Below are 57,671 nucleotides of genomic sequence, written 5' to 3' on the forward strand. Positions count from 1 at the left end.
CGGACATTTGCTGCAAGGTATGCCTCTCTGCTTCGCTCAGCTTGATGGTGCATTTCATCTGACGGCGTTTGAGTTGGACTCCTTATTCAAACGCACCAACTTCAAAACCGTTTACCCGGAACACTTATTGGCCTATCGTTCAGGCGCAAAGCAATATTAAAATTCCGCACTACCAAAGTACCTGGGACGATTCTTAAATTGATGGGACCACTCTTACGGTTCGTAAGAATTATTCGGATGACGGCGTTTTTTCTCAGACCGGCAATTAAGACTTTTCCGAAACTTGCCTGGATTTCCTCGACTCGGCTCTTGCGCAACGAATAAAAAACCCCGCCGCATCGTTGCCGATGCGGCGGGGTTTCTAAACAGCGCTAACCGTAAACTACGCGCCGCTGGCTTCGTTCAAGGTCAGATGCTTCGTCTCAGGCGCCCACGCAATCGACACCACCATGCCGATCAGCAGGACAACGGCAAGCACCATCATCGTCGAGTGAAAGCCCAGGTGAAGGATGCCAAGCGGCAACAGAAACGTCCCGACGGCCGAACCAAGACGGCTGCACGCAATCGCCAACCCGACCCCACACGCTCGCACCTCGGTCGGAAAACACTCCGGCGGAAACACGCCGACCAGGTTCGAGAACGCCGACATCGTCAACGTGAAGATCGCGAACGCAACGATCATCGCGAGCGTCGCGGACTCCGGCAGCAAGCTCAACGCAATCAGCGACATGCACGTCACGGCGAACGAGCCGATCAGAAACATACGGCGCGACAGCTTAATGGTGAGCCAGATGCCGATCAACGCGCCAAGCACGAGGAATCCGTTCAACAGAAAATCCGTGCTGGAGTTGTTGTCCAAATGGATCGCTTTAAGAATGGTCGGCAGAAACGTGTAGATCGCGAAATAGGGAATCACGAGGCACACAAAGAACGCGCAATTGAAGATCGTTCTGTGGATCAGGTCTTTCTTGAACAGGCGCATGAAGCCACCAGGCATGTGCGCGTGTTCATCGTTGCCGTCGTTCAGTGTCACGTTGGGGCCGAAGTGCTTGAGCACGATCGCTTTGGCTTCGGCAACCCGTCCCTTGCCATGCAGCCAGCGCGGCGATTCGGGCGTGCCCATCCGCAAAATCAGTACGATCAGCGCGGGAATGCCGGCCGACGCGAGCAGCCACCGCCATGCATCGGGCGACGCGTCGGCATACTGCATGCCGAGCACGTTGGCCACCACATAGCCGATGGTCCACACTACGCTGAACGAGCCGAGCAAGGTGCCGCGATGCTTGCGTGGCGAGAACTCGGCGAGAATCGCGTGCCCGACCGCGAAATCGCCGCCCATGCCGAAGCCGATCAACACCCGCAGCAGACACAACTCGAACGGCGAACTCACGTAGAACTGCGCAAACGCGGCCGCGGTGATGATGAGAAAGCTCAACAGAAAGATCTTCTGCCGTCCCAGGCGATCCGACAGCCAGCCGAACACCAGGCTGCCGACAAAGATGCCCATCAGCGCGGAACTGCCGATCATGCCCATCCAGAACGCGTCGAGCGGCATCTGGCGATTCAGCGACGCCAGCGCATAGCCGATCGTGCCGAGTGCAAACCCTTCAGTAAAGTGAGCGCCGAACGTCAGCCCGGCGATCTTGACGTGGAACGCGTTCAGCGGAACGTCGTCGAGAGGAATGGGGCCGCGCACGGCCGCCGCCGCGGCCGACGGCAAAGTGGGGGCGAGGCCGAGAGTGGCCGTCTGGCTATCCTGATTACTCACGCTGTCTCCTTGTTTGTACGTGCGCGGATGGCGCGGTGCCGACGTGATGCCGGTTTCGCGCCAAGCCACGCAGTTGGGCTCGTTATTCGCTTCGCGGTTTATCCCGTCGTTCGCCTCGCTATTCGCCGCGTGCGTCGGCATGCGATGCACAAGGCGAATGTGTGAGATGAACGCGTGAGACGAAGATCAGCGGCTGAGCCCGCCCATCATCATGTACTTCAGTTCGGTGTATTCATCGAGGCCGTACTTCGAGCCTTCGCGGCCCAGACCCGATTGCTTGACGCCGCCGAACGGCGCGACTTCGGTCGACAGAATCCCTTCGTTGATGCCGACCATACCGCTCTCCAGCGCTTCCGCCACGCGCCATGCACGGGCGAGATCGCGCGTGTAGAAATAGGCTGAGAGGCCGAACGGTGTGTCGTTGGCCGCCGCGATGGCTTCGTCTTCAGTCTTGAAGTGAAAGCACGCCGCCACCGGCCCGAAGGTTTCTTCCGCGGCGATCAGCATCGACTTTGATGCATCGATCAGCACCGTTGGCTCATAGAATGTGCCGCCGAGTGCATGCGGTTTGCCGCCGGTCAGCACCTTCGCGCCTTTTTGCAACGCGTCGGCGACGTGTGCCTCCACCTTCTTTAGCGCAGCTTGGTTGATCAGCGGACCTTGCTCAACGTCGCCTTGCAGCGCGTTGCCGATTCGCATCTTCCGCACGGCTTGTGTCAACGCTTGCGTGAACGTGTCGTAGATGCCGTCCTGCACATAGAAGCGATTCACGCACACGCAGGTCTGCCCGGTGTTGCGGAATTTCGACGCCATCGCACCTTGTACGGCGGCGTCGATATCCGCATCGTCGAACACGATGAACGGCGCATTACCACCAAGCTCCAAAGACAACTTCTTTAGCGTATCCGCCGACTGCTTCGCGAGCAGTTTGCCGACACGTGTCGAGCCGGTGAACGACAGCTTGCGCACCACCTCCGATTCAGTCAGCACACCGCCGATCGCGACGGCATCGCCGGAGACGATGTTGAACACGCCAGGTGGAATGCCGGCCTTCTCTGCCAGCACCGCCAAGGCCAAAGCGGACAACGGCGTTTCTTCGGAAGGCTTGAGCACCATCGTGCAGCCTGCCGCGAGCGCGGGGCCGGCTTTACGCGTAATCATCGCGAGCGGGAAGTTCCACGGCGTGATGGCCGCGACCACGCCGACCGGTTCGCGCGTCACGATGATCTTCGCGTTCGGATTCGGGCTCGGGATCACGTCGCCATAACTGCGCTTGGCCTCCTCGGCGAACCATTCGAGGAAGCTCGCCGCATAGCCGACTTCGCCACGTGCTTCGGCGAGCGGTTTGCCTTGTTCGCGGGTCAGCAATTCGGCGAGCGCGTCGCGGTTCTCGAGCATCAACTCGCCCCAGCGTCTGACACGCGCGCCACGTTCCTTCGCAGTCATCGCTCGCCATGCCGGAAAGGCTCGCTCCGCCGCAGCTACGGCCTGCGTCGTTTCCACCGCGCCGCCCTTGGCGACTTGAGCGATCACCTCGCCCGTTGCAGGATTCAGAACGGGATACGTGCTCGCACTTTCGTACCACTCGCCGCCAATGTAATGTCCGGTTCGGAGAAATTCGTTCATGCTGCCTTCTCCAGGTTCTCGACGAACGTGCCTTGCGCAAGCCGCGCTTCACGAGCGATACGTTTGCCCGCGGTGTAGTCGTTGATCAGATCGCATGGCGTGTAATTGCGTTCGAGCTCGAACAGTTCGTCGGCGGAGAGCTTCGTGCCGAGCGCGGCCAGCGCGCTATCGAATTGCGCGGGCGTATCCGCGCCGACCAGCATGCTGGCGACGCCGCCATGGTTCAGCACCCACGCCTGCGCGATCTGCGCCGCCGACACCCCGCGCCGCGCCGCCACGCGCGCCACCGAAGCAGCAATCTCACGAGATGCCATATCGCCGTACATTTGCGCAGTGAAGAAATCGGTCTGGTTTCGCGTCGAGTTTGGATCGCAGGTCAACAGACCACGCGCCAGCGGACTGAACACCGACACCCCGACGCCCTGATCCTGGCAATACGGAATCATTTCGCGTTCTTCCTCGCGATAGGCTAGGTTCAGCTGCAGTTGCATGTTGATGGGTTTGTGCCAGCCGTTGCGCTCGCACACTTGCATGATCTTCGCGAACTGCCACGAGTACATCGTCGATACGCCGATGTAGCGAGCCTTGCCCGCGCACACGATATCGTTCAACGCACCCATCGTTTCTTCGACCGGCGTATTCACGTCGAAGAAATGCAGCATGTAGATATCGACGTAATCCATCCCGAGGCGCGTGAGCGACGCGTCGATGCCATCCATGATGTGCTTGCGCGAATGGCCGCCGGCGTTCTGATACGTGCCCATGTCGTAGCCGACCTTGGTCGTCACAACAATCTCCTCACGCCGCGCGACGCGCTTCAAAATGCGGCCCACCACTTCTTCACCCACACCGGTGGAATAGAAATCGGCGAGGTCGATGAAATTGACGCCGGCTTCCAGCGCGTGACGCACGATCGGCTCGCTCTGCGCTTCGTCGAAAATCCACGGCTTCCATTGCGGCGTGCCCATGTTCATCGTGCCGAGGCACAGACGCGACACCTTTAGGCCCGAGTGTCCGAGGCGAATGTATTCCATAATGCTTGTCTCCTTCCTTCCTGATCACATTCAATAGCGCACGCAGCAGCACGCCCCTCACGGCGCGCGAACCGCATTGCGCGTGATTAACGTTGTTTCGGGGTGTAGAACGGGTTCGATACGTCGCGCGCCGCGGCGAACACTTCATCGCGATGCGGCAGCCCCTTCATCGCCGCGAGGATCGCGTTCTTGCACGCGCGGTAGTTGTTCTCGAAGACGGCGTCGAGATCGTCGGTGCCCGGATTAACCCAGTTCGCCGACACCACCACCCAATCGTTTTCCGCCTCGGGCGGCAACGTGCCGTTCTCCAACGACTCGGCCACTGCCTTGGCGATGCCAGCTTGCGAAGCGCCCCACGTCGCATTGCCGTGGAACTCGCTGCCGATCTGCGCCTTGTTCACATACAGCGTGAGCGGCTTGGTCGGCACGCCCGGTCTCGCGATCACGACAAACGGCGCATGCCCCGCGGAAGGCGTCGCTAATGCGGTGGCGAAGGCCTGGCCCGCAGGCCCGTTGCGCGGGCCGACGAGTACGTTGATGTGCGCGAGGTTGACGCCGGGGCCTTCGAATCCTTCGCCGATGAAGAGTTGTTTGTCCGTCGATACGCTCATGGTCTTTCCGTCGAGGGTGAGTGGATGACCGATTGTGCTGTCCGCGCTTCGCGACCCTGTATCGATGAGTTTTGATGCGGGGTATGAGGCGAACTCATCTCCGGGTTTGCCCCCGGACGACTTGGGTGGCGATTAAGTGGCGCATCGAGTCGTAGATCGGGCGGCGCATGCCACTACGCCTCAGGACGAACGCAAAGGTGAGCGTTTTCGGGACTCGCGATTGCGAACATCAATTCGAGGTGAAAAGTGAAGAAGCCGAAGGCCGCTCACGCACCGACAGTGCGAGGATCAGCAACCAGGTGGAGTCCGCAGAAAAGGCGGCACGAGAACCAGACGACCGGCCACGCGATCCTTCGCATAGCCTGGGAACGCCCGCCAGCAAAGGCTGGCGCGGGTTTCGAGGAAAGTGGGGCAGCCACGAGGGACAGACGAGGCGATCGCACCGCAAGGTGCGTCATCCGACAAAACCAGGCTCACCGAAACAACGAAGCTTGGCACCGGGCCGTTGCAGAAACTCACAGCGCGCGTTGTAAGCGCACGCGAAAGGTGAGCGTTTTCGGGACCCTCTCAGCGGTGCGAGAAAAACCCGGCGCAACTTCACTTCAGAAAAATTCGACGCGTTGCGAGCGCAAGCGCCATGGTCAAAACACCTTCAGCCTTCAATCAGAAAGCGCTCGCGATTCTTGCCCGCGAGCCAGCCAGGCGAGCGGCCGCGACCGCTCCACGTCTCGCCAGTCTTCGGGTTGCGGTACTTGGCGACCGAAACCGTTTTGCGCGCCGTAGCACGCTTGCTCGTAAAACCCAGTTCTTCCGCTGTCAGGTCGTATTCGACGATCTTCTGCTTGATCTCGACGATCGCCTGGGCGATTTCCTTCTCGCGCGCCACCGCGACTTCCTTGTGGAGCTTTTCGAGCTGGGCAGTCAACTGTTTGTACGAGGGCATGACGGGTACTCCGATCGATTTGACGAACTGCAGTGCGGACGCCCCGGAGGAAGTCCACCGCCCAGGAGGAAGTCCCCTTGGGGGATTGGCGGACACTATCAGACGAAAAAAGCGCCGAATAGTGCGGCCCACCCAGGGCAGCCCGCGACTAACCGCCGTTCAGGGTGGCCCGCTCACCGGCGCGGCCAATGCACTCAATCATCAATTGCATCGTACACGCGGCGTTCGAAATCGACCGACATTGGGAAGGGTTCGACGGCACGCCGCTGAATCAGCATCAAACCAATCAGGTCTTCCACCGGATCGGCGAACCAGCTCGTGCCATACGCACCCGGCCAACCGAACGAACCCATCGAGCGATAGCCGAACGGCAACTGCTGCGCCGGATCGTCGACGATCGACAAGCCGAGGCCAAAGCCCTGGCCCGCCCACATCACATGACCGAACGCCGGCACGCGGCGCTGGTCGCGGGTTAGAAAATTCGAGCGCATCAAATCGACCGAGCGATGCGACAGCAAACGTGTCGAACCGACGCGTCCGCGCCCTAACAAAAGTTGTGCGAACTTGAGATAGTCCTGCGCCGTCGAGACAAGGCCGCCACCGCCACTCTGGAACCGGCCGGGGTTCGCCCAGCGGCTCGCCGACGGATGATCTTCGACCACCCGCCGCCGCGTGCCCGGCTCGACGCCATAAGCCGTCGCCAAACGCGCGAGTTGTGCGTCGGGCACCCAGAACGCCGTATCGCGCATGCCGAGCGCTTCGAAGATCCGCGTCCGGAAGAAGTCGCCGAGCCGCATGCCGCTGACGCGCTCGATCAGCACGCCGAGAATGTCGGTCGCGATGCCGTAATGCCAGCGCGAGCCGGGCTGAAACATCAACGGCAAGCTGGCTATACGCCCCAGCCACGCGCTCGCATCGCCGCGCGCCTCAATGCCGTTGAAGGCCGCCGTGTAAGCCTCGGCCAACGGACCGGTGGCGGTGAAGTGATACGCGTAGCCGGCGCGATGTGTGAGCAGATCGAGCACGGTAATTGGCGCCCGGACCGGCTCGGTTTCGTCGAGCGGGCCGGCGGGGTCGCGCAGCACTGATGGCGCCGCCAGCTCCGGCAGCCACGATGAGATCGGTGTGTCGAGCGCGAGCCGATCCTCTTCGATCAGCATCAGGATCGCCGCACTCGTCACTGGCTTGGTCATCGAGGCGATGCGAAACAGCGTGTCGCGCTCCATGGGCAATTGCGCGGCTTCGTCGCGCAAGCCGAGCGGCTCGAAATAGCCGATTTCACCGCGCCGCCAGACCAGCGAAACGACGCCCGCCACGTCGCCTCGTTCTACATAGCCTTGCATGGCGCGGGTCAACGCCGTCAGCCGAGCTGCTGAAAGTCCTGCTGGTTGCATGATTGTCCTGAGCGTCTCCGCGCGTTACGTTCCGTCATTTTTGCAGGAAATGTTACCCGATCAGACGGTACACGCGGCCACGCACCATGGCGGGCGATCACGCTTTCTTCCGCTGCTCCAATGCCAGGAGTGCGGCATTGAGCCGTTTGACGCGGCTGGCCTGAGCCGGCACCAACGCCGCGCCGGACACCGAGTCGATACGGTTACGCCAATATGACAGCGGGATGCGGTCCTCAGCGGAAATATGCGAAATTACGTGTTCAAGATGTTCAATATCTTTTTCGAGTTGGTGGTGATTCATTGACGCCCCCGGAATTACTCGTTGAACTCGATCAAAAAGCATAAAACGTGCCGCAATTACTTCCTGCACTTGATCTAAACGGAAAATCTTTCTTAAGCGTTAATTTCAAGCCGGCGAAAACCGGCAAAACCTGCGCGCTTTTATCTGTATCACCGCCAGATGAGGATACTGCGGTGAGTCTTCACGTTCCGTTAGGTGCCGCACCGACGCGGCCTATCAGCAAAGACCGGGTGTCTGGTTATTGGCTTTAACGTTAAAAGAAATAATCTGTAAACAACGCGCTGAAAATCCAAAACGCATCATAGACCCATCGGCGAACGCATATTAGAGCCAGACATTTATGACGACAATATGCTTATTGGGAGAAACCGGCTCGCCGTACGGCTGAATTTGTCCAGTTCCAATGAAGTCTGCGCAGGGCTAGCGACGCCCACCGTCGCGGTCGGGCGGCCGGGCTAAGGAGAGGAGTGTGTAAAGCGCACTGCGCCGGCTTCGAGCCGGCGCCTTGTCATTTCGCCCGGCAGGCGTAAATCAGACTGAGCGTGCCGTTGTCGGTGGACTTGCGCACGACGTCAAAAGCACCGCCGCAAGCGGCGCTCGCCTGCTGCGAGCAGGAGTCTGAGCCGGCCGGACATTGAACCAGCGTGGTCTGGCGGCCGTCCGACAGAAACAGCGGTGCGCTGCTGCTGCAACCGCTCAGCACGGCGACTGCGGGGATCGCCAGCGCAGCGCCGGCCCGACGCGCAAAAGAGGAGAGACTGCGTTTCATTTGAAACCCCGATCACGTCTTGTTGTTCGATCACGCGATTGTGCCACGCGGCAATTACACTGCGTCACCCAACGCCGTCAGACTTTGTCACACCTCGATGCCGTATGCCGCGATCTTCTTATAAAGCGTCGCGCGGCCCATGCCGATCTGCGCGGCCGTCTCGATTACGCGTCCGCCGTTGGCGCGCAAGGCGTCGCCCAGGTAGCGCTTTTCGAACGCGGCCATGGCGTCGCTCCACGACATCGCTTCGGATGCCCCCGAGGTCGCCCCCGGGGTTGCCCCTGAGGCCGCGTCTGAAGTGCGCGCCTCAGAGGCCATCGAACCATGCGGACGATGGCCGCCCTGTGCCGGACCGATGAACGGCGCCAGCGCACGCGCATCGATTCGCTCGCTGTCCGCGAGCATCACCGCCCGCTCAAGCGTGTTGCGCAACTCGCGCACATTGCCGGGCCACTCATACGAACACAGCAGCCGCAACGCGTCGTCCTGCAATTCGAAGTGACGGGCGCCGCGCGCTTGCGTCGACAGGTCCTCTAGCATCGCGTAGGCAAGCGCTTCGATATCGGACGCACGCTCGCGCAACGCCGGCGCGTGGATCGTCAACACGTTCAGCCGATAGAACAGATCCGCGCGAAAACGGCCTGTGGCGACCAGCGCCGGCAAGTCGGCCGAGGTCGCGGCGATAATCCGTACGTCCGCGCGCACGATCCGGTTCGAGCCAAGCGGCTCGAACTCCTTGTCCTGCAGCACGCGCAACAGCTTGCCCTGCAAAGGCAGTGGCATATCACCGATTTCATCGAGAAACAGCGTGCCGCCGTTCGCGAGTTCGAATTTGCCGACTCGGCCCTTACGGTCGGCGCCGGTATAGGCGCCGGGCGCGGCGCCGAAGAATTCGACTTCGAGCAAGGTGTCAGGAATCGCCGCGACGTTGACGGTCACGAGCGGCTGATTCGCCCGCGCCGAGCCGCCATGAATGGCATGCGCCAGCAGTTCCTTGCCGGTGCCGGTTTCGCCGAGCAACAGCACCGGTGATTCGAGTTGCGCGGCGCGGCGCGCCTGGCGCTTCACTTCGAGACTGGCCGCGCTCGTGCCGACAAAACTGCCGAACGTGTACTTCGCCCGTCTTGCCTGCGCGAGCGACTGACGCGTCGCGATCAGCTCCTCCTGCACGCGCGAGTAATGGGAGAAGAGCGGCGTCAACGCTTTGAGTTCATCGAACAACGCGAAACCCACCGCGCCGACCGTTTCCCCCGCGTCGTCTTTCAGCGGCAGCCGCGTCACGACGAGCGGCTCGCGGTCCGTTTCGAGGATGTCGAGCAGAATCGGCTTGCCAGTATTCACGACCTCGCGCATCAGGCTGTTAGGAATCACCGCTTCGCAATCCTGGCCAATCGCCTGCTGCGGGTCCGAAAAGCCGAAGCGTGCCGCATAGCGCTTGTTGATCCACACGACGCGCGCGTCGGCATCGACGATGAACGTGCCTTCGCTGAAATTTTCGAACGTGCGGAAGAGCGAATCCATCGCCCGGCGCAGTACGTCGCCGTAGGTGGCAGGAAGGCCCGCCCAGTCGGTCATCATGGTGTCGCTGTCTCCGGCTACCGTTTTATTTATGCTTGTCTCATTTCGTAGACAAGCTTATCTCACCAACGAGATCGCCAGAAACCAAACAGCATAAGGAGTTTACCTAGGACAGCCTATGTTCAGATGATTTTACGTCCCGTTTTTGAGACGGTTGGGTACAATCGGCCGCATCACGTTTTAAACTTTGGCCTGCAAAATCAATGGGTGGGCCGCTGCGGTGCGCATGGCACGGAACCTGCGTTTGCCGCCGCCGTGCCGTCGCACCACCGAGACGGCGTACACGTAGAACAACCAAGCTTTGGAGACTCAATGTCATTTGTCATCGTCCTCGCCGCGCTGGCGTTTCTGATGTTTGCCGCGTATCGCGGCTACAGCGTCATTCTGTTCGCGCCGATCGCCGCCCTTGGCGCGGTGCTGCTGACCGATCCGGGCGCCGTCGCGCCGGTGTTCTCCGGCATCTTCATGGAGAAGATGGTCGGCTTCGTGAAGCTTTACTTCCCCGTGTTCCTGTTGGGCGCCGTGTTCGGTAAGGTCATCGAACTGTCCGGTTTCTCGGAATCGATCGTGGCCGCGGCCATCCGCTACATCGGCCGCTCGCGCGCCAATGCGGTGATCGTCGCGGTGTGCGCGCTGCTCACCTATGGCGGCGTATCGTTGTTCGTGGTGGTGTTCGCGGTGTATCCGTTCGCGGCCGAGCTGTACCGCCAGAGCAATATTCCGAAGCGCCTGATGCCGGGCGCGATCGCCCTCGGCGCCTTCTCCTTCACGATGGATTCGCTGCCGGGCACGCCGCAGATCCAGAACATCATCCCGACCACCTTCTTCAAGACCACGTCCTGGGCCGCGCCCACGCTTGGTGTGATCGGTTCGCTGTTCATCATTGTCGTTGGGCTGACCTATCTGGAATGGCGCCGCCGCGCGGCCATGGCAACCGGCGAAGGTTACGGCACGGAACTGCACAACGAGCCGGAGCGCGTCGAATCGAAGCAACTGCCGCACCCGTTGCTCGCAGTGGCGCCGCTCGTGCTGGTCGGCGTGGCGAACTTCCTGCTGACCCGTTGGATTCCGAACTGGTACGGCGCGACGTACACGATCGCACCGGACATCCTGCCGGGCATCCATGCGCCGGTCACGACGACGATCAAAAGCGTGGTCGCGATCTGGGCCGTGGAAGGCGCGCTGCTGCTCGGCATCGTCATGGTCGTGATCACCGCGTTCGGCCGTGTGCGCGAGCGCTTTGCGGTCGGCACCAAGGCTGCGGTGGCGGGCGCACTGCTGGCTTCGTTGAATACGGCGTCGGAGTATGGCTTCGGTGGCGTAATCGCGGCCTTGCCGGGCTTCCTGGTGGTCAGCAATGCGCTGAAGAGCATCCCGAACCCGCTCGTCAATGCCGCGGTTTCGGTGAGCTCGCTTGCGGGTATCACGGGTTCAGCATCGGGTGGTATGAGCATCGCGCTCGCGGCCATGTCCGATACGTTTATCAAGGGTGCGGAAGCCGCGCATATCCCGATGGAAGTGCTGCACCGGGTCGTCGCGATGGCGAGCGGCGGCATGGACACGCTGCCGCATAACGGCGCCGTGATCACACTACTGGCGGTGACGGGTTTGACGCACCGTCAGTCGTATCGCGACATTTTCGCGGTGACGGTGATCAAGACGCTGGCGGTTTTCTTTGTGATCTCGGTGTATTACGCGACGGGGCTGGTTTAACTTTATCGCGCTGAAAAACGGCTGATTCGGGTCCAGGGCGCGCCGAGACATCGGCGCACCCGCGATCGCACACCGCAGCCGGCAGTGGCGGTGGCAGCGCAAGTCATCAATACATCGACGCTTCGTCCAACCCGAAGTGATCGCATATCGCCTCGTGCAGCGAGATTGCGCGTTCATCCATCTCGGTGGTCCAACGTTCGCTGGTCTCGCAGAGCCGCTGCAGTTCGCGGCATTGCTGGGCGAAGCGCTGCTCCTGCACGACCAGGAACCCGCCGGCCGCGCTATGCGCCCAGCCGCCCAAGGCTTCCCGGTCTTCCTGTTCAACAAGCGCCAGCAGCCTCGGCAGATCGCTTTGAAGATGCTCCTTGAGCATGGCCGTGTAACGTGACTTGTCGTCCGCACTGAGCGTATTCGCCGGGTCGGTGGCCGCGCCGGCCGCCATTGAACTCGCCGCAGCCGACTGCGCGGCTGTTGCTGATGCCGGCTTCGCTGCTGCTGTCGCTGCCGTCGCCGGTCCCGGTACAAGCTGCGGTTTTGCGGACGTCACCGCGAGCAGCGCCGCCTCCAACTCACCCAGCGACGCCGGTTTCGCGACATACCCGGTAAAGCCTCGCTCGCGCCAGCCGTCCTGCTGCTGGTTGTCGGTGACTGCGCTAAAAGCCAGCACCGGTACGTCGGCATGCGCTCTACGCAGTGCCGCCAGCAACGTGTATCCATCCATGACCGGCATGTGAATATCGGTCAGCACCACTTCGAAATGCCCCTGCTCGAATGCCGCCAGCGCTTGACGCCCGTCACCGGCAATCGTCGGCAGGCAGCCTAGCGCGTCGAGTTGCTCGATGATCAAGGTTTGGATCAACGGATTGTCTTCAGCGACCAGCACCGTCAAGCCTTGCAAGGCCGGATCGGCTTCGGGAGGCGGCAATGCGGCGGCGGCCGGCGGCTGCGTCGCTGCGGCATTAGCTGCACCCGTGGCCGCGAGATCGACCGCGGCCAGAATCGCCTTGCGGCTGAACTCCGTCACTTCGAGCACGCCGTCGCCGCACGCAGCGGGACGATCGGGTCCGGTGCGCGTGATCCACACCACCCCGGCCGGATGCACCGCACGCAACGCTGCAATCGCGTCGAGACCGTATTCGCCGGTGACCACCATCGCGTCCGGCCGGTTCACGCGCAACCACGCTTCTGCGCTGCGCATCGACACGACCGTGTGAACCGTCCACCCTACCCGATGAAAGCTGCTGTCGATGATCTGCCCTGAGTCGCGTTCCTGCGACACCACCAGCACATTGCCGCGGCGTACCGGTTCGACGACCGGCTCGCGCAACTCATCCGGGGGCGGAGCGAGCGGGATCGAAACGCTGAAACCGCTGCCGACACCCAGCACGCTCTCGACCGCAATATGGCCGCCCATTAGCTCGCACAGCCGCGCGCAGATCGACAGGCCGAGGCCGGCGCCGCCATAGCGGCTCGACGTGCTCGCTTCGCCCTGCACGAACGGGCTGAAGATGCGCGCGACCAGCGCCTGATCCATGCCGATCCCCGAATCGCAGACCCGGCAGATCAGAATCGGGCGGCCTTGCAGATCGTCCTCCACTTCGGCATTCAGCGTGATCTTGCCGCACGACGTGAATTTGAACGCGTTGCTCAGCAGGTTGTTGACGATCTGCGCGATGCGCGTGCGGTCACCACGCAGCACCTGATCGAGCGTCGGCGACAGATGCGCATAGAAGCGAATCGCGCGATCCGCCGTCATGGGCGCGTAGGACAGCGCGATGTTCTCGAAATCGTCGAGCGGACGGAACGGCTCGGTCACGAGCTTCATCTCGCCGGCGTCGATCTTCGAAAAATCGAGAATGTCATTGACGATGCCGCGCAGCGCATCGGCCGCGACATTCAACGCCGTGAGTCGTTGCGCATGCGCTTCGAGCCCCAGTGTACGGGCAAACAGTTCGAGGTTGCCAAGCAGCGCGTTCAGCGGCGTACGGATTTCGTGGCTCATCGACGCGAAGAAATTCGAGCGCGCCCGCATCGTGATCTCGGCGGTCTGCTGCGCGAGCCGCAATTGCTGTTCGAGCGCATGTTGCACAGTGACGTCGAGGATCGCGCAGAACAGCACATCCTCGTCGGCGTAACGTGCCGGCGCGTAGGTGAACTGTAGAAACTGCGCATGTGGCGAGGTGCTTTCGTCGGGCGCCGGTTGCGATGGCGGTTGTGGCTGTGATTGCGCTTGCGGCTGTGACGGCGGATGCGCTTGCGGCTGCACCGGCTGCGCAGGCGCGACAAAAGCGGCGATCTTGGCGAATGCGGTGATCGAGGGCCCATCCGGCGCCTGCGCGCGAATCTCGTCAACGATATGCGGCGGCAAGCGATTGCGGCCGGCTTCGACATGCAGCAACGCGTCGGCCAATGCGTTGGCGATGATGATCGAATAGTCGCTCTGCCGGACGATGCACAAACCGACCGGCGTCGCACTGACCAGAACGTGGTTGATGGTTTCGCTTTCCAGTGCACGCGAGGTTTCCGCGAAGGTGCTGCGCATCAGGCGCAGCCCCCAGAACCGCGCCGCCAGCGCGATCCCCGCCAGGACCAGCAGCGCGAGGCAGGCGAGCGCGGCCAGTTGCCAACCGAGCGCGGCAATCAGTTCGCGCCACGACAGATAGCTGACCAGCGAACCGAAGCCGGGCATCAACGGCTCGCTCAGCATCACGCCATCGCGGGTGTAACGGTATGCACCGGATGGCGTCTGCGCGACGGCGTCTTGCAGCATGGCTGCAGTCGGCGCATCGACGGACGGTGACGACACGATCACACGGCGGTCCGCCGTCATCAGCAACAGCGCTCCCTCGCGGTCAGGCCGCGCGAGATGCGCTAACAACCCGTCAAGCGGAATGCTCATCGCGATCAGCGTGGTCGGCGTGGTCGGCTTATCGCCGGCATAGTAGGCGCTCACCGTGGAGATCACCGGCACGCCTTGCAGTGGATCGCGGTAGGGGCCGAGCCAGATCCGCTCGCCTTTGCCGGGCACACGCTTGCCGGTTTGCGCCAGCAGTTCCTGTTCAAGGGTCTCACGCAACGTGCTCACGATCGCCGGTTGCAAAGGCGGCGCCGCAGCGACACCGCGACCGGTGCCTGAACTAATGCTTGAACTAGTGCCTGAATAAGCGCCTGAATCGGAGACCGGTTGAGCAAGCGACGGCAGGATCGCTGCATAGTCTTCAGTCAGCCCAAGCAGGATCGCCCGTTGCGGCAGCTCGAACGACTGCTGGGTCACTAGCGTCGACTGTGCCGCTTCGTAGATACGCCAAAGGTTCGCGCCTGATTGCGGCCCCCATGCCGCGCGCGTAGCGTCGCCGACCAGCAGGTCGAATTGCGCGTCGACCCTTGGCACCCTGCCGCGCGCGACGCCGCTCAGGCGCACCGCTTCCTCGACGCTTGCCGGCACACGGAGTACGTTGTCGGTGTCGTGATAGTAGTCGAGCGTCAATTCGGCACGCCGCATGAACGATTCCTGCCGATGCAGGAGCCGCGAGAGGTCGGCGGCGCTCTGGGACGTGAACGTTCGCCGGTATTCGAGTTGCTTCTCCGCGGCAAGAACGGCCAGCAGCAGCGCAAAGACCACCACGATCAGCATCAGCGAAGCGATCGTCGCGAGGTACAACCGTTGTTGGCGCTTCGCGCTATGGGCCAGCGACGCGAATGCGTGCGCCAGTGATTCCTGAGTACGGTCGAGGATCTTCTGCATCAGCCGGCAAAGTTAGCGTGGTTCGCGCACGCAGACCGCTGCGGCTCAGAGGAGCACGGAACACGTCTGCAGCCCTTTTACCGGCGCAGTGTAGCGCTTTTGAAGACAGCACGCGAAGCATCCGGCACTGATTTTCACGGCGACTCGGAACGCATGAATGCAACCATGCAATAACGGCTCGGCGCACGATAAACCTGAGTGGTTTACTGGGAAACCCTAAATACTAAGGGGTTAATGCCGTTATTCCTTGCATAGATGTAAGGACCGTTTTTGTGGACGCGCGTCCGCACCTGCAAGGAAAGCCATGCGCAACAACCAGCCCGTCACCGGGCACGAATACGAATTCCCTTCGTCGCAAATGCTTGTTTCCGCGACGGATCTGACCGGCCGCATCGAGTATTGCAACCCGGCGTTCATCACTGTATCGGGCTTTGCCCGCGAAGAACTGATTGGCCAGCCGCACAACCTGATCCGTCATCCGGACATGCCGCGTGAAGCCTTCGCCGACATGTGGACGACGATTCGCGATGGCCGTCCGTGGACCGCGCTCGTCAAGAACCGCCGCAAGAACGGCGACTATTACTGGGTGCATGCGAACGTCACGCCGGTAGTCGATAAAGGCGCAGTGGTCGGCTATCTGAGCGTGCGCGTGAAGCCGGAACGCGACGCGGTACGCGCCGCCGAAGCGCTGTACGCGCGAATCCGCGCCGGTGAGTCGCGCGCGCTCAAGTTGCATCGCGGCCTAGTCGTGCGTACGGGGATGTTCGGCCGTTTGCAATCGCTGATGCGTCTGCCGGTCGCAACGCGCGCGGCGGTCGGCTATGCGATCACACCGCTGGCTTTGTTGCTAACAGGACTCGCCGCGTGGGGCGGCACACCGCCCGTGCCATTCTGGATCGCGTTCGGCGTCACCACCGCTTTCAGCTTCGTCTCCTGGCGGATGCTGACGCGGCAACTCGCCGAACCGATCCGCGACATGTCCGGTTTCGCGACCCGCCTCGCCGCGGGCGATCTGACCGCCGATCTGGTGATCGCGCGTCACGACGACCTCGGCGACGTGCTGCAGGCGTTGAATCAGTTGAAGGCAAATCTCGCGGCGATCGTCTCCGACGTGCGCGCGCAGATCACCGGCATGCTCGACAACGCGCGCGAAATCTCCAGTGGCAATGTCGACCTCGCGCGCCGCACCGAAATGCAGGCGGCGTCGCTCGAAGAAACCGCTGCCACGATGGAAGAATTGACGACCACCGTGCAGGCCAACGCGGATGCCAGCGTGCGCGCGCTCGATCTCGCGAAAGACGCGCAAGCGGCGGCGGCGGTCGGCGGCAAGATCGCGGGTCAGGTCGAGCAGACCATGGCCGGCATCACGGCGGCGTCGCGGCGCATCGCCGACATCACCGGCGTGATCGACGGCATTGCGTTCCAGACCAACATCCTCGCGCTGAACGCTGCCGTCGAAGCGGCGCGCGCCGGAGAATCGGGCCGCTCGTTCGCGGTCGTCGCCGGCGAAGTGCGGATGCTGGCGCAACGGTGCGCGGCATCGTCGAAGGAAATCAAGTCGGTGGTCGAGGCGAGTGCAACCGAAGTGGCGCTCGGCACCGAACTGGTTGCACGCACGACGTCACAGATGCGCGTGATCGATGAAGCGGTGAGCCGCGTGTCGTCGATCATCGTCGAAGTGGCGAATGCCAGCAGCGAGCAGGCGGAAGGGATTCGCCAGGTGGGTCAGGCGGTCTCGCATCTGGACGGCGCCACGCAGCAGAACGCCGCATTGGTCGAGCAGGCGGCAGCCACGGCGCAACGTCTCGCGGAACAGGCCGATGTGTTGGACGAAGCGGTGCGCCTCTTCACCGTCGCCGACGCGACGCCGGCGCAGCGGGCGGCGCAGCCGTTGCGGCAAGCACCCGCGCCCCATGCGACGCTGCATTCTGCGCACACGCCCGCACCCGAATTCAAGCGCAAAGGTACGCATGAATTCGCGCACGAAAGCGAACAGGAAGAATCGACATTGATCTGATAGATCGGCGTTACTCCCACCTCGACAGTCCAGAATTGGCGCATGAGGATGGAAACGTCAGCGCCCAGTTGGTTGCACGGGCAAGCTGACCCGAGTAACAACGGCGTTTAGCAGCCCGTCCCTTCAAGGACGGGCTATTTTTTTGCCCATTGTTTCTCGTGCGGCGCCTGGCCCTAACCGACGCGCGCGTCAGCACCGTGACAGGCGGGGAGAAGGGTTGCACCGTCACGGAGCATGAAAAATGCGGCCGTCATGGCGGGGAGTCGCGTTAAACTGGTTGTCGGTGTGAGCGCGGCGCGACAGATGGCGCGCCAGCCTGCCCGTACAATGGTTCGATCAACAACGGAACAAGGACAACCTCGATGCGCACTACCGGGTCCTCCGGGTCAATGGCCCTGCTCACCGAATACGACGACGCAACGGCGCGCGAACTCCGCTCGCTGCGCCTCGAATCGACAGAAGACGGCAAAGGCATCCTTCTGATCGAGGTCGATGAGCGCAAGCCGGGCATTCACCGCGAAGTGCGTTACGAAATCACGCCGGCCGAACTGATTGCGGCGATCCGCGCGCATGGCGCGGAATTGCCCGGCGAACAGCACAATCATCGTCAGTAAATGCAGCCGCGCACGGCATGACGCACACGCGCATGCCGTGTGCCACCTCCGTACCGCCAGCTTGGGTTGACGTACTGCGAGACACCCTACGGGCATCCGTAGCGTGTTATTCGCCACGGGTTTGCCGTGTAAGCTTCATCAATTGCGCTTTGTTCCATTCGCGCGTCTAATCTTCGCTCTGAGTCCGCCAGGCATGCCTAGGGCGCGCTTTTAACATCCGAATCGCGGGCCCATTTTCCGGGCGTTTGCACGTCTTGAAAATGCGTCCATAATCCTTACATATCCTGTTGCCTTACCTACCTGCGCCGCGTCCGAAAGGGTTGCGGATGTAAGCCGATGCTACATGATCTCGTCGAGCAATATGGACCGGCGCTCGTCTTCGTCAACGTGCTGGCCGCCTCGCTCGGGCTGCCGGTGCCGGCGATGCCGTCGCTCGTGCTGTTTGGGGCGATGGCGGCCATGCATCCCGGGTCAGTGGGCACGCAGCTGATGCCGGTCCTTGTGTTGTCGATCTTCGCCACGCTAATCGGCGACAGCGCCTGGTATCTGGCCGGTCGTCTGTACGGCGGCAATACGCTGAAAACGATCTGCCGTCTTTCACTGTCACGCGACACCTGTGTAAAAAAGACCGAACGCTTTTTCGGCCGCTGGGGCGTGCGCGTGCTGGCGGTGGCGAAGTTCGTGCCGGGTCTGTCAATCGTATCGATTCCAATGGCCGGCGCAATGGGCGCGCGTTACCGCACGTTTCTCACTTACGACAGCATCGGCGCCGCGTTGTGGTCAGGTACCGGTTTGATCATCGGTGCGCTGTTCGCCCGGCAGATCGACATGCTGTTCGCCATGGCCGGACGCCTCGGGCGCACCGCCGCGCTGGTGGCCGTCGCGTTGCTGCTGCTGTATGCGGCCTATCGCTGGATTCGCCGGCGTCAGCTGATTTCCAAGCTTGCGACCCAGCGCATCGAAGTCGAGGAGCTGGCAAAGCTGGTCGTGGCGGGCAAAACGCCGATATTGTTCGATATCCGCTCGCAGGAAAAGCGCGCGCTCGATCCGTTCGTGATTCCGGGCTCGCTATTCGCCGACGAGCGGCAGCTCGATGAGATCGTTGCGACGTACCCGCACGATCAGAAAGTGGTGATTTACTGTTCGTGCCCAAATGAAATATCCGCGGCATGGATGGCCAAACAGATGAACGAAGCCGGCTTCGCCGACGTGCTGCCGTTACGCGGCGGCATGGAAGCCTGGCGCGACTCGGGCAAGGCGGTAGACTCGCTGCCCGGCATGCCGCCGCCCGACGTGGCGGTCGACGATATCGCGCCGAAGGCCGTGTAGCGCAGCAGCGCATTCCCATCGGCGCCCTCGCGCGCCCGCGCCGCTTCGCCCCCGTGTCGATCAATCAGAATGAACACAGAAGGAGCGGTTCAATGCTGTCGACTCAAGAAGCAGAAGGGCAACAAATCGTCGTCGCCGACGCGCCGTTTTCGTCGCTCGCGACGCGCATGCATCAGATGTTCCCCGAACTCACATGCGCGGAAATCGACCGTCTGCGCCGGTTCGGCGAAGTGGGCCACTGGGAAACCGGTGAACTGCTGTTCGAAACCGGCCACACTGGCCCGGGCATGTTCGTGGTGTTGAGTGGGCGCGTGAAGGTTTACCAGCGCGATGGCATCGGGCGCGAAGTCCTGATTGCAGAACATGGCGCCAGGCATTTTCTCGCCGAAGTCGGTCAGTTGTCCGGGAGGCCTGCGCTGGTCAACGGCATGGCCGTCACCCCGGTCGACGCTTTGCTGATTCCGCCGGACAAGCTGCGCGCGCTGATCGTCGCCGAGGCCGAACTGGGCGAGCGCATCATGCGCGCGCTGATCCTGCGGCGCGTGTCGCTGATCGAAAAGGGCGCGGGCGGCCCGATCCTGATCGGCAACAGCAGTGACGCCAGGCTCGTGATGTTGCAAGGCTTCCTGTCGCGCAACGGTCATCCTCACTCGGTCATCGACGAACGCGACGAAGACGCGCTGCGTCTGATCGAGCAATTCGCCGCGCAGCAAGAAGACATGCCGCTGGTGATCTGCCCGGACGGCACGGTGCTGCGTCACCCGAGCATGCCGGAACTCGCCACCTGCCTCGGCTTGCTGCCCGATCTCGACGATTCGCATGTGTACGACGTTGCGATCGTCGGCGCGGGACCAGCCGGCCTCGCCACGGCCGTGTACGCGGCGTCTGAAGGCCTCTCGGTCATCGTGCTCGACAGCCGTGCGCCGGGCGGCCAGGCGGGCGCCAGTTCGCGGATCGAAAACTATCTCGGCTTTCCGACCGGCATCTCCGGTCAGGCGCTTGCAGGCCGTGCGTTCGTGCAGGCGCAGAAATTCGGCGCGCACGTCGCGATTCCGGTCCATGTGAAGGCACTGCATTGCGCGGAGTCGCCGTATCGGCTGGAGCTCAAGTGCGGCGGCAAGATTACCTCCCGCACGATTGTGATCGCGAGCGGTGCGGTCTATCGGCGCCCCGCGCTCGAAGGGCTCGACCGCTTCGATGGGCGCGGTGTCTACTACTGGGCGTCACCGGTCGAGGCCAAGCTGTGCAAGCGCCAGGAGATCGTGCTGGTGGGCGGTGGCAATTCGGCGGGCCAGGCGATCGTCTATCTGGCGACGCACGCGGCCAAGGTCCATGTACTGATCCGCCGAAGCGGCTTTGAAGCCACCATGTCGCGCTATCTGATCGACCGCATCCGTTCGCTGCCGAATGTGTTCGTGCATCCGAATTCGGAGGTCGGCCGGCTCGAGGCGGACGACATCGGGCTGGCGTCGGTCTCGTTGAAGAAGCCGCTGCCGGATGGCACCGAAAGCTTCGATACGCGGCATCTGTTCCTTTTCACGGGCGCCGATCCGAATACCGACTGGCTGCGCACCTGCGGCGTGCAACTGGATGACAAGGGCTTCGTGCTGACCGGCGCCAGCGTGGACGGTGCGTCCGTCTGCGACCTCGCTACCACGGTCGAGGGCGTGTATGCGATCGGTGACGCGCGCGCCGGGTCGACGAAACGCGTTGCGGCGGCGGTCGGAGAAGGCGCGGCGGTGGTCGCGCAGATTCATCAACTGCTGGCGGTATCGGAGGGAGAAGCGGTCGCTTTGGGGGCTTGAGCGCCCCGGGTAATCTGCTGTTACACACACCATCAACTGGTTGCACCTGCTTTTCTTTCTGTTTCGTAATATAGTCGTCAGCCATTCGACAGTGAATGGCTGACCATTTCGAAACAGGAGACAAGCATGATCCAACGCGCGATCGTTTTCGCCACCTTCGGCTTTGCCGCCGCCTGCGCATCGACCGCGGCTTCGGCCCGGGTGGATGTCGGCGTGTTCGTCAATACGCCGGGCCCCTTTTATGCCCCGCCGCCCGTGGTTTATGCGCCCCCGCCACCGGTCGTTTACGCGCCTGTGCAACCGGCATACGGCTATGGATATGGGTATCGCGGCGATTACTACCGCGGGTACCGCGGACACGGCGACCATGGCCGCCACCGTGGCTGGGATAAACATCATGGGCACGGCCGCTAACGTCACTCGTTGACCCAAACTCGTAACTCAAACCCGTGCCCCAACCTCGCGACCCAAGCCCGTGACCGACGCCCGCGTGAAGACGCTTCCGTTATCCGCCGCGCGCACCCTGCATCTGGCCGCGCAAGGTTTGCTGACGCCGCCGCGCCGCAAGGCTGTCAAAGCCGACGTGCTCGACGCGATCCGCCGCATGGCGCAGTTGCAAATCGACACGATCCACGTTGTCGCGCGCAGTCCCTATCTCGTGCTGTTCAGCCGGCTCGGCGCGTATCCGCAGCAATGGCTCGACGAGCATCTCGCCGAAGGCAAGCTGTTCGAATACTGGTCACATGAAGCCTGTTTCGTCCCGACGGAAGACTACGGCCTGCTGCGCCATCGCATGCTCGATCCGAGCGGCATGGGCTGGAAGTACGCGGCCGAATGGCACAAGAAGCATCGCAAGGACATCGACAAGCTACTTGCGCATATCCGAGCGACAGGTCCCGTGCGTTCAGCGGACTTCGCCCGCGAGGCGGGCAAGGGCAACGGCTGGTGGGACTGGAAGCCGGAGAAGCGCCATCTGGAAGTGCTGTTTGCGATCGGGCAACTGATGGTGGCCGAGCGGCGCAATTTTCATCGCGTCTACGATCTGACCGAACGCGTGTTACCGGACTGGGACGATGCGCGCGATCTGCCGCCGCGGGAAACGGTCACCGAGGAAGCGTTGCGCCGTACCTGCCGCGTGCTCGGCATCGTGCGCGCCGATTGGGTCGCCGATTACTACCGCCTGCCGCGCCGTCCCTATCGCGACGAACTGCGTGCGCTCGCCGATCAGGGTGAGCTGATCCCCGTGCAAGTGGAAGGCTGGAAGCAGGACACCTTCGTCCATCATGAATTCGCGCCGATGATCGACGACGCAGCAACCGGCAAGCTCGCTTCAACCGTCACCACGGTACTGTCACCGTTCGATCCAGTGGTGTGGGACCGCAAGCGGGCCGCCGCGCTCTTCGACTTCGACTATGTGATCGAGTGCTATACGCCGGCTGCGAAGCGCAAATACGGTTATTTCGTGTTGCCGCTTTTGAGCCGGGGGCGCCTGGTGGGTCGCGTGGATGCGAAAGCGCATCGGACCACCGGCGTGTTCGAACTGAAATCGCTGCACATCGAACCCGGCGTGCGACTCAGTGCGAGGCTGGCCGGCGATCTGCGCCGCGCTTTGCAGCGCTGTGCGGACTGGCACGGCACGCCGCAACTGGAGATCGCATCCGCGCCGCCGGAATGGCTTGAGGCGTTGAGCGCAGACAGCAGGATGGAAGCGTGACCGCGCGGCACCCGCGCTCGACAATCCGCGGTCTTAATGCAGCGCCGCCCACGCGAGCGACAAGGAAAACACGCCCAGCACAATCGACGCGCCGCGCTGCATCTTCACCGGATTCAGCCAGGTGAGTTTGCCGCTGCCCAGCGCCGCGCCGAACGCGATCCACGCCAGTGCGATCGGCACCAGCAGGCAGGCGAACATCAGCATCGCCATGGCATACGCGGGAACATGGGTGAACGCGATGGCGGGAAAGATCGTGCCGGCGAACAACAAGCCTTTCGGGTTGAGCAGCGTCGCCACGAATAGCTTGCGCAGGCCGCTCGCCCGCGGCGTCGAATCGGGCAAGGCCACTGCCGCGCGCCACATATCGACGGCGAGATACGCGATGTACACGCCGGCCGCCACGCGCAGCAGCGACGGCAACCACGGCAACGCGTGCGCGGCTTGCGCGAGAAAATGTCCCCACACTGAAATCGACAGAAGATAGCCGGCGAGTTCGGCGGCGATCAGCGGCAACGAACGCCGCACGCCTTGCCGCAGACCGGCCGCCGCAAGCAGCGTATTGGTCGGACCCGGCGTAATCAGTACGACGATAATGCCGACAGCCAGCAACGCTGGTAGCAGACGAAGAAAGCATAAAAAACGGCGCAATGTTTGGAAACAAGGCGCCTTTTTATCACAGAGAACCGCGCCGCCGAAATGCGGCGGCGATTGCGCCGCGAACCACGCCACCCGCAGGCGGCGCGCCGAAGCCTTCAGTGCTCCAGCTTCGCGCGCAATTCGCGAGCGGCTTCCAGCAGCCCTTCATAACCCGAACGGGCGTGCTCCGGCAGATCGGGATCGCCGACGAACGCGCCGAGCGTTTCGATCAGGCTATACAGAATGCCCTTTGCGGCACCCGAAGCGATGCTGCCGGACGATACCTGCTGATGCACGTGACTGAGCGCGGCGTCGAGATTTTCGAGGTCGGGCCGGTCGCCCGGGGGCGGCTGAGGCGTTACGTCTTGCGTCATGATGAATCTTCTCTCCGATCCCATGCATCGTTGAACAAAGCCATCCTTTCACGTTTGTTATATACCGATCGTGCGCTGCCGTCCATTCGTGATCGGACCCAGTGCGATCTACGTGATCCACGTTAAGGCGTCCACCGATACATCAGGATTTTCGCGCGCGCGTCGTCTTCCAGCAGGACGACATATTCGCCATTGTCGCGCTGCACCGCGCTGATGCCGAGATAAACATCCACCCAGCCGCTGGTGTTGCCGACGCTCGCGCCCGGCGTCATATAGCCGACCGCCTGCCCGGTGTGCGCGTCATACACATCCACCTTCGCGATGTACAACTCGGCGACGAAGATGTAATTGCCCGCCACCGTGACGCCGACCGGCGTCGTCTGCGGATCGGTCTGCGTGTTCCACGGCAATGAAATCGTGTATTGCTGCGTCGGTGTGCCGGAACTCCAGTTGTCATAGCGCGCAAGCACCGGGCCGGCCTCCTTCCAGTGCGTCGGATCCCATGGGATCGCACTGGTAAAGCCCGATATGTACATCGTGTCGGTCACGGCGATATAGACGATCCGCGCAATCCGCGTGAACGGCTGCGGCATCGCGAACATCTTCGAACTCGCGTACGTGTAGATCGGATTGCCGAAGGAATCGAGACCTTGCAACGGCATCTTGCGGATGCCGCTCGTCGGCGTGGCGAGCCATACGTTACCTGGTGTATCCACCCACCAGAAGCCGTTGCCGACCGTGCTGCCCGTCGACGGATTGCCGGTGATCTCGCTAGCGTCGACGGTCCCGTTGCCATTGCTGTCGCGCCACATCCATTCGCCATACGTCGGCTGCCCCGCGGGCCACGCGCCCGGCAGCGGATTTTGCGCCAGCAAACCCGACGGAATCGCCACTTCGTCATGCACCTCGTCGAAGCGATACACATTCAGATAATGCGCATCGGGATCGAGGGTGTAGAGATAGCGTCTACCGTCGAATCGCCGCACCATCGGCTCGCCACGCACGCCACGCGGCTCGTGAAATGCCGGGTCGTCGGGATAGTCGAAACGGTCGAGCGTGAAGCCCGCGTACGACCATTCCTGGCCGACCGGGCGGTTGTAGTCGAGCTTGAAGCGCTTCGAGCCGGTGTAGACGGAATTCGGCGTCGCCGGATCGAACGCGGCGCTATCGACAAAGGTCAGTCCGTACAAGCGCCAGTTGAGTGCATGGGTGCCGTACACATAGCTCTCGAGCACGGCCCCTTGACCGACCGATGCCGAACCGAGCGGCCGTGGCCCTTCGCCATTCTGCGCGACGTACAGATTGCCGGCCGGATCGATACCGATACCCGTGATGCCATTGAAGCGCCAGCTGCCCGGCACACCCTTGACCGCATGGAAGATGCCATTGCGCGTGCCGATCGACGCAGCGGCGCGCGGCTGACCGTTGGCATGCCTGTCGAAGACGAGGATCTGCTGGGCCGGTCCGTTGTCGGCGACCAGGATTTTCCCTGACGGTGCGATTGCGATGTCGGTCGGCACCATGCCGGCGGGCAACGTCAACGTGCCGGAGAGCGCGGTTCCATCGGCGGCGTAATGCAGAATACTTAGGTTTACAGACGAAATACCGCTTATCACCCACAGCGTCGAATCGGTATCCAACGCGATTCGCCCTGGCGAGGGCACATCCCATGAACGCAGGCGCCGCATCGATGCGGCATCGAGCACGACGATCCGGCTGTTGTACGTATCGGCAACATACAGTTCGGTATCGGTCGCGGCCATCCCGCGAATGCCCGCATCGGTGCCGGTCGTCACTGCGTTCAGCCGCAGGAAACTGTTCTTTGTCGCATTGGCGCTATTGCCACTGCCACCGTCGAACGGCGCACCGGTCGCAAGATTGGCAAGCGTGCGCCGCGTTATGCCGAACCACGTCTGATTGGCAGGCGGATAGTCCGCGCCGACCAGTCCGTTGTTCTCGTTGCCGATCGACATCGCCGCGTACAGGTGGGTATGGTTCGTCGCGACAGCATCGCCGCCAGTGTTGCCCCAACCGTGCGTCGAGCCGGCGACGGCAATTTTGTCGCCCGCGCGATACGCGGCAATCTCGCTGCCGCTTTCGTCCCAAGGTGCATTGGTGTAAACGGTGCCATCGGCGCCGATGCTAATTGCCTGGATGTCCTGCTGCATCCACTTGCCGTCGCCAAAGCCGAAACTGTTGCCGATCCAGGAGGTGGTGTAAGTCAGTTGCGACTGCGCGAGCGCGCTTTGCGATAAGAGGCTGTAGAAGAGAAGAACCGCGACGCCGAAGCGGGGGATAAGTTTCACGACGGTATTTCCTTGCAAGGAGCGAAGCGCGCTTTCGCATGTATGCGGATCAGGAGCTATCGCGCATACGTCAACGTTGGCGTTGAATCCTCACATAGAAAAAGCGGAAATTTAATCGTAAAAAATTCATCGCGGGCTTGTGTGCGCTTGAAGTAATTCGAAGCGCATAAGCTTGCACGGCAATGCCACGCTATTTGCCTTTCAGTCTCACGCGATAGGCACATCGTCGCGCGCCGGCAAGCACATGCTCCTCGCGCTGAATCGATCCTTCCTCGCCGACGATCTCCGCAAACAGTTGCAACTCCGTGCGGCAAAAACCCTGGCAGGTGCGCGCCGCCGCGCAGATCGGACAGTGATTCTCGAGCAGCAACCAGTCGCGCCCGTCTTTCTGCAACTCGGCCATATAGCCTTCGGCGCTGCGAAGCTCCGCGAGCCGGCTCAGCCGCGCCTTGAGGCCCTTGATCGGCTTGAGCACCGCGAGATAGTTCGCGCGCGTTTCCAGGGCACGCTGATCGATCAATCTGTCGAGCCCCTCTTCGCCGAATAGCTGGCGAATCGAGCCGAGCAATTGCACGGTCAATCGCGGATGCGTGTCTGGAAAGCGCGCATTGCCCGCTTCCGTCAAAGCCCAGCTTTGACTCGGCCGCCCCGGCCCCGCCTGCAACGCCTGACGTCCTTCGATCAAGCCACCGCTCAGCAGCTTCTGGATCTGCTGCCGCGCGGCTTCGACCGTGATGCCGAGTTCGCCCGCGATCGACGCCGTCGACAAAGGCCCCTGCGTCTTCAACAGATTCAGGATGCGATCCACCGGCGCAGCAGTCGGCGCGGCTTGTGCGAGCGCCGGTGAATTTTCCAAGCTTTCATTTGCATATCTCATCGGGGCACATTATTATCCAAGCCAATACTTGCATAATAAGCCAGCCTCGTTCGGCTGTCCATGATATGAAAAATCTGCAATCGGATGTGCCGGCCTGGAGCGACCTGCTCAGCGGCAGTAACGGCTGGCGGGCGTTGGGCCTCGCAGGCGGCGTCGCGCCGCGTTTGAGCCGAGCGGGTCCGGTTGTCGCGGCGCTTGGGCTCGCCGCACTCGCCTGGCAAATGCCAATAGCAGGTTTGTTTGACGACTTGCTAGGTACGGCCGCACTGTGCGCGGCGCTCGCGAGCGTTGGACTGGGAGTCGGGATCGGTTGGCCGCATCGGCTCACTCGCGTGTTTACCGCCGCGCAGCCGGGCGAAGAGAACCTCGCGTCGCTTTCGATCACCACCATTCAATTGTTCGCGATGGCGTTCGGCTCGGCGCTCGCGGGCCTCGTCGCGAACGGCGCCGGTCTCACGACCCTCGCCCCGCTGCCCGCCGCGCAACACACCGCGCTCTGGCTGTTCGCGACGTTCGCGCTCGCGCCCCTGCTCGCAGCCGGGTTGACTCGCCATAAGCCGCACCTCACCGGAGAAGCATCGTGATAGATCGAGTACAAGCCATGCGGATCTTCGTGCGGATCGTCGATGCCAGCAGCTTCACGCGCGCCGCCGAGTCGCTCGAGATTCCACGCGCCACCGCGACGACCACCGTGCAGGCGCTCGAGTCCCTGCTCGGCGTGCAGTTGCTGGTGCGCACGACGCGCAAGGTCACGCTGACTGCGGAAGGTGCCGCGTACTACGAACGCTGCGCGCAGATTCTCGCCGCGATCGAAGAAGTCGAATCAGGTCTGTTCAACCGTCCGGAGAATCTGCGCGGCCGCTTGCGCGTGGCGATGCCGGGCATGATTGCCGCGTCGATCGTGGTACCCGCGCTGGCCTCGTTCCGTGCGCTGCATCCGCATGTCGAGCTGGCGCTCGGTATGAGTCATCGCACGCTCGATCTGGTCGGCGAGAGCGTGGATTGCAGCATCGAGTTGGGCGAGTTGCCCGATTCCCGGCTGCTCGCGCGCCGCCTCGGGCTGCTCGAACGCGTCACCTGCGCGAGCCCCGCGTATCTCGCGCGGTTCGGCCAGCCGCATCACCTGGACGATCTCTCGGATCACGTCGCGGTGAACTGGCTGTCGATGCAAACCGGCCGGCGCGTGGACTTCGACTTCAGCGTGGCGGCGCGGACAAGCAAGGTGAAAGTGGACGGCTTCATCCAGGTGAACGACGAACACACGTATCTCGCATGCGGGCTCGAAGGCCTGGGACTGATTCAGCCTGGGCGCGCCGCCGCCGCACCTTACCTTGCATCCGGACAGTTGATCGAGGTCCTGCCGAAGTGCAAGCCGACGCCGGTCGCCCTCTCGGTGACGTATGTGAAAAGCCGGCAGATTTCGCCGCGCGTGCGAGCCTTTGTCGACTGGCTAGCCGAGGTGTTCGAAAACGCGCCGGGCATGGTTAAGGCTGCGCCACCTCTGACCGATCCGCCGGCGTGGCCGGTGCTCGATGCGCAGGGGATGCACGATTCTTTCTCGCCGTCGCACTGATGCGCACGGGTTCGCCTTGACGTACATGCCCGTGCATTCACATGCCAATGAGCGTTGACCGCGCCACGACGAGAAAGCGTGGTGCGTTGTGCCAGTCGATCATTGCCGGCGTTTTCCGCACTGCATATTTGGCTCATGCGCCTACGGAAATCACTGCTTTATTGCATTCACGTATGTGACTAGACTTCGTCGATCGATTCAATTGCAGGTCTAGCCCGAGGAAGTGTGATGACCGAATGCGCCGCTGAACAACCGCTGCCCACCAAGCTGGCCGACACGGAGCGGCCTGCCAGGCGTGGGCGCCTGACGCTCGCGCTGGTGGCGAGCGGCATGTTCATGGCGGTGCTCGACACCACCATCGTCAACGTCGCCCTGCCCGCGATGCACGCCAGCCTGGGTGCGTCCGTGGGCGGTCTCGCGTGGATCGTCGATGCATACACGCTGAGTTTCGCCGCGCTGATCCTGGCGGGCGGCGTGGCGTCCGACCGCTTCGGTGCGAAAGCGGTGTATCTGTGGGGCCTGGCGCTGTTCGTCGCGGCCTCGGCGGCTTGCGGGCTGGCGCCGAACGTCGGCGCACTGGTGGTCGCGCGCTTCGTGCAGGGCAGCGGCGCGGCGTTATTCCTGCCGGCGTCGCTCGCCATCGTGCGCAGCACCTTCGACGACCCCGTCGAACGCGGCCGCGCTATCGCCGCGTGGGCGGGGATTGCCTCGATAGCGGCGGCGATCGGGCCGGTGCTAGGTGGCCTGCTCGTGCAAGGGTTCGGCTGGCGCAGCGCGTTTCTGATCAACGTACCGACCGGCCTGGTTGCGTTCGCGGGTGCATGGGCCGTCGTGCGTCACACTACGCGCAGCGTCGGCCGCCATTTCGACTGGGGTGGGCAACTGGCGAGCATCGTCGCGCTCGGCGCGCTCTGCTATGCGGCGATCGAATTGCCGTCGCGCGGGATCGCTGCACGCGAGGTGTGGGGTGCGGCGCTGCTCGCCGTGCTGGCAGTGCTGACGCTCGTCGCCGTCGAGCGGCGCGCGCATCATCCGATGGTGCCCGTCGAGTGGTTCAGCAACCGCATGTTCGTGACGATGAATGCGATGGGGACGCTCGTCTATGTCGGCTACTTCGGGTTGTTGTTTGAGTTGAGTCTTTATCTGCACGGCGAGTTCGGGTTCAACGCGCGGCAGATCGGTCTCACGTTGTTGCCGCTTGCCGGCAGTTTGTCGCTTGGGAACGTGCTGGTGGGCAAGTTGCATGGACGTTTTGCGGCGACGCAGTTCATGACGACCGGCCTCGTACTAGCCGCCGTTGCGGTGCCGGCGATGGCGATGAGTCTGGAATGGCGCGCGCCGTGGGTCGTCACGTACGCGGCGATGGTGATGTTCGGCGGCGGTACGGCGTTGTCGGTGCCGCCGATGATTTCGACTGTGCTGGAGCAGGTGCCTGGGGAGTTGGCTGGCGTGGCCTCAGGTTTGTTGAATGCGCTGCGGCAGGCAGGAGGTCTGGTCGGTGTCGCGATTGCAGGTGCGGCGACGATTCTGGCGCCTCATGTGTCCACGGCGTTGTGGTGGGTTGCCGCGATGGGGCTGGTGACGTATGCGAGTGCAGCGGGTTTGGCGGCGTGCGCGGCGGTTGTTGCTGTGCGGCTGCGGCGTTGACCCTTTCTTGATCTGGATTCTTGGGCTTTCCTTGATTTGCCATCGGATTATTAGCGTCGCCCCTGTGCGGGGCAGGCACCTACTTTTCTTTGCCTGCTGCAAAGAAAAGTAGGCAAAAGAAAGCAGCTTAAACCGCTAATTCTTAAGCGGGTCCCCCGCACAGTCACGGTAGTGGCGCATCTGGAATCTGTGTTCTCGCACATTCCGCGTAGGTGACAAAGCAGTCATTCTTCCGGCGGCGCTGCGCGCGCCGAAGAGTGCTTCATTGAACCGCCCTGCAGCACTTTTGGCGCATGCGGGTTGCACGGCAAAGCACTTGCAATTACGCGCTTCGTCCTTTTCTCGCTCCCGAAAAAGCTCACCGGTGGTGTCTTCACCCTGCTTTTTTCTCCCGAAAAGACTCACCCTTGACGCTGTCGGTGTGGGCGCGATCGTTCAGAACATCACCGTTCCCTGAACCGCTCGCTATCCTCAACATCTTCACGGCCTCCGGCACAGGCCTCGTTCATTCGCCTTTAAACACCGGTGGTCGCCTCTCCGAAAACGCTGCGAGCCCTTCACTGAAATCCGCGCTTTCGCACGCCTGCCGACGCAGTTCCGCAATCTGTTCCATCGCCTGCACAGGCATCGGCTGCAAGTCTTCAAGTATCCGTAGTTGTTCCTTCACGGCCTGAGTCGCCAAGGGCGCTTTGCTAGCGATTCCGCGCGCCATTTCAAGGGCTGTTGCCTCCAGTTTGTCGCTGTCGACCAGACGGTTGATCACGCCAAAGCGCTCAGCACGCGCGGCATCGAGTGGCTGCGCGCTGAAGAACATCTCCTTCAATACGTGAATCGGTAAATTGTTGAAGAACCGCAGCAGGCCGCTCGTCGTATAGGGCAAGCCAATGTTCGCCGGCGTCATCGCAAAACGCGCGCTGCCGTCGGCAACGACAAGGTCGCAACTCATCGCCAGATCGACGGCGCCGCCCCATGCGGAGCCCGACACCATCGCGATCACCACGCCCGGGTAAGCACGCACACGACGCAACACCCGCTCCAACGGCTTGCCGTAAGCAATCGGATCGCGGTCGTCCACCAACTCGCCAAGGTCGTGGCCCGCGCTCCAAACGTCCTGCCCAACGCCGCTGCCTAGTATCACGACCGGTATCCGCTGCGCGGCAAGATCGACAAGGTGCGAGTCAAGCGCGTGCAACAGCTCCGCGCTCAGCGCATTCCGGCGCATAGGATGACTGAACATCAAGCATGCGATCCGTTCATCCACAATATCGACCGTTACCGTGAACGGCGATGCGTTTTGTGTGTTCATTGTGTAACCTCTACAACATGTTTCAAGGTTTGTGGCCTGCTCATCGCGTAATTCCCGCGGCGTATTTCAAGTTCTGCGGCCCGCTCATCGCATAACTCCCGCGGCGCATTTCAAGTTTTGCGGCATACTTACTGCGCGACTCCAGTAGCCCTGTTCCGAGTTTTGCGGCGGGTTCATTGCGCGACTTCCATCAGATGATCCGAGTTTTGCGTCAGCCTCATTGTGTAGCCCCTGCCACACGTTCCGATACCTTCTCCGGCGAAACATAGTCACCCTGTTGATGCACCGCTTTCGCGGCAAGCAGCGCTTCAATCGAGCCCTCATCGAATCCCGCCTCGCGCAATACATCGACAGTATGTTCGCCGAGGCCCGGTGGCGCATGCCGGCTGACGTGATGCGAAGAATCACCCGTCACTGCCGAACTCGACACCGGTGTCACAACCTGGCGCAGCGCGCCAAGCGTCGGGTGCTCGACCGTTTCCACCAGCCGGCAGTGCTGCACCTGCGGATCGGCGAACACTTCGTCTAACGTATTGATCGGGCCAGCGGGTAATCCCACGCCAATGAAAAGTTCTGTCCACTCCCGTTTGCTACGCGTCTTCAAACGTGCTTCCAACGCAGCCTTCAATTCGTCGCGATGCGCAACGCGGGCTTCGTTGGTCGCGAAGCGCGGATCGTCCGGCAACGCGGGCAATTCGAGCAGTTGGCACAAGCGCAGCCACATGTCAGACGTGATCGGCGCGATGTTGAGCGGGCCGTCCCCGGTTTCGAACACGCCATAAGGCGCAATCACCGAATGCGCGTTGCCCGTACGGCGCGGAATGTCGCCAAGACTCAGGTAGCGCTGGCCATGTACGCTCAGCAACCCCACCAGACTCGCAAGCAACGACGTGCTCACATGCTGGCCACGCCCGGTTCGCTCACGCTCCAATAACGCCGACAGTATCGCCATCGCGAGCCACATGCCCGAACTCAGGTCACCAATCGCGGTGCCGGTGCGCGTGGGGTCGCCATCGGCGAAACCGGTCAGACTCATCAGACCGGAATAACCTTGCGCGATCTGGTCGAAGCCTGGCCAGCCACTCATCGGACCATCGGCGCCGAACGCATTGATGCTGCCCATCACCAGCCGCGGATTGCGCGCGCTGAGGACGTCATAGCCGAGTCCCATGCTGTCGATGGTGCCTGGCTTGAAGTTCTCGATCACCACGTCGGCATCGTCGATCAGCCGGTGGATCGCGGCCAGCCCCTCCGGCTTGCGAAAGTCAATGCACACACCGCGCTTGTTGCGGTTGCAGGATAGATAGTAGGTGCTCACACCCCGGTCGAACGGCCCCCAGGTTCGGCTCATGTCGCCGCCCGGGCCCGGTTCGACCTTGATGACGTCCGCGCCGAGATCGGCCAGCACCATCGAGCAAAACGGCCCCGACAGCGCACGGCTCAGTTCGACGACCTTGATTCCTTGTAACGCTTGCATTCAGTTCTCCAGCGAATTGATGACGGCTGCGGATAGCGCGAGCGCTGCGCTCGACGACGCACTATTCCGGCAGTGTCTGATGACGGGTCTCGACAGCGAACGGCAAAATCAGCAAGCCGATCACAAAAGCCACCGCGGTCCACGCAATCGGCAAGCCGAGCGAACCTTCCCAATGAATCGCGGCAGCCAGCAGGAAGTTGACGCCCGCGCCGAGCAGGCGGCCTACCGACGCATTAAAGGCGAACGCGGTAGCACGGATCCGGGTCGGATATTGCTCCGGCAGCCACAACGAAAAGATCGCGAAATTGCCGCCGAAGAAACCAAGGAACAGCAGCGACACCATGAACAGGTTGAGTCCGTTCGGCAGGTAGAAGACCCAGCCGAAGGCGAACACGATCGACACGGCCATACCGGCAAAGTACGTCCCAAGCGCCACGCGGCGCCCCAAACGTTCCGCCAGCCACGGCGCGACGAGACACCCGAGGATCGTCCCCACCGAGAGCACCGCCGCCCCAATCGACGCGAGATGCACGGCGCCAACGCGGTCGATGCCGGCGCGCGTCGCCAGCGTCACGACCGCGCTCGCTTCGTAGACCGACCCGGCCCACAAGCCGATGATCGCGACGCCCACCAAGCTCGCACTCGTCAACGTGCGACGCCGATAAGCCGGCGCGAATATCTCCATCAGCGGCCGGCGCTTGGGCACGGCTGCAGCGTTCGTCTGACCGAGGCCATGCGTGGCCTTTCGCCACTGACCCGGCTCCTTCACCCTGAGCACCGTGAAAATTGCCAGCAACGCCGGAGCGAGGCCGCACAGGAACATCGCGCGCCAGCCGTACGTCGCACCGACCGTATAGTTCAGCAAGGCGGCAAGGAAGAATCCGACGTAGTAACCGGTTTGCAGATAGCCCGCACCCATCTTGCGGCGATCTTCCGGCCAGCTCTCGGCGACATAGGTCCCGGCCAGCGCCCATTCGCCACCCACGCCGATGCCGGCAATCAGCCGGAACGCGGCTAATTCCCAGACGTTATGCGCGAACGCCGCGGCGCCGGTGAACACCGAGTAAATGAGGATGCTCGCGGCCAGCGTCTTGACCCGCCCGAAGCGGTCGGCGAGCGGCCCCCAGATGAACGACAACCCCCAGCCGATTAGAAACAACGCGAACAGAATCGAGCCGTACATGCCGAGATTGGCCGGCGTCGCGGCAATGCCCGAGACAGGCAGCAACTCGGTAAGCGCCGGAATCAGCACGAGCGCGTAGATCACCGAATCCACGCCGTCCAGCACCCATCCTGAGTAAACCGCCCAGAAGCCGCCGATCTGCTCGCGGGTGAGGGGCGTGCGCCGGGGCTTGAGCCCGGGCGTCGATACAGCGATCGCTTTGGACATCCTTGTCTCCTATGTCGACCAGAGTTGGCGCTTTAGCGTGTCGACCAGAGTTCGCGCTTTAGCGCGCTACTCTGGTCCCATGCAGAGCACTTACTCTGGTCCCATGCAACATGGTTGCTGCCGACAAACGCCGGCCGTTTTGAAGCGGCGCCGGACAGCTCTGGCTGGGCACGCTTCGGTTTTTTGTGGATTGAGTATAAGAACGCGCTCGATAATCTAAAAATATGATATTTCTCTAGCTCGATCGGATTTCGTTATGGGATGAAGGAGCGAGCGACGCACATGGATCTGCGGCAACTGCGGTATTTCGTCAAAGTGGTGGAGTGCGGCAACGTCACGCGCGCGAGCGAAGCACTGCATATCGCGCAGCCCGCGATCAGCCAGCAGATGCGCAATCTGGAGCGCGATCTGGGAATGCAGTTGCTCGAGCGCAGCGTGCAGGGCGTGGCGCCCACCGCAGCCGGGCAAACGCTTTACCGGCATGCAATCGAGTTGCTGCGGCAGGCCGACAGCACGCGCGAACTGCTGCGGCAGGACGCCGAGATGCCGCAGGGCAGAGTGTCGGTTGCCATGCCGTCGAGCACGGCGCGGATGGTGGCGATCCCGCTTGCACGCACGATCCGCGACCGTTACCCCGGCATCGCGCTGGAGTTGGTCGAAGCACCGAGCGCGGAACTCGGCAGTCTGATCGGTAGCGGACGGGTGGAACTGGCCGTCGTGGTGGACGCGGTCGAAACGCGCGGGGTCGCCGCGCAAAGGCTGCTCACCGAGGCGCTTTATCTGATTGCGTGGCCGGAGTTTCAGATGCCACGCGAGCCGGTATCGATCGCCGAACTCGCGCGCATGCCGCTGATTCTGCCAAGCGCACCGAATACGATTCGCAGCCGCGTCGAGTGGGCTCTGCGCGAAGCCGGGCTGCCGTGCGAGATTCTGTTCGAGGCCAGTTCCACCGCATTGTTATTCGCGGCGGTGATGGCCAGGTTAGGTGTGACGATCCTGCCGTGGACCGCCGCGCACGTGGAACTCGATGAGCACAAGCTCAAGCTTGCCAAGGTCGATCACCGATTGTTCTCGCGCGACCTGTCGCTCTGCTGGCACGACACGGCGTTACTGAGCAATGCCGTGCAGAAGGTCAAGGCGACGATACTCGAACTGTTCGACAGCCTCGGCAAGCGGCCGGAGTGGACGGCGGCGGATTAAGGCGCCGTCGCCCGCCGCACGAAGAGTCGCCGCGTGAGATCGAACGCCACCAGATTTCCCGCCACCACCAGCAGAAGCCCGAGCACCGCCAACGCGGACCATCGGTAACCCTCGAATATCGTCGACGCCGCCAGCGCCACAATCGGAAACAGCACGGTGCAGTAGGCAGCCCGCTCCGGGCCCATGCGACCGACCAACATCAGGTACGCGGTAAAGCCGATCACCGAACCGAACACGGCCAGATAAGCGAGCGCGCCGAGATAACGCGCGTCAGGCTCGATGGAGAAGGAAAAACCAGCCAGCGCGCTTCCCACCGTCAGAATGCCGGCGCCGATCAGCATCGCCCAGCTGTTGGTGGCGAACGGGTGCAAGCCCATCGATTGCATCCGGCTCGACAGCAGGTTGCCGGCCGAAAAGCACAATGTGCCAAGGAACGCGATAGCGAGTCCCAGCCACACCGCGTGGTCGCCCAGGTGTCCCTCCATCTGCTGGACGAACAGGCACACGATACCGACGAGCCCCAACGCCGCACCGGCAATCGCCGACGGCTGCAAAGGACGGCCCATGAAAAGCCGTCCGTTGATCGAATTCAGCAGAGGCGCAGTGGAAAACACCACCGCGACGAGGCCACTCGGCACCACCTGCTCAGCATAGTAGAAGCACAGAAAGTTCAGACAGAAGAGCGCCAGCCCTTGCGCGGCCAGGAAGCGCCATGCGGCGCGCGGCGGCCAGATCGGCCGGCGCATGATGCGCAGCAGCGCGAACAGCACCAGCGCCGCGATCCAGAAACGCCACGCAATCGACACCGGTGGCGGCACCGCACCCAGTTGCCATTTGATCGCGATCCACGTGGTGCCCCAGATGAGCACGGTGACGGCATAGAGCGAAAGATTCATGACGAGGCCTGCAGCAGCAAAGAGCGGAAACCCAACTATGCTGCAGCGCCACCGGCCACACTTGTCCAGGATTGCGCACTTTTTCGGAGGGACGCGCCGCCGGCGACGGCTCGCCCTATACTGACGCTTACCCCGCCATCGAATGCATGCCGCTCGTTCCGTGAACGCCAGACCGCCCGCCCCCGTGATCGAATCCACCGAAACGCCGTTCGGCCTTCAGTCGGTCTGTCACACGCTGCGCGACGCCAACGCGAATCTCGAGCGCTTTGCATGGCTGGGCGACCGGCTCGCCATCGCCCTCTGGACCCGCGACACCGAGGAGGCCGAGACCATCTATGAGCGGCCCGGCCATCACACGCTGTCGTGCTATCTGGATGGTGGCTATCGCACCGAGCGTCAGAAGATGCCCGGGCGCTACGGCGCGCCGTCGCGGCTCTGCGCGTTGCCCGGAGAACATGAATCGCGCTGGTGGGTACGCGGCCACATGCACTTCATGCATCTTTACTTCCTGCCCGAACACTTCACGCAACGCGCCGTGCAGGAACTCGATCGCGAGCCGCGCGAACTCACGCTTGCCGATCGCACCTATTTCGAAGACGCCCGCATCGCGAGCCTGTGTCAATCGCTTGCCAATGAAGACTGGCAAGACCCCGATGGCCTGCTGCGAACCAATGAAACCGCGCATCAGGTGCTGAGTCTGCTGCTGCGCGCACAAGGCGTGCGCCGCGCGGATGCGTCGCTCAAGGGCGGTCTGTCGGTCGCAACCCGGCGGCGCTTGCGCGACTACATCGAGAACCATCTCGCACAAACGCTCACACTCGGCGAGCTCGCCGGTGTAGCGGCGCTGTCGGAATTTCATCTGGCGCGTATGTTCCGCGCGTCGTTCGGACTACCGCCTGCCGCCTGGATCGCGCAGCAACGGCTCGAACGCGCACGCACGCTGCTGCGCACCACGAGACTGCCGCTCGTGCAAGTCGCCGACCAATGCGGCTTTGCGAACGCCAGCCATTTCAGTCACCGTTTTCGTGAAAGCGTCGGCGTGGCGCCGGCGGCGTATCGGCAGGTGGTCAGCGCGCAATCGTGACCGGTGCGCTGATCCAGGCCGCTCCGGGCTGGCCCTAGGCCGGGCCGCGCTGGCCTGGCCTGGCTGTCGGCGCCAGCCTGAACCCTGAGCACGGGGCACTGAGGCCGAGCTGCCCTGCCTTGAGCTTGACCGGCAAACGCCTACCGCGACCGACCTCACTTCAAAGCCATCGCCAGCACGCGCGCCACATGGATCGCGTCGACGCCCGCGCCATCATGAATCTGATGCCGGCAACTCGTGCCGTCCGCGACCATCACCGTGTTGCCATCGATCTTGCGCACCGCGGGCAGCAGCGACCGTTCCGCCATCGCCTGCGATGTGGCGTAGTGCTCAGCCTCGTAGCCAAAGCTGCCCGCCATGCCGCAGCACGATGACTCAACCGTCGACACTTTCAGTTCAGGAACCCAGTTCAGTACGGTTTGCACAGGCGTGAACGCGTCGAAGGCTTTTTGATGGCAATGGCCGTGTACCAACGCCTGCTCCTTCGCCAACGGCTTCAGCGCAAGCTGCAAGCGCCCGGCCTTTTCCTCGCGCACCAGAAACTCTTCGAACAGAAACGCCTGTTTCGAAAGCCGTTGCGCTTCTTCACCGAAACCGTAGTGCAGAAACTCGTCGCGCAACGACAGCAAACACGACGGCTCCAACCCGACGATCGGTACGCCACGCTCCACAAACGGTTTGAACAGATCGAGCATGCGCCGCGCTTCCTGCTTCGCTTCATCGACCAAACCGGCCGCAAGGAAGGTGCGACCGCAACACACCGGCCGCTCGCCCTGGCGCGTATTGAAGTGCACCGTGTAACCGGCAGCTTCCAACACCTGTTGCGCGGCGCGCGCGTTTTCAGGTTCCATGTTGTTGTTGAATGTATCGACGAACAACAGCACTTCTTTCAGCGCGCCGTCTTGGGCCCGTTTGCCCGACACTGCGTCCGACAGAAACGATTTCTTGAAGCGCGGCAGCGTCCGTTCAGGCGCGAAACCAACCGAGCGCTTGAACCACGCCGACAACACCGGCACGTTGTCAGCCAATGCCATCAAGCCCGGCACGCGGCTCGCCGCAGCGGCATAGCGCGGCATGAAAGCCACCAGCCTGTCACGCAGACGCAGGCCGTGCCGTTTGACGCGCGCCGCCCGCGCCTCGATCTTGAACTTCGCCATGTCGACGCCCGTCGGGCAATCGCGCTTGCAGCCCTTGCACGAGACGCACAGGTCGAGCGTGTCCCTGACGTCGTCGCTGGCGAGTCCTGCTTCGCCGAGTTGCCCGGAGATGGCCAGACGCAAGGTGTTCGCGCGCCCACGCGTCACATGTTGCTCATCCTTCGTCACGCGGTAACTCGGGCACATGGTGCCTGCATCGAACTTGCGGCAATGGCCGTTGTTGTTGCACATCTCAACGGCCTTCGCGAGACCGCCCGCCAGATCGTTGCCGCTGCCCGGCAGCGTCTCCTTCCCCGTCAGCGGATCACGTTCGACGTTCCATGCGGACCAGTCGAGCGCGGTCTCAATCCGATGCGCTTCGTAGCCCGGCGCAAAGCGAAAATTGCGTGCGTCGTCCATTTTCGGCGGACGCACGATCTTGTCGGGATTGAAGCGGTTATCCGGATCGAACAACGCCTTGATTTCGGTGAAGGCCTGATTCAGACGCGGCCCGTATTGCCACGCGACCCATTCGCCGCGGCACAAGCCGTCGCCGTGTTCGCCTGAATACGCGCCCTTGTATTCGCGTACCAATGCCGCCGCTTCTTCGGCAATTGCGCGCATTTTTACTGCGCCGTCGCGCCGCATATCGAGAATCGGCCGCACGTGCAATGTGCCGACACTCGCATGCGCATACCAGGTGCCTTCGGTGCCGTGACGATGGAACACTTCGGTCAGGCGGCTCGTGTATTCCGCCAAATGTTCGAGCGGTACCGCGCAATCTTCGATGAAGGAGACCGGTTTGCCGTCACCCTTCATGCTCATCATGATGTTCAAGCCGGCTTTACGGACTTCCCACAGCGCTTTCTGTTCATTCGCGGCAGGCATCTCGACGACCGAATCGGGCAAGCCCAGATCGGCCATCAGTTCAGTGAGTTGTTTGAGCGACGCGAGTTGCTGGTCACGGTCCTCGCCGGCGAATTCCACCAGCAGGATCGCTTGCGGCTCGCCGACCAGCGCCTTCTCGATCACCGGCCGGAAGGCGGGATTGCTCATTGCCAGATCGATCATGGTGCGATCGACCAGCTCCACGGCCACCGGCTTCAGCTTGACGATGTGCTGCGTGAGATCCATCGACTGCCAGAAGGTCGGGAAGTTGACCACGCCAAGCGTCTTATGCGTGGGCAGTGGTGCGAGCCTCAGTGTCAGTTGCCGGCTGAACGCAAGCGTGCCTTCCGAACCGACCAGCAGATGCGCAAGATTCGCGATGCCGTCATCGGTATAAGCGTGCGGGTTCTGGCAATCGAACACGTCGATGTTGTAGCCCGCGACACGCCGCAAAACTTTCGGCACACGCGCCACAATTTCATCGCGCTCACGTTGAGCAATCTGCTTCACGCCTTCCACTATCTGCTGCAAACGCGCGCCTTGCGGCGCCACGCGCAATGACGCGAAGCGTGCTTCGCTGCCGTCGGCGAGAATAGCGTCGATTGCGTCGACGTTGTGCACCATATTGCCGTATTCGATCGAGCGCGAGCCGCAGGAATTGTTGCCTGCCATGCCCCCGATTGTGCATTGCGCCGCCGTCGAGACATCGACCGGAAACCACAGGCCGTGAGGCTTCAGCCATGCGTTCAGATGATCCAGCACGACGCCCGGTTCGACCGTCACCGTGCGCGCGTCGGCATCGAACGCGACGATGTTGTTCAGCCACTTGCTGGTGTCGATCACCAGTGCCTCGCCGACGGTCTGGCCGCATTGGCTCGTGCCCGCGCCGCGCGCGAGCAAAGGCACTTTCTCGCTCCGGGCAATCTCCAGTGCGACGCGCAGATCGTCCTGATCGCGCGGCACCACCACACCGATCGGCGTGATCTGATAGATCGACGCGTCAGTGGCATAACGGCCGCGGCTCGCCGCATCGAACAACACGTCGCCGCGTAAAGACTTGCGCAGATGCTGCGCGAGCGGCGTCGTCAGGCGCGCGGCAGACGGCACCAGATGGATCGGCTTGACGAGTAAAGCGGAGGTGGGGTTCGTCATATCGTCGGCCTATAAGAAAACGGGCTAGTACAGCGTCAAGCTGATCGGCGCGAGCCCTTCAATGCGCCCGCTCGCCGTGCCCGCGCTCTGCGGAAAAAACATTCCGGTATACGAACCGGTGGTAACGACCATGTCCGGCGTGACCGCGATGCCGCGCGACGTGGCGTGATTGATGAGCCACGTCAGCAGGCGCCGTGGATCGCCGGCCGGATTGGCGGGTGCCGTCTCGACCACGTCACGCCCTTCGAACCTGAATTGGGCCAAGGGGGCCACAAACGGAAAGTCCTCGCGATACGGCGTAAATTCGCCGACGATCAGCCCGCCGTGATTCTGCAAGTCCGCGAGTTGGGCGAGCTTGTCAACATTGGGCCAGCCGGCGTAGCGGCTCGCCACGATCTCGATGGTCGCACCGATCGACCCGATGCCCGCGTGCACTTCTGCGTCGCTATACGGTGTTGTCGACGGCTCGAAGCGGCGGCCGAAACGGAATGCGATCTCCAGTTCAAGTCCGAGCGGTGCGAAGGCTCCACGCGGCAGCCGTGCGCCGTCGGCGTACAGATCGCTCGCGGGCAACGGCGCACCCTGAATCGGGCCACTGTCGGATTTCGCGCCGATCTTCCAGCCGCCGATCGACGCGTCCAATGCGCGCAGAATGTCGTGCTGGATCGCGTAGGCGGCTGCATCGTCCGCGGGCGTTTGCTCCGGCGACAACGCATCGAGGGTCCGGTGATTGCGGTGCGCGTCGGCGAGACGCTGACTCAGTAGGGTTGTCATTGCTTTGAAGGCGAAGAGAAGGAACGATCCAGTCTGTTTATGCACCCACACCCGTGGTGGCGTGCGCTTTGTCGGCCGTGCTGACCTCGAATTTGCTTTCCGGCTGCATGCGGAATGCAAGCACCACTCCGATCGCCATCAACAGCATGCTGCCGACGAACGGCAACTCCCAGCTACCGAAGTAGTCGATCAGAAATCCGCCGACTACCGGCGAGATGATCGCGGCCAATGCCGAGCCGGTGTTCATCATGCCGCTCGCCGTGCCTGAGTATTCCGGCGCGATGTCCATCGGGATCGCCCACATCGGGCCGATCGTCATTTCAGCGAAGAAGAAGCCCGACGCGAGACATGCCATCGACAGATACAGGTCGTGCGTGAACATCAGCGGAATCAGCGAGAGCAGACAAAAGAACATGCACACCGACACCATCCAGCTCCGCGCACGCTTCAGGCTGCGGGTACGCGTGAAGATCCAGTCGGTGACAATGCCGCCGAGCGTATCGCCGAGTACGCCGGCAAAGAATACGACCGAGGCGAAAATCGCCGACTTCTGCAGTTGCAGGTGATAGCTGTGCAGGAAGTACTGCGGAATCCAGCTCAGGAACAGCCACAAGGTCCAGCCGTAGCAGAAGTAGACGATCGTGACGGGCCACATGCGGCGAAACAGTTTTCCCCATGGCACACCGGCCGCTTTGGGTTTCGGCGCGGGCAAGATTTCGAGTTCCTCGGTCGTGATACGCGGATGATCTTTCGGATGTTCGGTGAACGTGAACGTCCACACCGCCACCCACAGCAGACTGAACACGCCGCAGATATAGAACGATTCGCGCCAGCCCCAGGTCGCCATCACCAGCACGATCATGCCCGGCGCCAATGCATTGCCGATCCGCGATGCCGCGTGGGTAATGCCCTGCGCGAAGCCGCGTTTTTCTTTCGCGACCCAGCGCGCCATGGCGGAGGTCGCAGCAGGAAACGTGGCGCCTTCGCCGAAGCCGAGCAACACGCGCGCGGCCAGCAACGAGACCAGTCCGCCGGCGAGGCCGGTCAGCAAAGTCGCAACGCCCCAGATAGCGCCGCAGAAAATCAGCGTGCGCTTCGCGCCGAAGCGGTCACTGACCCAGCCACCGATGATCTGAAAAATCAGATACGGATAGGCGAACGCCGAAAACACCAGGCCCACTTCCGTATGCGAGAGTCCGAACTCCTTGCCGAAACCTGCCGCTGCGGTGCTGACGTTGACGCGGTCCAGGTAAGTGATGAAGTACATGATGCTTAGCATCACTAAAACGATACTGGTCGCACTGCTTACACGAAACCGCCTCATCGTCTCTCTCCATTGCAGTCTATCGACGGCGCGCCTGAAATGGCGCGCTGCGTCGTCGCCCGTCGGCGAAATACGCCGCGGGCACATCGCAAGTTGTTGGTGGGCCGCGTTCTATGCGCGGCTTCATGAGGTGCTGCCCACCTTCCCTTGCTGCGAGATGCGCTGCTGCACTCATACGCTGACGTGCCGAGCGCTGTCCCGCTGGTGCGCCCGGCGCGCATGTGCTCAGGTGCTCAAGCCGCCGCTTTCAGACCCGACGCGTGCGTCGGCTGGCTCAGCCACTCCATAGCGGCAGGCAGGCCGCTTTCTTTGAGCGGCACGCCCGCGAGCTTCAGGCCCATTTCGCACCCGGCCAACGTCGCCAGCAGCATCAGGTCGTTGCAGTCGCCGAGGTGGCCGATGCGGAACATGCGGCCTTTCATCTTGCCGAGGCCGGTGCCGAGCGACATGTCGAAGCGTTCGTAGATGACCTTGCGCACCGCGTCGGCATCGATGCCATCCGGCATCATCACGCCAGTCAGCACCGGGCTATACACAGCGGGATCCGCGCACTGAATCTCCAGACCCCACGCTCGAACCGCACGGCGGGTGGCTTCGGCGAGACGCTCATGACGGGCGAACACGTTGTCGAGCCCTTCGCCGAGAATCATCTCCAGCGCCTCATTGAGCCCGTACAGCAAGTTCGTGTTCGGCGTGTACGGCCAGTAGCCGGTCTTGTTCATCTCGACGATGTCGGTCCAGTCCCAGAAGCTGCGCGGCAGTTTGGCCTGCTTGCTGGCGGCAAAGGCCTTCGGCGAGATCGCGTTGAAACTGATACCCGGCGGCAGCATCAAACCCTTTTGCGAGCCCGACACAGTGACGTCGACGCCCCATTCGTCATGGCGATAGTCGGCGCAGGCGAGGCCCGAGATCGTGTCGACCAGCAGCAGCGCCGGGTGGCCGGCGGCGTCGATCGCGCGGCGCACGGCGGCGATGTCCGAGGTGACGCCCGTCGAGGTTTCGTTATGGACCACGCACACCGCCTTGATCGCGTGCTGCGTGTCGGCGCGCAGGCGCTCTTCGATCATGTGCGGCTGAACCCCGCGCCGCCAGCCTTCGATACCAGGCAGGCCGAGGAACTCTGGCTTCAGCCCGAGGCTTTCCGCCATCTTTTTCCACAGCGTCGCAAAGTGGCCGGTTTCGAACATCAGCACGTTGTCGCCGGGGCTTAGCGTGTTCGACAGCGCCGCTTCCCATGCACCGGTGCCGGAGGCCGGATAGATCACCACCGGTTGCTGCGTCTTGAAGATTTTCTTGATGCCTTCGAGCACCTTTAGACCGAGTTCGCCGAACTCGGGGCCGCGGTGATCGATGGTCGGGTAGCTCATCGCCCGGAGAATGCGATCGGGCACCGGGCTCGGACCCGGGATCTGCAGGAAGTGACGGCCAGCGGGGTGAAAGTCTAGCTTGAGCATTGGGCTCCTCCTATTGAATTTTGCATGCAAAAAACTATATCAGACGATCCGAGACGAACCCAAGGCAAAATTTGCTTGCTGACACCGGTGTTTACCCGCGCTATTAACTAATCTTTATGCTTCCGCTAAAATCCTACCTAATACGATGTTGAGGGCTTTTGTATGCAAAATTCGGATTTCGATGCGGGCGTGGCCGCTTCCCCGCTGATGCCGAAGGTTGAGCGTCAGCGCTTGCACGACACGGTGGTGGAGCACATTCGCCGCTTTATCGTCGAGGGGGTGCTTGAGCCGGGCAAGAAACTGAACGAGCGCGAGTTATGCGAGACGCTTGGGATTTCGCGCACGCCGTTGCGGGAGGCGCTGAAGGTGTTGGCGGCGGAAGGGCTGATCGAGATTTCGCCGAACCGGGGCGCGTCGGTGTCGAAGATGTCGGAAGCGGAGTTGCGCGAGACCTTTGAATTGATGAGTGGTCTTGAAGCGTTTTCCGGCGAACTGGCGGCGGAGCGGATGACGGCTGCGGAGCTTGCCGAGATCAAGGCGTTGCATTACGCGATGCTGGCTTGTCGTACGCAGAACGATCTGGCTGGGTACTACAGTCGTAACCAGGCGATTCACGACAAAATCAATGAGGCGGCGAGGAATTCAGCACTGCGGCAGACTTATGTCGCGGTTAATCGACGCCTGCAGGCGTTGCGGTTCCGGTCGAATTTTCAGATCCCTAAGTGGGATAGCGCGATTCATGATCATGATGAGATGTTGAAGGCGCTTGAGGCACGGGATGGGAAGAAGTTGAGTGCTATTTTGCGGCAGCATTTGCTGGATAAGCGGGATGCGGTTTTGCAAGTGCAATCGAGGGAGGAGGTTGCGGCTTCGCCGCTGAAGGCTTAATCGGGGTTTTGTTGTTTTTACCTGCGGCGCGGTTTGTTTGTTGGTTTGCCTACGGCGTTGGACTTTGCTTGGGTTGTTTGCCTGCGCGGCGCTCATTGTCTGTCTGCCTACGGCGTTGGCCTTTCCTTGATTTGTTATTGGTTTATTGGCGTCGCCCCTGTGCGGGGCACACACCTACTTTTCTTTGCCTGCCGCAAAGAAAAGTAGGCAAAAGAAAGCGGCTCACACCGCCAGCTCATAAGCGGGTCTCCTGGCTTGGAGGGGGCAGTGGTGCATCTGGAATCCGTGCCCGCGCACATTCAGCCCTGGTGACAAGGGCGTCATACTTCCGGCGGCGCTGCGCGCGCCGACGCGTATTTCATAAAACCGACCACTACGTTTCGCACTCGCGCTTTGATTGGCGCCCCCACCTCGTCGTTGCGTTGCAACTGCAACTGCGACGCACCGGCGTTTCGTTCGGCCTGAGCTATCGCGCTTTCATTTGCTTCCGCAAATCGTCTTTTGGATACTTGGACGCCTCGCCAAGACGAAACCGATTGCCCCCACCACACGCAATCGAAGCCCCTGGTTTCCCTCGCAGACCCATCCGCGACGCACGCAGTGCGGAGTGGGAGCTGATGAGCCCTTTGTCACTGACGCTGAAGGTGCGAGGGCACGGATTCCAGATGCACCACTACCGCAACTGCGCGGGGGACCCGCTTATGAGCTAGCGGTTTGAGCCGCTTTCTTTTGCCTACTTTTCTTTGCGGCAGGCAAAGAAAAGTAGGTGCCCGCCCCGCACAGGGGCGACGCTAATAATCCAATATCAAATCAAGGAAAGGCCAACGCCAAAGGCACACAGACAGAAAGCGCCGCGCAGGCAAACAAGCGTCAAGCAAAGTCCAACGCCGCAGGCAAACCAACAAACAAGACGCGCCGCGGGCAAAAAAACTTGTCCCCACAAATTGTTGGCAAGCCTGTGGACAACCCACGCACATCCCAACCAAGTGGTTGAACCGACAGAAATATCCGTTAGCGGCTCACGAGTAAGCATCGCTCGTCATCCGCGATCAGACCCACACAAAAAAGCGCGCCAGCATGGCCACAGCCCAACCCACATCAACCCCGTCCTCCAGTTGTCCACATAATTTGTTCAGAAGCCTGTGGACAACCTGCGCACAGCCAAGCCAAGTGCTTGATGCCACAGGCGTATCTCCCATCGGCTCAGCCGCAGGCACAAGCCCCGTCGTGTGATAAAAAGAAGCTCCCACGCTTTGCCACTCATCGAGGCCCCGCATGCCCACCGTCATGGCCTTCAAACTCGTCCTGCTGTCGCTCGCCGCGATGATCGGTCTCCAACTGCTCGCCAAGCGGCTGCGACTCCCACCGGCCGCGGCACTTCTGGTCGGCGGAGCCGCGATGGCCTTCGTGCCGGGACTGCCACCCATCAACCTCAACCCCGAGCTGGTCCTGATCGTGTTCCTGCCGCCGCTCCTCATGGACGGCGCCTACTTCTCCGTGTGGGACGAATTCAAGCGCAATGTCGGCGGCATCCTGCTGCTTGCGATCGGCGCCGTCGCCTTTACGACCCTCGCGGTCGGACTGGTCGTGCATTGGGTCGTGCCGGCCTTGCCGTGGAGCGCGTGCTTCGCGCTGGGCGCGATCGTCTCGCCGCCTGACGCCATCGCCGCGAAGGCCGTGCTGGAACGCGTCGCGCTGCCGCGCCGGTTGATGGTGCTACTCGAAGGCGAAAGCCTCCTCAACGACGCCGCCGGCATCGTCCTGTTCCGCTTCGCCGTCGCGGCCGCGTTGAGCGGCACCTTCAGCGCGCAACATGCCATCGGGCGCTTTGCTGTGCTCGGGCTGGGCGGCATCGCAGTGGGCATCGCGATCGGCTTCGTGGTCGTCAAACTGCTGCGCTACCTCGACGACGCCTACCTCATCATCACCGCATCCGCACTCTCCCCGTGGATCAGCTACATCGCCGGCGACATGCTGGACGTCTCGGGTGTCATCGCGACCGTCAGTTGCGGAATGGTGCTTGGCTGGCATCAGCACGAAGTCTTTTCTGCCTCGGTGCGTACGCGCGGCACAGCCTTCTGGCAGGTCCTGATCTTCCTGATGGAAGCCCTGGTGTTCATTCTGATCGGGCTGTCGCTGCGCGGCGTGATCGTGCGGCTGGGCGGTGTCGGCGACACGCTGACCGCGCTTGCACCGGCGGTCGGTGCAGTGATCGCGGCCGTCGTGCTATCCCGCTTCATGTGGGTGTTCGCCGTCGAATGGTTGAAGGGACTGGTCTGCAAACTGATGCAGCGCGAAAACATTGCGCTCGACTGGCGCTCGTCAACTGTGACAAGTTGGGCCGGCATGCGTGGCGTGGTGACGCTGGCAATCGCGCTCTCGTTGCCCGAGGCGATGCCGGGGCGCGATCTGATTCTGGTCGCGTCGTTCGCGGTGATTCTCGTGACCGTGCTCGGACAAGGGACCACGATCGGTGCGTTGATTCGCTGGGTCAATCTGGATAGCGTGAAAGAGCGCAACGAGCAGCATTTGACCGAGCCTCAGGCGTGGGCGAGGCTCGAAGCGACGCAGCTTGCCGCGATCCAACCGCTCGTGCACGACGCCCAGGGGCAAGTCATTCATCCGCGCCTGCTGGAGCAATATAGCTATCGGGCGCGGATGACCGAAACCTACCAGGATGTGACGGAATATCCCTCCGATGTTCGAACCGCGCATTACGACGTCGTGCTTGCCGCCGTGGCGGCCGGTCGCCGCGAGTTGTTGCGAATGCATCGGTCAGGGTTGATTCATGATGAACTGCTGACCGTGCTTGAGCGGGATCTCGATTTGCAGGAAATCGCGGCGTTGCATGGCAGAGGGTGACCGGCACGCATCTGACGTGAGTCGAGACGCTAACCGGTCGAACCGTGGTGGGTTTAATGGCCCTTGAAAATATCGAGCAATTGATTTTGCATCTGCATCATCTCGTGCGCGTGCTTCATCTCCATCTGCGCCATCGTGTCCTGATACTCCATGTCCATCTGCATCATTTTTTGCTGGATGCCGATGGCCTGAGTGCGCTGTTCAGGTGTCAGTTTGTCCATCATCATGCTGTACTCAGGCGGCATCAGATAGGTGCCGGCACGTCCTATTCCCTGTGCCTGCACAGAACCCGCTGCAAGCGCGAGCGGCAGCAAGCCGCACATCAGTATGGCTCGGATCGATTTCATTTCATCTCCAGTCCTACGTGAGCAGCCCGGCTTCAACAAGGGCTGCATAAGCGACGTTCAGGTGCTCAGACTGGCTTGCCGCGGTCGATCCGTTGTACACGCCAGGTCTGAGGATGCAACACCCGCGAATCGCCGCCATGCACGATCGTCCGAGTGTTTCAAGGCTTTAGTCGCGAACGCTTACTGGAAATGACATGCTGGATGAAAATTGCGCCGATAATCTTTCTTCTACGCGGCTGTCATTTCCGCCGCCGGGCGCCGACTAATCCTTCCACGCAGACCCCAGAATCATCGTGCAGAAATTCTCTCGATGGTAATGCGGGTCTTTCAGCGCCAGCACGTCCGCCTTCACGTTGCCGAAGGTCGTCTCCGGTTTGTGAATCGTGCCGTGTGCGAATGCATCGATGATGCCTTCCTTGAAATGCGCGAGCGCTTTCGTTCGTCGTGAAGGCGACGTGAGAAAATGACGGTCTTCTCAAGCCAACGATCACAGGGAACGATATGTCCACCTCTTCTCCAATCCGCGCGATCGTGACCGGCCACACGCGCGGCCTCGGCGCATCCCTTGCTGAACAACTGCTGGCGCGCGGCGTCACGGTACTGGGTTTGTCCCGCTCGCGTCATGCCACGCTTAAAGAGCGTTTCCCGGCACTGCTCGAAGAAATCGAACTCGAACTTGCCGATCCCACACGCGTCGCGCAATGGGTCGCAACCGATGCACTGCGCAGCTTCGTCAGCGGCGCTCAGAGCGTCCTGCTGATCAACAACGCGGGCATGGTTCAGCCGATCGGTCCGATCGAAGGCCAGGACGCCGCGGACATCGCGACCGCCGTGAGCCTGAACGTGGCTACACCGCTGATGCTGGCGAGCGCACTCGCCGCAGCCAGCGTCGACGCGACGGATCGGCGCATCGTGCATATCTCCAGCGGCGCGGCGCGCAATGCGTATCCCGGCTGGAGCATCTACTGCGCAACCAAAGCCGCGCTCGATCATCACGCACGCGCCGTTGCACTCGACGCGAATCGTGCGCTGCGTATTTGCAGCCTGGCGCCGGGCGTCATCGATACGAATATGCAGGCGGAAATTCGCGGCAGCGGCGCCGAGCAGTTCCCGATGCGCGAGAAATTCGAGGAGCTCAAGCGCAACGGCCAGCTTTCGACACCGGAACAATGCGCCACCCAGTTGCTCGACTACGCGTTCAGCGATGCATTCGGGCAAACGCCGGTGGCCGATATTCGCGAGGTCGCGAAGCAGGCCTGACTCGCGAACACCGCACTCCCGTAAAAGCTCACCTTTCGGCGAATACGCCGATACTCACACGCCGGGCGCGACCATCGCGCCGCGCTCGGCCGCCCCAGTCTCACCGTGCGGCACGAACACATAGCCGCGTCCCCACACCGTCTGCACATAGCGCGGCTCGGAAGGGTCGATCTCGATCAGCCGCCGCAGCCGCCAGATCGATACATCGAGGCTGCGACCTTGATGCAGCACACTATTGCCGCGCAATTTCTCGTTGAGCTGCATGCGCGTGAGCACTGTCATTGCGTGATTGACGAAGATTTTCAGCAGCGCGAACTCAGAGCTGCGCAGCGCGAAATGCTCGTTGTCGCGACGCAATTCGCGCGCGGAGAAGTTCAGCTCGCAACGTCACCGTACGATGCGCGCGCCAGCTCCCGAAAAGTCTCACCTTTGGGTCGGAGTGGTGGGGCTGGGCGCGAAGTGCACCTCGGGCAGCTCCCGAAAACGCTCACCTTTAGCGCTTGGGGACAGGCCGCAAAGGCATGCTGGGCGGGGAACCGGTGGTCCAGAAGAGGCTACTCCCGCAAACCCTCACCTTTGGGGGGGCGAGTAATCTGCATACCCAGGTAAGAGGCGTGTGCGTATCAGGCGTGTGCGTATCCTACGGTGCATATCCCGCGGTGTGTGTCAGGCGGTGTGCCTGCCAATGTTGCGCGATATAGCCCAAGGACGAGGGTGCCGGACAACGGCACCCTCCGTTGAGCGACCTCAACCTGTCGAGCCCGAATCGATCTTGCCACTCACCGCTTTCAATCCAAAGCTCGCGACCAGCGAAAGCGCCGCGCACGCCGCCATGAAATACGCAGGCGCGGCGACGTTACCCGTCGACGAAATCAGCCAGGTGGCGATCAACGGCGCGGTGCCGCTGAACACGGTAAAGCTGACATTGAATGTCAACGCGACGCCGCTGAAACGCACGCGTGTCGGAAACATGTCGGCGATGATGCAGGCGAACGTGCCGTTGGCGAGGCACGCGGCCACACCGGCCAGCGCGAGCAACAACACGACATCGATCGTATGGTGGCTGGCTGCCAGGTAGAACGGATAGCTCAACACCATCAGGAGCAGCGAGCCGACGCGCAGCACAAAGCGCCTCGGCAGTTTGTCGCCGAGCCAGCCGGATAGCAGAATGCCCGTCGATACCACCGCGAGACCGACGTTCTGCCCGATCGCCACGCGGCGCGGGTCGTAGTGCAACACACGATCGAGGTAAGCCGGCATGTGCGCGAACAGCAGGCCGTTGAATGCGGCGACCACCGCTGTCGTGCCGATGCCGAGCAGCACGGGTCGCCAGTGCTCGCGCAACAGTTCTGCCAGCGGATGCTTCGCGGCGAGATGCTTCATCTCCGCGAACGCAGGCGTTTCTTCGAGCTTGCGGCGCAGCCAGAAACTCAGCAAGCCGATTGCACCACCGAACAGAAACGCGATGCGCCAGCCGTACGCCGCGACATCGTCGCCGCTCAGAAAGCTGTGCACCGAGAGATTGACGGCCGCCGCCAGCAGCACGCCTGAGTTCACGCAGAAGAACACGATGCCGCACACGAGTCCCGCGCGCCGCGGCGCCGATTCGACCACGTAGGTAATCGAACCGGGTAGCTCCCCGCCGAGGCAGAAGCCTTGCATGAGACGCAGCAGGATCATCAACAGCGTGGCGCTGATGCCCCACGTCGCGTAAGTCGGCACGATTCCCATACCGATCGTGCACATCGACACGACGATCACCGACACGATAAACACGCGTCGGCGTCCGTACCTGTCGCCGAAATAGCTGAGTACGACACCGCCGACCGGCCGCGAGAGATAACCGATCGCAAACACGGCGAACGACAGCATCAAGCCGACAATCGGATCGTGCATCGGAAAGAACGCACGGCCGATGAACTGCGCGAAGATGCCGTAGACGACGAAATCGTAGAACTCGAGCGCGCCGCCAAGACTCGCGAGAATGATCATGCGCCACTGCGAGCGCGTGAGCCGCGTCGGGGTTTCTTCCGAAAGACTGGCGGATTCAAGACTGGACATGGTTGTCTCCTGCGCGGCCCGGCATGGCTGGTTGCCACGTTCACCGCTTTGCCATTGAGTTGGTCTTTGTGCGTTTGCCTTTGCGCTTCCATCAGCCGCGGCCGCCTTGTGCCAGGCGGTGTAGGTGGCGCTCGCGCTTACTGCCTGGTGCTTAGTGCTCGTGGTTCACTCATGACTCTTGACTCATGCGTCATGCGCTGATCGAGCAGGACTTTAACGATCTGCGAGATGTCTTCATCGCCGAGTCCCCGGTCGACCGCTTCCTGCAAAAGCTTGCGCACTTCGCCGACGGCGCGCAACGGCGCGTTAGCCTCGCGCGCCAACGCCCCCACCGCGTCGAGATCCTTCAGCATCGTCCTGATCGTGCCCGATGGACTCGACGGTGGCGTCAGCATCCGCGGCATCAAGGTTTGCAGCAGCACCGAATCGGCCCAGCCGCCTCGCAAGGCGGCCGGTATCGCAGCGGCGTCGATGCCGGCGCGTTGAGCGAGAACGCAGGCTTCAGCAATGCCCGCGATGGTCGTCACGACAATCGCCTGGTTCGCGAGCTTGGTCGCCTGTCCTGCGCCAGTGGCGCCCATGCGCGTCACACGCGAAGCATAGGCGCGCAGCAGCGGTTCGACTGCGGCGATATCGTTCGTGCTGCCGCCGCACATGATCGCGAGCGTGCCCGTCACAGCGCCTGCCGTGCCACCGGACACGGGCGCGTCGATCCACACGCCACCAGTCAGGTCGTGCCAACGCTGGGCGAAGCGCCGGGTCTCGGTGGGCGCGATGGTCGAATGGTCGATCAGAAAGCGCGGTGCGGTGGCCGCACGCGCAAGCCCCTGTTCACCGAAGACGACTTCTTCAACGGCGTGGGCATCGCCGAGGCACAGCATCACGACCTCGCTTGCCTCGGCCAGCCGCCTGGGCGAGTCGCTAACGACGCTGCCCTCTGCTGCCAGCGCGGCGAGCTTCGCCGACGATCGATTCCACACCCGCAGCGCATGCCCGGCTGCGAGCAACCGCCAGGCCATCGGCTCACCCATCTTGCCGATGCCGCAAAAGCCGACGCGCGGCACATCCGGCACGGCGGCGGCGCTCATGCCTCATCCTCACCGATCGACGCCTCATACGGCCACTCCACGGCGCCCGAGTGCGTCACCGCGCCGAGATTCGCCGGCCGCACCAGCGCTTCATATTTCTCCAGTACGCCGCCTAAGCGCCCCCGTGTGAACGGCACGGCTTCCTTGCTGCGCCTCGCGAGTTCCTCGTCGCTCAGTTCGACGTCGAGCGTGCCTTTGTGCGCGTCGATATGAATCCGGTCACCGTCTCTCAGCAAACGAATCGGGCCGCCTGCCGCCGCTTCCGGTCCGACGTAGCCGATACACATGCCGCGCGTCGCGCCTGAGAAGCGTCCGTCGGTCAGCAGCGCGACTTTTTCGCCCATGCCTTGACCGTAGATCGCCGCCGTCACGCTCAGCATCTCGCGCATACCAGGGCCGCCCTTCGGCCCTTCGTTGCGGATCACGAGCACGTCCCCTTCCTGATAGGTGCGCTTCGACACGACCGACATGCACGCCTCTTCGGTTTCGAACACCCGCGCGGTGCCGCTGAAGACCAGCGATTTCAGGCCTGCGGTTTTCAGACACGCGCCATCCGGTGCGAGATTGCCGCGCAACACCACCAGCCCGGCGTTCTCGCTTAGCGGCTCGTTATGCGGACGGACGACGCGGCCATCCGGGCCCGCGAACGCCTTCAACGCGGTTTCGAGCGTTTCGCCGGTTTGCGTCAACGTATCGCCATGCAGAAATCCGCCCGCGAGCAACGCATTCAGCACCGCCGGCACGCCGCCAACGTGATACAGATCTAGCGCGAGATACTTGCCGCCCGGCTGCAGATCGCCGATCAACGGCGTGCGGGCCAGCACCTCGGACACATCGTCCAACGTAAAGCGGATGCCCGCCTCGTGCGCGATCGCCGGAATGTGCAGCGCTGCGTTGGTCGAACCCCCGGTCGCCGCGACTGCTGCGCACGCATTTTCGAGGCTCTTGCGCGTGACCAGATCGCGCGGCAGCGGACCGCCGTTTCTCAGCGTGTTCATGACCGTTTCGCCAGCACGGCGTGCAATTGCTATGCGCTCGCTATAGACGGCAGGCACCATCGCCGAGCCGAGCGGCGCGAGACCGAGCGTTTCGGCGACCATCGCCATCGTGTTCGCGGTGAATTGTCCGGGGCAAGATCCCGCACCCGGCGTACAACGCTTCTCGATGCCGCGCAAGGTTTCGAGCGACATGTCGCCGCGCTGCGCCGCGCCGACCGCTTCGATCGCGGTCAGAATCGTCGCTTGCGTGCCATCCGGTGCAATGCCTGGCAACATTGCGCCGCCGAACAGGAACACACCCGGCACGTTCACGCGCACCATGCCCATCAGAATGCCGGGCAGCGTCTTGTCGCAACCGGCCACGCCGACGAACGCGTCATAGCAATGCGCGCGCACGAAAACCTCGACGCTGTCCGCGATGATCTCGCGCGACACGAGACTAAAACGCATGCCCGAATGATTCATCGAGGTGCCGTCCGACACCGAAATCGCCGAGCCGCGAATCGGCATGCCGCCGCCCGCCGCGACGCCGAGGCGCACGTTGTCGGAAACGGCCGCGAGCGACATCGAGCACGGCGTGTTTTCGCCGAATGTATCGACGATCGCGACGAAGGGCTTGTCGATCGCGGCGTCGTCCATGCCGGTCGCTCGCAGGAAGGCGCGATGCGGCGTGCGTGTGATGCCTTCGGTGACGGTGCGCGAGCGGTGCTTGTGGAGATTGCTCATAGTTTGTCCTGTACGTATCCGTGTGCTGTGCGTTCAGCCGTTCAGCCGTTCAGCCGTTCAGCAGCATGCCGTTCTCGGCGGCGATCACCTGGCCGGTCATCGAAGGCGCATGCGCGACGATGAACCAGGCAAGATCGGCGATCTCGCCGGGCTGCGACACGCGCTTGAGCGGCGCGACATTCGTCATGCTGTCGACGATCTTCGCGTACGCCTCTTCTCCGAGCACACGACGCGGCAAGCCGTCGTCCACCATGCCGGGCGCCAACGCATTCACGCGGATATGCGGCGCGAGATTTCGGGCAAGCGAGAGCGTCAGCGTATTGACCGCGCCCTTCGACGCCGCATAGGCAATGGAAGAACCCGTGCCGTTCAGTGAGGCCAGCGACGAGATATTGATCACCGCCGTGCTATGCGAAGCGGTCGACGAATCGCGCAGCACGGGCACCGCGGCGCGCGTCATCTGAAACATGCCGATCAGGTTCACGCGATACACGCGCTCGAACTCCATGTCGTCGATGGCGGCCAGATCGCCGTGCGGGATGAAGCGCGTGGTGCCGGCGCAGTTGATCAGCGCGTCGATGCGCTGCCACTTCGAGGCTACCGCATCGACCGCTTTCACACAGGCCGCGTCGGAGCCGACGTCGACGTCGAACACCAGCGTCTCGGCGCCGAGTCGTTTGCATTGCGCTTCGACGGCCAACGCCGCTTCGCGCGTGCTGTCGTCGAAGTTACCGATCGCCACCGCCCAACCGGCGCCCGCAAAGCGCAACGCGGTGGCCGCGCCGATGCCGGTGGCCGCGCCGGTGACCATACAAACCTGCTGCGTCATCCTTCTCTCTCCTCATGCTGTTTTACGCGTGACCGGCATCGCCAGCACGATCACGGCGGCCAGCACCAGCGCGCAGGCGAGCACGATCATGCCGGGCAGCAAGGTGCCGGTCGTGTCCTTCAGAAAGCCGATCACATACGGGCTCACGAAGCCCGCCAGATTGCCGGTGCAATTGATCACCGCAATGGCCGCCGCCGCGCCCACGCCACCCATCAGCGCGGTCGGAATGCCCCAGAACACCGGCGCAATCGAATTGATGCCGATCGCCGCAACCACCAGCGCCACCATCGAGAGCCATACGTGTTGACCGAGCAGCACCGACGCGAGCATGCCGGCGGCACCCAGCACCGCGCACACGGCCACGTGCTTGCGTCGTTCGTCGTGTTTGTCGGCGTGACGCGCGATCAGGATCATCGCGACCGCGCTGATCAGCGACGGCACGGCCGACAGCAAACCGATGTTCGCCACGCTCACCACGCCGCTCGCGCGGATCATTGTCGGCAGCCAGAAGACAAGGCCGTAGTTGCCCATCGCGATACAGAAATACAGCAGGCCGAGGAGCCACACCTTCGGATTGGTGAACGCGCCGCGTACCGTTTGATGCGCACGGGTCCGCGCATCGGCTTCGAGGTCGTGCGCGAGCAATGCTTTTTCCTCTTTGCTCAGCCAGCTCACCGACTCGATACGGTCACGCAAAACAAAAAACGCCGCGATGCCCACCAGCAACGAGGCGATCCCTTCGATCAGGAACAGCCACTTCCAACCGGCGAGCCCGTGCACGCCGGCCAGTTGCTGCATGATCCAGCCCGACACCGGACCGCCGATCGCACCCGACACCGGAATCGCCGCCATGAACAGCGCGATGATCTGCGAACGCCGGTTCGACGGAAACCACGTCGACAGATACAGCACGATGCCGGGAAAGAAGCCCGCCTCGGCGACGCCGAGCAGAAAGCGCAGCACGTAGAACGAGGTCGCGCCGCTCGCGAACATCGTCAGACACGAGACGATCGACCACGTGACCATGATCCGCGCGATCCAGATGCGTGCGCCGACGCGATGCAAGATGAGGTTGCTCGGCACCTCGAAGATGAAATAGCCGAGAAAGAAGATGCCGGCACCCGCACCGTACACGGTCTCGCTCAACGAGAGATCGGTGAGCATCTGCAACTTGGCGAAGCTCACGTTCACGCGATCGATATACGCGACGATGAACGCGAGAAACAGAAACGGCACGATGCGCCACGCGAGCTTGCGATACAGCGCCGTGTGTTCCGCGGATTCCGTGGGTGCCGGGGGTTCATTAGACACAGCGGGCCGCTCGGCGCCGCCGTAGAGAGGGGTGCTCATGCTTGTCTCCTTCCGCGCGCTTGAATGCGCGCTGTGGTCGCGGCGATGCGGTGCATGGCGCGGCTCCGGTTATACCCTGAGTCATGCGATCGACGCGTAGCTGCTATGCTCGACCCACCCGCTTCACGCTCTACCGTCCTGCCGATAGCGAAGATTAGCCGGGTTGAGCGCCGCACCGCAAATCACCGTTTCGGCGCAGGTCATTACCGTTCAGTTATGTGCACCAAGTAAACACGAATGGCAACCACCGAAAACGACGCAATCGACCGCTTCTTCCGCAGCGGCCTGAAGCTGCCGCATCTGCGCATCCTGGTGAGCCTTGCGGAGCTTGGGCAGGTGACACGCGTGGCGGCCGCCTTCCACGTCACGCAGCCGGCCATTTCAAAACAGATCGGCGAAATCGAGGAAGCGCTCGGCGTCCCGGTCGCGCGACGGGTCGGCAACGCGGTTGAGTTGACCAGCATCGGCAAGGTGATGGCCGCACGGGGACGCGAAATCCTGCGGCATATCGAACTGGCGCGCCGCGACGTCAGTGCGTTGACCACTGGCACGGCGGGTCACGTCCGCTTCGGTGCGGTTGTGACGATTCCGCAGCCGCTGATCGCGCATGCGGTCGAACTGTTCATGCGGCGTGCGCCATCGGCAACGCTCTCATTCGTGGAAGCGACGCTCGACAAGCTGATCAAGATGCTCGACGAAGGCGAGCTCGATCTCGCATTAGGCCGCAACCGGATCGCCGGCAACCAGGGCTTGTTGCGCCAGCAGACGTTGCACCGCGAGCCGTTCGTGTTTGTCGTGGGCGCGAGC

At 62.4% G+C, this 57,671-nt stretch carries 44 protein-coding genes and 2 pseudogenes (1 of these 46 running past the window's edge); 16 read left to right on the plus strand and 30 right to left on the minus strand.

Annotated features, from left to right (window positions below):
* Nucleotides 1-382: 382 nt before the first annotated feature.
* From GNZ12_RS28455 to GNZ12_RS28495, 9 genes are all read right to left on the minus strand, one after another.
* Entirely contained in the window at nt 383-1,768 is a 1,386-nt protein-coding gene (locus tag GNZ12_RS28455) for an MFS transporter (RefSeq protein ID WP_172315509.1), read from the minus strand.
* A 186-nt stretch (nt 1,769-1,954) separates the two neighbouring features.
* The gene (locus GNZ12_RS28460; RefSeq protein ID WP_172315510.1) at nt 1,955-3,394 is read right to left on the minus strand and encodes an NAD-dependent succinate-semialdehyde dehydrogenase; all 1,440 of its coding nucleotides are present in this window, start codon (nt 3,392-3,394) and stop codon (nt 1,955-1,957) included.
* Nucleotides 3,391-4,428, minus strand: a complete 1,038-nt coding sequence (locus tag GNZ12_RS28465) for an aldo/keto reductase (protein WP_172315511.1) — start codon at nt 4,426-4,428, stop codon at nt 3,391-3,393. The genes GNZ12_RS28460 and GNZ12_RS28465 overlap by 4 nt, the downstream gene beginning before the upstream one ends.
* An 86-nt stretch (nt 4,429-4,514) precedes the next feature.
* Nucleotides 4,515-5,039, minus strand: a complete 525-nt coding sequence (gene fae / locus GNZ12_RS28470) for a formaldehyde-activating enzyme (RefSeq protein WP_120306210.1) — start codon at nt 5,037-5,039, stop codon at nt 4,515-4,517.
* Nucleotides 5,040-5,691: 652 nt separating this feature from the next.
* A complete protein-coding gene (locus tag GNZ12_RS28475) occupies nt 5,692-5,982 on the minus strand; it encodes an H-NS histone family protein (RefSeq protein ID WP_074289101.1) in 291 nt (96 codons plus the stop codon).
* Nucleotides 5,983-6,176: 194 nt separating this feature from the next.
* A complete protein-coding gene (locus GNZ12_RS28480; RefSeq protein WP_172315512.1) occupies nt 6,177-7,376 on the minus strand; it encodes a serine hydrolase domain-containing protein in 1,200 nt (399 codons plus the stop codon).
* Nucleotides 7,377-7,473: 97 nt separating this feature from the next.
* Nucleotides 7,474-7,677: a hypothetical protein gene (locus tag GNZ12_RS28485; RefSeq protein ID WP_074289103.1), complete on the minus strand. Its 204-nt coding sequence runs from the start codon at nt 7,675-7,677 to the stop codon at nt 7,474-7,476.
* Nucleotides 7,678-8,185: 508 nt separating this feature from the next.
* Nucleotides 8,186-8,446: a YgdI/YgdR family lipoprotein gene (locus tag GNZ12_RS28490; protein ID WP_172315513.1), complete on the minus strand. Its 261-nt coding sequence runs from the start codon at nt 8,444-8,446 to the stop codon at nt 8,186-8,188.
* An 87-nt stretch (nt 8,447-8,533) separates the two neighbouring features.
* Nucleotides 8,534-10,024 (minus strand): sigma-54 interaction domain-containing protein, encoded by a 1,491-nt coding sequence (locus tag GNZ12_RS28495; RefSeq protein ID WP_172315514.1) that lies wholly within the window; start codon nt 10,022-10,024, stop codon nt 8,534-8,536.
* A gap of 312 nt (nt 10,025-10,336) precedes the next feature.
* Between GNZ12_RS28495 and GNZ12_RS28500 the strand changes: the two genes are divergently transcribed.
* Complete coding sequence (locus GNZ12_RS28500; RefSeq protein WP_172315515.1) at nt 10,337-11,737, plus strand: GntP family permease; 1,401 nt, start codon at nt 10,337-10,339, stop codon at nt 11,735-11,737.
* A gap of 106 nt (nt 11,738-11,843) precedes the next feature.
* Here GNZ12_RS28500 and GNZ12_RS28505 read toward each other — a convergent pair whose 3' ends face one another.
* Complete coding sequence (locus GNZ12_RS28505; RefSeq protein WP_172315516.1) at nt 11,844-15,482, minus strand: ATP-binding protein; 3,639 nt, start codon at nt 15,480-15,482, stop codon at nt 11,844-11,846.
* A gap of 304 nt (nt 15,483-15,786) precedes the next feature.
* On the opposite strand from GNZ12_RS28505, the gene GNZ12_RS28510 reads away from it, so the two are divergent.
* The 6 genes from GNZ12_RS28510 (at nt 15,787) to GNZ12_RS28535 (ending at nt 22,961) form a co-directional block, all read left to right on the plus strand.
* Complete coding sequence (locus tag GNZ12_RS28510; RefSeq protein WP_172315517.1) at nt 15,787-17,499, plus strand: methyl-accepting chemotaxis protein; 1,713 nt, start codon at nt 15,787-15,789, stop codon at nt 17,497-17,499.
* 362 nt (nt 17,500-17,861) lie between these two features.
* Nucleotides 17,862-18,113, plus strand: a complete 252-nt coding sequence (locus GNZ12_RS28515) for a hypothetical protein (protein WP_007178686.1) — start codon at nt 17,862-17,864, stop codon at nt 18,111-18,113.
* Nucleotides 18,114-18,449: 336 nt separating this feature from the next.
* On the plus strand, nt 18,450-19,442 hold the full coding sequence (locus tag GNZ12_RS28520) for a DedA family protein/thiosulfate sulfurtransferase GlpE (RefSeq protein ID WP_172315518.1): 993 nt from the start codon (nt 18,450-18,452) through the stop codon (nt 19,440-19,442).
* 92 nt (nt 19,443-19,534) lie between these two features.
* Nucleotides 19,535-21,247, plus strand: a complete 1,713-nt coding sequence (locus tag GNZ12_RS28525; RefSeq protein WP_172315519.1) for an FAD-dependent oxidoreductase — start codon at nt 19,535-19,537, stop codon at nt 21,245-21,247.
* 126 nt (nt 21,248-21,373) lie between these two features.
* Nucleotides 21,374-21,661, plus strand: coding sequence for a hypothetical protein (locus GNZ12_RS28530; protein WP_172315520.1), 288 nt, complete (start codon nt 21,374-21,376; stop codon nt 21,659-21,661).
* 76 nt (nt 21,662-21,737) lie between these two features.
* Nucleotides 21,738-22,961, plus strand: coding sequence for a winged helix-turn-helix domain-containing protein (locus GNZ12_RS28535; RefSeq protein WP_172315521.1), 1,224 nt, complete (start codon nt 21,738-21,740; stop codon nt 22,959-22,961).
* Between the two features lie 33 nt (nt 22,962-22,994).
* Here GNZ12_RS28535 and GNZ12_RS28540 read toward each other — a convergent pair whose 3' ends face one another.
* The 4 genes from GNZ12_RS28540 to GNZ12_RS28555 form a co-directional block, all read right to left on the minus strand.
* Nucleotides 22,995-23,570, minus strand: coding sequence for a LysE family translocator (locus GNZ12_RS28540; RefSeq protein ID WP_407947736.1), 576 nt, complete (start codon nt 23,568-23,570; stop codon nt 22,995-22,997).
* A gap of 143 nt (nt 23,571-23,713) precedes the next feature.
* Nucleotides 23,714-23,971, minus strand: coding sequence for a hypothetical protein (locus GNZ12_RS28545; RefSeq protein ID WP_172315522.1), 258 nt, complete (start codon nt 23,969-23,971; stop codon nt 23,714-23,716).
* A 122-nt stretch (nt 23,972-24,093) separates the two neighbouring features.
* The gene (locus GNZ12_RS28550; protein WP_172315523.1) at nt 24,094-26,277 is read right to left on the minus strand and encodes an NHL repeat-containing protein; all 2,184 of its coding nucleotides are present in this window, start codon (nt 26,275-26,277) and stop codon (nt 24,094-24,096) included.
* A 190-nt stretch (nt 26,278-26,467) separates the two neighbouring features.
* The gene (locus GNZ12_RS28555; protein ID WP_172315524.1) at nt 26,468-27,154 is read right to left on the minus strand and encodes a helix-turn-helix transcriptional regulator; all 687 of its coding nucleotides are present in this window, start codon (nt 27,152-27,154) and stop codon (nt 26,468-26,470) included.
* Nucleotides 27,155-27,219: 65 nt separating this feature from the next.
* Here GNZ12_RS28555 and GNZ12_RS28560 point away from each other — a divergent pair, with 65 nt between their 5' ends.
* The 3 genes from GNZ12_RS28560 (at nt 27,220) to GNZ12_RS28570 (ending at nt 30,374) form a co-directional block, all read left to right on the plus strand.
* The gene (locus GNZ12_RS28560; RefSeq protein ID WP_172315525.1) at nt 27,220-27,738 is read left to right on the plus strand and encodes a hypothetical protein; all 519 of its coding nucleotides are present in this window, start codon (nt 27,220-27,222) and stop codon (nt 27,736-27,738) included.
* Entirely contained in the window at nt 27,735-28,727 is a 993-nt protein-coding gene (locus tag GNZ12_RS28565) for a LysR family transcriptional regulator (protein WP_172315526.1), read from the plus strand. Before GNZ12_RS28560 ends, GNZ12_RS28565 begins: the two co-directional genes overlap by 4 nt.
* Nucleotides 28,728-28,955: 228 nt before the next feature.
* Nucleotides 28,956-30,374, plus strand: a complete 1,419-nt coding sequence (locus tag GNZ12_RS28570; protein ID WP_172315527.1) for an MFS transporter — start codon at nt 28,956-28,958, stop codon at nt 30,372-30,374.
* Nucleotides 30,375-30,879: 505 nt separating this feature from the next.
* On the opposite strand, the gene scpB is transcribed toward GNZ12_RS28570, so the two are convergent.
* The 3 genes from scpB to GNZ12_RS28585 form a co-directional block, all read right to left on the minus strand.
* Complete coding sequence (gene scpB, locus GNZ12_RS28575) at nt 30,880-31,680, minus strand: methylmalonyl-CoA decarboxylase (RefSeq protein ID WP_172315528.1); 801 nt, start codon at nt 31,678-31,680, stop codon at nt 30,880-30,882.
* Nucleotides 31,681-31,897: 217 nt separating this feature from the next.
* Nucleotides 31,898-33,157: a CaiB/BaiF CoA transferase family protein gene (locus GNZ12_RS28580; protein WP_172315529.1), complete on the minus strand. Its 1,260-nt coding sequence runs from the start codon at nt 33,155-33,157 to the stop codon at nt 31,898-31,900.
* 61 nt (nt 33,158-33,218) lie between these two features.
* Nucleotides 33,219-34,547 carry an MFS transporter gene (locus GNZ12_RS28585; protein WP_172315530.1) on the minus strand — a complete coding sequence of 443 codons (1,329 nt, stop codon included), beginning with the start codon at nt 34,545-34,547 and terminating at the stop codon, nt 33,219-33,221.
* Nucleotides 34,548-34,829: 282 nt separating this feature from the next.
* Here GNZ12_RS28585 and GNZ12_RS28590 point away from each other — a divergent pair, with 282 nt between their 5' ends.
* Nucleotides 34,830-35,747: a LysR substrate-binding domain-containing protein gene (locus tag GNZ12_RS28590; protein WP_172315531.1), complete on the plus strand. Its 918-nt coding sequence runs from the start codon at nt 34,830-34,832 to the stop codon at nt 35,745-35,747.
* Here GNZ12_RS28590 and GNZ12_RS28595 read toward each other — a convergent pair.
* Nucleotides 35,744-36,643: a DMT family transporter gene (locus tag GNZ12_RS28595; RefSeq protein ID WP_172315532.1), complete on the minus strand. Its 900-nt coding sequence runs from the start codon at nt 36,641-36,643 to the stop codon at nt 35,744-35,746. The two genes, GNZ12_RS28590 and GNZ12_RS28595, sit on opposite strands and share 4 nt — an antisense overlap.
* A gap of 160 nt (nt 36,644-36,803) precedes the next feature.
* Here GNZ12_RS28595 and GNZ12_RS28600 point away from each other — a divergent pair, with 160 nt between their 5' ends.
* A complete protein-coding gene (locus GNZ12_RS28600) occupies nt 36,804-37,727 on the plus strand; it encodes an AraC family transcriptional regulator (RefSeq protein WP_172315533.1) in 924 nt (307 codons plus the stop codon).
* A 155-nt stretch (nt 37,728-37,882) separates the two neighbouring features.
* Here the strand turns inward: GNZ12_RS28600 and GNZ12_RS28605 are convergent, their stop codons facing one another.
* From GNZ12_RS28605 to GNZ12_RS28620, 4 genes are all read right to left on the minus strand, one after another.
* The gene (locus tag GNZ12_RS28605; RefSeq protein ID WP_172315534.1) at nt 37,883-40,903 is read right to left on the minus strand and encodes an FAD-binding and (Fe-S)-binding domain-containing protein; all 3,021 of its coding nucleotides are present in this window, start codon (nt 40,901-40,903) and stop codon (nt 37,883-37,885) included.
* A 24-nt stretch (nt 40,904-40,927) separates the two neighbouring features.
* Nucleotides 40,928-41,677, minus strand: a complete 750-nt coding sequence (locus tag GNZ12_RS28610) for a 2-keto-4-pentenoate hydratase (protein WP_172315535.1) — start codon at nt 41,675-41,677, stop codon at nt 40,928-40,930.
* A gap of 37 nt (nt 41,678-41,714) precedes the next feature.
* On the minus strand, nt 41,715-43,001 hold the full coding sequence (locus tag GNZ12_RS28615) for an MFS transporter (protein WP_172315536.1): 1,287 nt from the start codon (nt 42,999-43,001) through the stop codon (nt 41,715-41,717).
* Between the two features lie 233 nt (nt 43,002-43,234).
* Nucleotides 43,235-44,455, minus strand: coding sequence for a pyridoxal-phosphate-dependent aminotransferase family protein (locus GNZ12_RS28620; RefSeq protein WP_172315537.1), 1,221 nt, complete (start codon nt 44,453-44,455; stop codon nt 43,235-43,237).
* Nucleotides 44,456-44,617: 162 nt separating this feature from the next.
* Here GNZ12_RS28620 and GNZ12_RS28625 point away from each other — a divergent pair, with 162 nt between their 5' ends.
* Together GNZ12_RS28625 and GNZ12_RS28630 are read left to right on the plus strand one after the other, a co-directional pair.
* Complete coding sequence (locus tag GNZ12_RS28625) at nt 44,618-45,343, plus strand: GntR family transcriptional regulator (RefSeq protein WP_172315538.1); 726 nt, start codon at nt 44,618-44,620, stop codon at nt 45,341-45,343.
* A 1,275-nt stretch (nt 45,344-46,618) separates the two neighbouring features.
* Entirely contained in the window at nt 46,619-48,205 is a 1,587-nt protein-coding gene (locus GNZ12_RS28630; RefSeq protein WP_172315539.1) for a Na+/H+ antiporter, read from the plus strand.
* A 53-nt stretch (nt 48,206-48,258) separates the two neighbouring features.
* Here GNZ12_RS28630 and GNZ12_RS28635 read toward each other — a convergent pair whose 3' ends face one another.
* Both GNZ12_RS28635 and GNZ12_RS44595 read right to left on the minus strand, forming a co-directional pair.
* The gene (locus GNZ12_RS28635) at nt 48,259-48,552 is read right to left on the minus strand and encodes a hypothetical protein (RefSeq protein ID WP_172315540.1); all 294 of its coding nucleotides are present in this window, start codon (nt 48,550-48,552) and stop codon (nt 48,259-48,261) included.
* A 262-nt stretch (nt 48,553-48,814) separates the two neighbouring features.
* Nucleotides 48,815-48,979, minus strand: a pseudogene (locus GNZ12_RS44595) (phosphohydrolase); the annotation flags it as partial.
* A 74-nt stretch (nt 48,980-49,053) separates the two neighbouring features.
* Between GNZ12_RS44595 and GNZ12_RS28640 the strand changes: the two are divergent.
* The gene (locus GNZ12_RS28640) at nt 49,054-49,812 is read left to right on the plus strand and encodes an SDR family oxidoreductase (protein WP_172315541.1); all 759 of its coding nucleotides are present in this window, start codon (nt 49,054-49,056) and stop codon (nt 49,810-49,812) included.
* Between the two features lie 54 nt (nt 49,813-49,866).
* On the opposite strand, the pseudogene GNZ12_RS28645 reads toward GNZ12_RS28640, so the two are convergent.
* The 6 genes and pseudogenes from GNZ12_RS28645 to GNZ12_RS28670 all read right to left on the minus strand — a co-directional run.
* Nucleotides 49,867-50,199, minus strand: a pseudogene (locus GNZ12_RS28645) (winged helix-turn-helix domain-containing protein); the annotation flags it as partial.
* Between the two features lie 360 nt (nt 50,200-50,559).
* A complete protein-coding gene (locus GNZ12_RS28650; RefSeq protein ID WP_172315542.1) occupies nt 50,560-51,873 on the minus strand; it encodes an MFS transporter in 1,314 nt (437 codons plus the stop codon).
* Nucleotides 51,874-52,010: 137 nt separating this feature from the next.
* On the minus strand, nt 52,011-52,961 hold the full coding sequence (locus GNZ12_RS28655) for an NAD(P)-dependent oxidoreductase (protein WP_172315543.1): 951 nt from the start codon (nt 52,959-52,961) through the stop codon (nt 52,011-52,013).
* Nucleotides 52,958-54,685 (minus strand): dihydroxy-acid dehydratase, encoded by a 1,728-nt coding sequence (ilvD, locus tag GNZ12_RS28660; RefSeq protein WP_172315544.1) that lies wholly within the window; start codon nt 54,683-54,685, stop codon nt 52,958-52,960. The genes GNZ12_RS28655 and ilvD overlap by 4 nt, the downstream gene beginning before the upstream one ends.
* A gap of 49 nt (nt 54,686-54,734) precedes the next feature.
* Nucleotides 54,735-55,514 carry an SDR family NAD(P)-dependent oxidoreductase gene (locus GNZ12_RS28665; RefSeq protein WP_172315545.1) on the minus strand — a complete coding sequence of 260 codons (780 nt, stop codon included), beginning with the start codon at nt 55,512-55,514 and terminating at the stop codon, nt 54,735-54,737.
* Nucleotides 55,515-55,526: 12 nt separating this feature from the next.
* A complete protein-coding gene (locus GNZ12_RS28670) occupies nt 55,527-56,864 on the minus strand; it encodes an MFS transporter (protein ID WP_172315546.1) in 1,338 nt (445 codons plus the stop codon).
* 237 nt (nt 56,865-57,101) lie between these two features.
* Between GNZ12_RS28670 and GNZ12_RS28675 the strand changes: the two genes are divergently transcribed.
* Nucleotides 57,102-57,671: the 5' portion of a LysR family transcriptional regulator gene (locus GNZ12_RS28675; RefSeq protein ID WP_172315547.1), read on the plus strand. Its footprint extends 396 nt past the window's final position; only the first 570 of its 966 coding nucleotides appear in the window; its start codon is at nt 57,102-57,104; the stop codon falls past the right edge of the window.

This window comes from Paraburkholderia solitsugae, from assembly GCF_013177695.1.
Classification (GTDB): domain Bacteria; phylum Pseudomonadota; class Gammaproteobacteria; order Burkholderiales; family Burkholderiaceae; genus Paraburkholderia; species Paraburkholderia solitsugae.

Bases quoted from the DNA above. Each gene is read 5' to 3' on its own strand.
- GNZ12_RS28485 (WP_074289103.1), bottom strand. From the start codon at position 7,677: ATGAATCACCACCAACTCGAAAAAGATATTGAACATCTTGAACACGTA.
- GNZ12_RS28545 (WP_172315522.1), bottom strand. From the start codon at position 23,971: ATGACGCAAGACGTAACGCCTCAGCCGCCCCCGGGCGACCGGCCCGAC.
- GNZ12_RS28605 (WP_172315534.1), bottom strand. From the start codon at position 40,903: ATGACGAACCCCACCTCCGCTTTACTCGTCAAGCCGATCCATCTGGTG.
- GNZ12_RS28595 (WP_172315532.1), bottom strand. From the start codon at position 36,643: ATGAATCTTTCGCTCTATGCCGTCACCGTGCTCATCTGGGGCACCACG.
- GNZ12_RS28635 (WP_172315540.1), bottom strand. From the start codon at position 48,552: ATGAAATCGATCCGAGCCATACTGATGTGCGGCTTGCTGCCGCTCGCG.
- GNZ12_RS28460 (WP_172315510.1), bottom strand. From the start codon at position 3,394: ATGAACGAATTTCTCCGAACCGGACATTACATTGGCGGCGAGTGGTAC.
- GNZ12_RS28570 (WP_172315527.1), top strand. From the start codon at position 28,956: ATGACCGAATGCGCCGCTGAACAACCGCTGCCCACCAAGCTGGCCGAC.
- GNZ12_RS28555 (WP_172315524.1), bottom strand. From the start codon at position 27,154: ATGAGATATGCAAATGAAAGCTTGGAAAATTCACCGGCGCTCGCACAA.
- GNZ12_RS28490 (WP_172315513.1), bottom strand. From the start codon at position 8,446: ATGAAACGCAGTCTCTCCTCTTTTGCGCGTCGGGCCGGCGCTGCGCTG.
- GNZ12_RS28480 (WP_172315512.1), bottom strand. From the start codon at position 7,376: ATGCAACCAGCAGGACTTTCAGCAGCTCGGCTGACGGCGTTGACCCGC.
- GNZ12_RS28530 (WP_172315520.1), top strand. From the start codon at position 21,374: ATGATCCAACGCGCGATCGTTTTCGCCACCTTCGGCTTTGCCGCCGCC.
- GNZ12_RS28625 (WP_172315538.1), top strand. From the start codon at position 44,618: ATGCAAAATTCGGATTTCGATGCGGGCGTGGCCGCTTCCCCGCTGATG.
- GNZ12_RS28580 (WP_172315529.1), bottom strand. From the start codon at position 33,157: ATGCAAGCGTTACAAGGAATCAAGGTCGTCGAACTGAGCCGTGCGCTG.
- GNZ12_RS28630 (WP_172315539.1), top strand. From the start codon at position 46,619: ATGCCCACCGTCATGGCCTTCAAACTCGTCCTGCTGTCGCTCGCCGCG.
- GNZ12_RS28520 (WP_172315518.1), top strand. From the start codon at position 18,450: ATGCTACATGATCTCGTCGAGCAATATGGACCGGCGCTCGTCTTCGTC.
- GNZ12_RS28515 (WP_007178686.1), top strand. From the start codon at position 17,862: ATGCGCACTACCGGGTCCTCCGGGTCAATGGCCCTGCTCACCGAATAC.
- GNZ12_RS28610 (WP_172315535.1), bottom strand. From the start codon at position 41,677: ATGACAACCCTACTGAGTCAGCGTCTCGCCGACGCGCACCGCAATCAC.
- GNZ12_RS28640 (WP_172315541.1), top strand. From the start codon at position 49,054: ATGTCCACCTCTTCTCCAATCCGCGCGATCGTGACCGGCCACACGCGC.
- GNZ12_RS28560 (WP_172315525.1), top strand. From the start codon at position 27,220: ATGAAAAATCTGCAATCGGATGTGCCGGCCTGGAGCGACCTGCTCAGC.
- GNZ12_RS28475 (WP_074289101.1), bottom strand. From the start codon at position 5,982: ATGCCCTCGTACAAACAGTTGACTGCCCAGCTCGAAAAGCTCCACAAG.
- GNZ12_RS28615 (WP_172315536.1), bottom strand. From the start codon at position 43,001: ATGAGGCGGTTTCGTGTAAGCAGTGCGACCAGTATCGTTTTAGTGATG.
- GNZ12_RS28505 (WP_172315516.1), bottom strand. From the start codon at position 15,482: ATGCAGAAGATCCTCGACCGTACTCAGGAATCACTGGCGCACGCATTC.
- fae (WP_120306210.1), bottom strand. From the start codon at position 5,039: ATGAGCGTATCGACGGACAAACAACTCTTCATCGGCGAAGGATTCGAA.
- GNZ12_RS28495 (WP_172315514.1), bottom strand. From the start codon at position 10,024: ATGATGACCGACTGGGCGGGCCTTCCTGCCACCTACGGCGACGTACTG.
- GNZ12_RS28585 (WP_172315530.1), bottom strand. From the start codon at position 34,547: ATGTCCAAAGCGATCGCTGTATCGACGCCCGGGCTCAAGCCCCGGCGC.
- GNZ12_RS28590 (WP_172315531.1), top strand. From the start codon at position 34,830: ATGGATCTGCGGCAACTGCGGTATTTCGTCAAAGTGGTGGAGTGCGGC.
- GNZ12_RS28620 (WP_172315537.1), bottom strand. From the start codon at position 44,455: ATGCTCAAGCTAGACTTTCACCCCGCTGGCCGTCACTTCCTGCAGATC.
- GNZ12_RS28525 (WP_172315519.1), top strand. From the start codon at position 19,535: ATGCTGTCGACTCAAGAAGCAGAAGGGCAACAAATCGTCGTCGCCGAC.
- GNZ12_RS28655 (WP_172315543.1), bottom strand. From the start codon at position 52,961: ATGAGCGCCGCCGCCGTGCCGGATGTGCCGCGCGTCGGCTTTTGCGGC.
- GNZ12_RS28665 (WP_172315545.1), bottom strand. From the start codon at position 55,514: ATGACGCAGCAGGTTTGTATGGTCACCGGCGCGGCCACCGGCATCGGC.
- GNZ12_RS28510 (WP_172315517.1), top strand. From the start codon at position 15,787: ATGCGCAACAACCAGCCCGTCACCGGGCACGAATACGAATTCCCTTCG.
- GNZ12_RS28670 (WP_172315546.1), bottom strand. From the start codon at position 56,864: ATGAGCACCCCTCTCTACGGCGGCGCCGAGCGGCCCGCTGTGTCTAAT.
- GNZ12_RS28650 (WP_172315542.1), bottom strand. From the start codon at position 51,873: ATGTCCAGTCTTGAATCCGCCAGTCTTTCGGAAGAAACCCCGACGCGG.
- GNZ12_RS28465 (WP_172315511.1), bottom strand. From the start codon at position 4,428: ATGGAATACATTCGCCTCGGACACTCGGGCCTAAAGGTGTCGCGTCTG.
- GNZ12_RS28500 (WP_172315515.1), top strand. From the start codon at position 10,337: ATGTCATTTGTCATCGTCCTCGCCGCGCTGGCGTTTCTGATGTTTGCC.
- ilvD (WP_172315544.1), bottom strand. From the start codon at position 54,685: ATGAGCAATCTCCACAAGCACCGCTCGCGCACCGTCACCGAAGGCATC.
- scpB (WP_172315528.1), bottom strand. From the start codon at position 31,680: ATGAACACACAAAACGCATCGCCGTTCACGGTAACGGTCGATATTGTG.